Origin of the sequence: Variovorax saccharolyticus (genome assembly GCF_030316765.1) — a bacterium.
Classification (GTDB): Bacteria; Pseudomonadota; Gammaproteobacteria; order Burkholderiales; family Burkholderiaceae_C; genus Variovorax; species Variovorax saccharolyticus.
This window is the reverse complement of the sequence record NZ_JASZYT010000012.1, coordinates 1-56871: the sequence shown is the minus strand read 5'-3', so window position 1 is coordinate 56871 and position 56871 is coordinate 1. Positions and strand designations below refer to the sequence as shown.

Sequence of the window (56871 nt, the reverse complement as noted above, 5' to 3'; positions counted from 1 at the left end):
TTCGTAGCCGTGCAGCTCGATGCTGCGGTGGTGAAGGGGCCGCCGGGGTTCAGGAGGTGGCAAAGGCATCTTGGCTTCGCTGAGATGAGGGTCGAGTCAGCTTGTGAACTGCTGGATGGGGCCGATGGCGCCAGCTGCTTCGAACGAGGTCAGCTCGTCTTCCGAGTGTCCGAGCCAGAGGCCGAACACTGCGCGATTGCTGGCGCCCAGTGGCAGGCTCGGTTCGATCGGTCGACGTTCGGTGCCTTCGAAAACGAGCGGCGAGTGCGGCAGCACAACATCCCCCAGTTCTGGATGGTCGATCCACTGCAGGCTTCCACGTGCATGCATGTTCTCATCGTGCATCACCTCGGTCAGATCGCGCACCGGCGCGCACGGAACCTTCGCGGCCAGCATGCGCTTTGCCACGTCATTGCGGGTAAGCGTGCGTGTCCATCCCTCGATCAGCGCGTCGACATCCGCGAAGTTCTCGACCCGTGCCGAGCGCGTCGCGAAGCGGGCATTGTCCTGAAGGTCGGAGCGACCCATGACGCCAAGGATCGCCCGGAAGTGGTGATCGCCAGGGGCGTTGAGCACCACGAAGCCGTCGGTTGTCTCGTAGACGTTGTAGGGCGAGATGCCGAGCCCCCCGTGGCGATTGCCCGTGCGCGCCGGGGCGTCCGCACCGCGGGCGTGCAGCATTCCGAGGTTGGAAGCGAGCGACGCGTAGGTGGCGTCTTGCATCGACACCTCGACCACGCGGCCGCGGCCCGTGCGCTCGCGTTCGTAGAGTGCGGTCATGATTGCGGCGTACAGATGGATTCCGGCCATGAAGTCGCAGATGGCCGCCCCGGACTTGACTGGCGGTTGATCCGGGAATCCGGTCGAATCTATGACGCCGCACATGGCCTGCATGACAAGGTCCATGGCTGGATAGTCGCGGTATGGTCCCGACTTGCCATAGCCCGAACTCGACCCGTATACCAGCCGCGGATTGACCTCGTGCAGCGCGGCCGAACCCACGCCCAGTCGCTCCATCACGCCTGGCGCGAAGTTCTCCACCAGAATATCGGCCCGCGCAACCATCTCGCGCAACAGTTCACGGCCCTGTTCCGTCTTCAGATTCAGGGTGACGGGCTGCTTGTTCGAGTTGAGCATCGCGAAGGGTAGAGCCGCGCCGCCCATGTCGCCGCGACTGCGCAGGTGTTCGCCCTGAAAGGGTTCGACCTTGATCACGTTGGCGCCTGCCATGGCCATGAGAAAGGTCGCGTAGGGCCCGTTGTAGACATGCGAGAGGTCGATGACGGTGATGCCCGCGAGCGGGTAGTTGCGATGTGAATCGTTGACGGGGTGTTCGGTTGATGGCATGGAGGCTCCGCAGTTCGTCGAATTTGGCAATGAAGGAGGTCGGCGAGGTCAGGTCTGTACCAGCGCCGCACGTGCCAGCAGGCGTTGCGCCGAGCGATAGTGCGGGCGATCGAGCATTCGCCCCTCGATCGCGATGGCACCGGCGGCGGGTTGGGAATCGAAGGCCGCGACGACGTGCCGTGCCCAGGCCACGTCGGCGGGTGAGGGCGTGAAGGCATCGTTGATCGGCCCGATCTGGTCCGGGTGGATCGCCACTTTCGCGCAGAAGCCATCGCGCACCGCTTCGGCAGCTTCGGCTTTCAATCCGGCGTGATCCCGGAAATCGGTGAAGACGGCATCGATGGCCGGAACCTGCGCTGCAGTGGCGCCGAGCAGTGTCAGCGCACGCGCCAGTTGGTAGGGCGCGGTGTAGCGACCCTCCGGATCGCGGTTCTTCGACGCTCCGATGTCGCTCGCGAGATCCTCACCGCCCCAGAACATCCCGCACAACCTGGGTCCGGCCAAGTGCCGGTAGCTATCCATGCCGAAAAGGCTCGCGGCGCTCTCCGTCACGATTGGCAGAATGCGCAGGGAGCCCGGCGCCACGTCGTGATTTGCCTCGAACTCGCCCACATAGGCGTCGAGCACCGCGACGTCGTGACCGCTTGCGCACTTGGGCAGCATGACCCCGTAGGGCCGGGCGTGCACCACCGCTCGCAGGTCATCCACTGTGAAGCCGGTGCTCAACGCGTTGACACGGACGAACAAGGGCATGCGCTCGCGGTTCGCGCCGATGAATTCCGCGCACACTTCGCGTGCCCGCGCCTTCTCCGAGTCGGGGACCGAGTCCTCCAGGTCGATGATCAGCGCATCCGCCCCGCAAGCCAAGCCTTTGGCGAGCTTGCGCGCATCGTGGCCGGGGACGAAGAGCAGCGAGCGCATGATCAGAATGTCCCCGTCGAGAGAAAGCCGTCCACCGGATCGAAGTCGCTGACCAGTTTCTTGCCGACCAGGTCCTTGAGCGCTTCGGTGGCGCCGCCTCCCAGGGTGCCATATCGCACGCCGCGGTAGATGCGCGAAATCGGGTAGTCGTCGCAGAAGCCGTATCCGCCGTGCACCTGCAGCGCTTCGCTGGAGACACGGATCGCCATCTCGTTGACGAACATCTTGGCGATCGCGGCGTCGTGCGGATCCGGGAACGGGTCGGCCGTGAGGCAGGCGCGGTACAGGAGGCTGCGGCCGGCTTCGATGTCTCGGTACATCTCGGCGAGCTTCCACTGGATGCCCTGGAAGTTGGCGACAGGGTTGCCGCGGATCGACCTTTCGCGTACGTAGTTGATCGCCTCCTCGAAGGCTGCCTCGGCCATGCCCAGCGATACGCTGGGGTTCAGACAGCGTTGCGTGTTGAACGCCGACAGCAGCTTCTTGAAGCCGCCTTCGCGAAGCACCACGTTCTCCACCGGGACTTCGCAGTTGTTGAACTGGATCTCGGCCAGGTACTCGCCGCCCATCGTGTGGTAGCGCGCCGTCACCTCGAAACCAGGGGTCTGCCGGTTCACGAGCACGCAGCCGATGCCCTCGCGGCCGGGTGTGCCGTTGATCCGCGTGAACACCACGAACCATTCCGCCTCGTTGGCGCGACTGATCAGTGTCTTCACGCCGTTGACCACGGCGCGGTCGCCCTTGATGACGGTGTTGGTCTTGTAGTTCGGCACGTCGGTGCCCGCGTGAGGCTCGGTCATGCAGACTGCCAGGTGCGCTTCGCCCGAGCAGACCTTGGGCAGAATGTCGCGCTTCATGCTCTCCGGCGCGTACGTGCTGATGACGCGCACCTGCACGCCCACCATGCCCATCAGGCCCATTGCCGTGTTGTAGCAGTGCTTGGCGACCTCTTCCATGACGAGAGCGGTGTCGAACACCGGGAGGTTGGAGCCTCCGTATTCCTCGGGGATCGACATGCCCAGCACGCCGATCTTCGCCAGCGCGTTCAGGTTGTCCCACGGATAGGTGCCATCGAGGTACTTGATCGAGTTGCCGCGGAAGTCCTTGTCCTTGGCGAGCGTGCGCACGGCGCCGACCAGTGCTCGCTGGTCGTCGGTGAGGAGAAGTCTCTGGGTAGTCATGCTGGGTTCCTTGTGAGGGTGGGTTGGTTGAAGCGGGGCGGGCGGCGTTCGGCGAAGGCAGCGAGGCCTTCGGCGTAGTCGGCCGACCCGAGGATTTCCGGCAACGCCGCGCGTTCGAGCCGAAGCCCGTCTGCGAGCGGCTTTTCGATGCCCTGGTAGACCAAGCGTTTGATGGCCGTGAGCGCGGCGGCGGAGCGGCCGGCCAGCGAACGGGCGAAGCCGATTGCGCGTTCATCGAGCGATTCCGGCGCCACGAGTTCGTTGACGAGGCCGATGCCGAGCGCGTACTCGGAAGTCACGGGCTCCCCGCTCAGCATCATGTGCAGTGCCCGGCTGGCACCGACCACGCGCGGCAGCCGTTGTGTACCGCCGGCGCCGGGAAAGGCGCCGACGCGGCTCTCGGTCAGGCCGAGGCTGATCCCTGCGGCGGCGATGCGAAGGTCGCAGGCCAAGGCCAGCTCGAGTCCGCCGCCGAGCGCGAGGCCGTTGAGCACAGAGATGGTCACGCAGCGAGATGCCGCGACCGCGTTGACGGCCGCGTTGATCCCGGCGTTGTGCGCCATGCGCGCCGCGAGGTCCATACCCTTGCGTTCCTTGAGATCGGCGCCGGCGCAGAAGGCTCGCCCGCTGCCGCGGATCAGCAGCACCCGCGCCTCTGCGGCGGCGGCATCGGCCACCGCCTGTTCGAGTGCCGATACCGTGGCGACGCCGAGCGCGTTCATGCGCTCGGGCCGCTCCAGGCGAATCTGGAAGACGCCATCGCCCAGGTCATCGAGGAAGAGGTCTTTGTTCATGCGTGATCCTTCTTGTTCAGCCCGCGCAGCAGCGCGTCCCTGTGGTCTGGGTGCGCAATGGCCGCGAGGCGGCGCGCACGTTCGTTCAGCGGGCAGCCGCGAAGATGCGCCGTGCCATATTCGGTCACGATGACATCCACATCGCTGCGGGCGGTGGTCACGGGCCGCCCCTCGAGCGAGGCGACGATCCGGGAGTGCTTGCCGTCGGGGGTGGTCGACGGGAAGGCGATGATCGATCGCCCGCCGGGCGAGGCCACCCCCCCGCGCACGAAGTCGACCTGGCCGCCGACCGCACCCAAGTAGCGTCCACCGGCGATCTCGGCGTTGGCCTGCCCGCTCAGGTCGATCTCGATCGCCGAGTTGATTGTGTGGAACTGGGACAGCGACGACGTGACCCCGATGTGATGCGTGTACTCGGCACTGCGCAGTTCGATCGCGCCGGTGCGTTCGGCGAAATCGCGCAGTCGCCGGGTTCCGAACAGGCCGCCGGTGACGGTGCGACCGGCATCGCGCCCCTTGTGAGCATTCGTGACCACGCCCTGCTCCACTAGGTCGACCAGGACATCCGAGACCACGCCGCTGTGCACGCCGAGCTCCCGATGGCCGGCCAGCGCGCGGGCGACGGCCGCCGGCAGTGTGCCCACGCCGAGCTGGATCGTCGCCCTATCGGGAACCAGCGCTGCCACCTGCTGCGCCACCAGTGTCTCGACGGCCGAAGGCTCGGGGTCCGGCATGTCGATGATGCGCGTGTCGCTCTCGACCAGCACGTCGATGTCGGCCCCGGCCACCGCTGCGTCACCCGCCAGTAAAGGCAGCGCGGGATTGAGAAGAGCGATCACCAGTCGGGCCTGTTGGATCAGCGCCTGCGTGAAGTCCGAGATGATCCCGAGCGTGAAGCCGCCGCCGGGCAAGGGCCTGACCTGGACCAACACCACGTCCACATGCAGCGTTCCGTTGCGAAGCAGCGAAGGAATCGTGCTGACGTGGCAGGGGTAGATCTCCGCCATCGCGGTGACGCGCCGGCTGCCGCCCGCGCCGTTGAGTGCGCGGAAGGAGAAGCGGTCCGCGATCTCTGGCCGCAAGGTGTCCGAGGCGGACAAGCCGAAGAACAGCTCCGGTGCCTGGAGGTTCGCGCGCTGGGCCACGAGGGCCTCCGTGAGCGCGAGCGGCTCGCCGGGTCCTTGCGGCCAGCCGATCACGTCGTTCGGCTTCAGATGATCGGCAATGCGAAGTTGGTCGATGGCGATGATGTCGGGCATGGTTGTGATTACTCCGCCTGGATGTGCGCGTCTTTGATCAGTCGATTCCAACGTGTGAAGTCGTCGCGGATCAGCTGTCCGAACTGCCCGGGTGTTCCGGGCTTCGGCGTCGCCGCTTCGCGCGCCAGCAACTCGCTCACGTCGGGCAGCGCGAGGACGGCATTCAGTTCCTCGTTCAGCCTCTTCACGACCGGCGCGGGCAACCTGGCCGGGCCTGCCAGGCCCCACCACACCTCCAGCTGGAAACCGGGCAGGCCGGCCTCCGATGCTGTGGGCAGTTCTGGCGCGAGCGGCGAGCGTGCCAGGCTCGTCACAGCCAGGCCGCGCATCTTCCCGGCGTGGATGTAGGGCGCGGCCGATGCCAGGCTAGGCAGCAGCACCTGCAGCGTGCCGGACATCAGGTCGGTGAAAGCCAGCGAGATTCCCTTGTAAGGAACATGAACGAGCTGGACCTTGGCAGCCGACGCCAGCAGTTCGGTCCCCAGATGGTTCATGCCGCCGATGCCCGCGGAGCCATAGCTGAGGCTCTTCGGCCTTGCCCGGGCCAACGCGATCAGTTCCGGCAGCGTGGTCGCCTTGACGTCGTTCGCCACCACCACCACGAAGGGACCGGCGCCGATCTCGCCGATCGGTGCGAGGTCCTTCAGCGGGTCGTAGCTGAGCTTCTTTCCGATCGCCGCGTTGGTCGTGATCGAGCTTGATGCGAACAGCAGCGTGTAGCCGTCAGCTTGTGACTTGACGACGTAGTCCGTGCCGATGGTGCCGCCCGCGCCACCCTTGTTGTCCACGATGATGGGCTGGCCGAGGCGGGTGCCCAGCCTGGCCGCGACCACGCGGGCGATGTTGTCGTTGCTGCCGCCCGGGGCGAACGGAACGATGAGCTTGATGGGCCGATCCGGCCAGGCCGCCTGCGCCGGCAGGCAGACAGCAGACAGGACGGCCGCGCAGGCTGCGAGTACCAGCCGACGGTTCGATCGGTTCATGAACTGCATGGACCTGTCTCCTTCGTTCATGCCGTGGGTTCCAGGATGCCGGCCAGCACGCTCACGTCATCGCAGCGCTCCAGGCCGTCGACGCATTGGCGCAGGCGTGCGGCGCCATCGGTGCGCAGCGGACGGGCCGCCGCGCGAAAGCAGTCGGCGGCCTTGGCCTCCATGGCGGCGCTCGTCATCGGGCGCTCGGGATGACCCAGGGGCTGGTCGATGCGCAGGCGGTGCGTCGAGCCGTCGTTGAGTTCGATGTGGAGCAGGGCGGGCGTGACGTTGCGGCCCCACTCGCGTTCGATGTCCTCGTCGATGTACGGGTCTACCCGCTGCGCCAGCGCCAGGATGTCCTCGCGACCGAGCGAGCCCTGTTCGAAATGACCCAGGCGGACAGCGCCGTCCACGAGGGCGGCCGCTACCGTGTATGGCAAGCTGAATTGGGCATGGACGATGCTGCGCGGCGTCTTGCGCACGTCGATCGGTGTGCAGACGGCTTCATGCGCCTGCCGGTTGATCCCGACGCGGATGCGCTTCACCTGATCGGGGCGGATGCCGTGCCCGGCACGGAGCGCGAGGGCAGCGTCGATTGCGCTGTGATTGAGGCGGCAGCAGGGATAGGGCTTGTAGCTCAGCTGAGTGAATTCGAATCGCTCGCCGAGCCCATCGCGCAGCGCCTCTCGGTCGCAGCGGTCGCGCAGGTAGACGCGAAGAAATCCGTCGTCGCCTTCGAAGGTGGCCTGGACCCCGCGCACGTTGCGCAGCGCGAGTTGGACCGACACCAGGGCGGACTGGGCCGCGAAGCCCGGCTGCATGCGCTTTGTGAGGGCGCCGTCGCGCGTTACCTGGTGATTGCCAGCGACTTGCGAATAGGCGATGCCCAGGGCATTCACCATCTGGGTCGGGTCCAGTCCGAGCACACGGCCAGCGGCAACTGTCGCTGCGAAGTGCCCGAACAAAGAGGTGTACATGTAACCACTCTCGACGATGCCGATGCGGGTGGCGACGCCGAGGCGGCAGATGGTTTCCAGACCGGCGGCGATCGCGGCGATGAAGTCGGCCCCGCTTGTCGCGCCGCGCAGCTGCGCCGCGGCGAGTGCGGCCGGCACCACGGACACGCCCGCATGAAGTACGGCGGCGTCGTGCGTGTCGTCGTAGTCGCGCGCATGCGCCATCGTGCCGTTGACCCAGGCCGCATGATGTGCCGGCACCTTGTCGCCAAAAACCAGGACCGAGGCCTGCGCCGCGCCGGCCCATTCGGTGGCCAGGCTGCGCGCCTCAGCCACACCCGGAGCGCCTGAGCCGGCCGCTGCGCAGGCCAGCGTATCCAGCAAGTTCATTTTTGCGGCGGCGAGTACGGGTGGGGCAAGGCGGTCCAGGGTGAGCCCGCAGCCGAAACGAGCGAGGACGGCGGCGAAGTCCTCCGCAGGACCCTGTGCGCCGGTGAGGGCAGGGTGCCTGGGATGATCGGTCAGGTCCATCGGTCGGTTGAATGCTGCCACTGTGTTGTCTCCGGATTTCGCCTCGAGGCGCTTCGCACCCGTGTCTCTTCTTTCGTGTGAGAGGCAGTTTAGGAACGAGGACCCCACCGGGTCCATGGCTTTTTTCGGGACTCCGCGTGCTTGATTCGCGAACAATCCGTGGCCGAGAGGTAGCATTGGCGGTTGGAGACAAAAACAGGTTCAACAGGAAGCAATATGCTGATCGATCTCGTCCAGCTGCGGACCTTCGTTGCCGTCGCCGAGGAACAGCACCTCACGCGCGCGGCGGAGCGGCTGCATGTCAGCCAGTCGGCCGCCAGCGCCCATGTGCGCGCGGTCGAAGAGAGCTTGGGCACGCAGCTCTTCATCCGCACCAATCGGAGCCTCGAACTGACCCGCGCCGGGCAGCTCTTGTTGGGCAAGGCGAAGGCGCTGTTGAACGAAGCGACGCTGTTCACCTCGTTCGCGCGCGAGATCCACGGCAAGATCGAAGGGCACTTGGTGCTCGGCTCGACCAGCGACCCGGCGTCGAGCCGGATTGGCGAGGTCATCGCAGCTCTGCGCGCCGCCCACCCGCTCATCACCGTCGATCTGCGCGCACGACCTTCCTTCGGCGCGCAGGAGGGACTGAAGACCGGTGAACTCGACGTGGGCCTGCTGCTGGGCAGACCCACCAACGCGGCCTTCAGGTACTACCAGCTCACCACGATCCCATTCCGGGTGGCGGGCCCTGCCGCCTGGAAGCAGAAGATCGAGAGTGCGAGTTGGGCGGAATTAGCGGCGCTTCCTTGGATCTGCCCCACGGACAGCAGCCTGGCCTATTCGACCATTCTGCGACAACTCTTCGACGAGCGTGGCCTGGAACTCAACGCCGTGGCCCGCTTCGACAACGCGACGCTCGGTCGTGCGATGCTGGAAGCTGGCGTGGGTCTGATGCTGATGCGCGAAGAGCATGTCAGGCAGGGACTGGAGCAGGGCGTCCTCGTCACATCGCCGATCGCCCACGCTGAATTTCCTCTCCTCATGGCCCATGTGACCAGCCGCCTCAACGACCCCCTGGTCTGCGCCTTCCTCGCCGCAGCGAGACAAGTGTGGCCCGACATGGCGGTCACACCCTCGCACGGCACGTCCCAGGGCTGAGGGCTCTCCGCGACAGGTCTCCGCACCTGACGGCGGGGGTGCGCGCCGCTGCATTCGCGAAACCTGAACACCGCCTCCTGAAAAAAGCCATGGACGCTGCATCCGGCTGATTCCTACACTGCTTCACAACGACAACACCCACGGCCTCGTCGCGCAGCAGCCGCGCAAGGCCGAGCCAACGAGACAATCCATGAACATCTCTCCGACCGGCCAAACCGCCGCCAGCACCGAACCCACACCGATCCGCATGCAGATCGGCGGCCAATGGCGGGACGCGCAGGAGCACCAGGAGGTGCGGGATCCCTACCGGGGGGGCGTCGTGGCTCAAGCGCCCATCTCGAGCCGGCGCGATTGCGATGACGCCCTCGACGCCGCCCAGAAGGCAAGGAAAGCCATGGCCGACATGCCCGGCCACGAGCGCGCCGCGATGCTGCGACGCGCAGCGGACGCCGTGGGCGCCCGCGCTGAAGAGATCGCGCATGCGATGACTCTCGAGACTGGCAAGGCGCTACGCGATGCACGCGTCGAGGCGCAGCGCTCGAGCGATCTGTTGCGCCTGTGCGCCGAAGAGGCCGTGCGGATCCAGGGTGAGCACGTCCCGATGGATGCGAGCGCGGTCGGTGCCGGCAAGATCGCGATGTTGATGCGCTTTCCGGTTGGGGTGGTCGCGGCCATCACGCCGTTCAACGGGCCTGTGAACTTGGCGATCCACAAGCTGGGACCGGCGCTTGCGGCGGGCAACAGCGTTGTGCTCAAGCCTTCGCCGAAGGCTCCGCTGTGCGTTCACATGCTGATCGAAGCGATCATGGAGGCCGGCTTGCCCCCAGGTGCCGTCAACACGATCTACGGGGACGCCGTGGCGCCACTGCTGGTCAGCGACGCCCGTGTCGACTTCGTCAGCTTCACCGGTTCGATTCCGATCGGCAAGAAGATCCGGGACACGATCGGAATGAAGCGTGTGGCGCTCGAGCTTGGCGGCGTCGGACCGACCTTTGTCCACCGAGATGCCGACCTCGAGGCCGCCGCAAAGGCCTGCGCACGCAATGCGGTGGCACTGGCCGGACAAAGTTGCGTTTCGGTACAGAACGTTTTCGTCCACAAGGCGATCCACGAGCGCTTCGTCGAATCGGTGTGCCGCGAGATGGACACGATCCGCTTCGGCGACCCGCTGGATCCCGCGACCGAGGTGGGCACCCTCATCGACGAGCAGGCGGCCATGCGGGTGGAGGCGATGATCGGGCGCGCGGTCGACGCCGGCGCGCAGGCGCTTCGCGGCGGCAAGCGCAGTGGTGCCCAGCTTCCGGGCACGATTCTCACCAACGTCAAGCCCGACATGGACGTGGTCAGCAGCGAGATCTTTGGCCCGGCGATGACGATCCAGGCCTACGACGAGATCGCGCCATTGTTCGCGGCGATCAGCGACAGCCCTTACGGCCTGCAGTGCGGCATCTACACCAACTCGCTCGATCTCGCGCTGTCGGCGATCAAGACGATCCGCACGGGCGGCGTGATTGTCAACGGCACCTCGCGCTGGCGCTCCGACCAGATGCCGTACGGCGGCGTCAAGGACAGCGGCATGGGCCGAGAAGGACCGAAGTTCTCGATCCGGGACATGACCGAGGAACGGCTCTTTGTTCTGAACTGAGTCACTCTTCACCTTCCACTGGAGGCCGCCATGGGCCGAATCGACACAAGACGAAGGATCGATGCCGCCAAGGCGTTGCTCGTCGGCGCGGCCCTGCTCGCGGCAACGCTGTGCGGGGCCGAAGCGAAATGGCCGATGGAGAAGCCCATGACGCTCATAGTGCCATGGCCCGCGGGCTCCAGCTTCGATGTGGTGGCGAGGGTGATCGCCGACGGCATCCACCGAAAGTACGGCAACGTCGTCGTAGTCGACAACCGCACCGGGGCCTCCGGCAATATCGGGCAGGCGGCAGCCGCGCGAGCGAAGCCGGATGGCTACACTTTCATCGTGACCACGCCCGGTCCGGCAGCCAATAACGCATTGACTTTCAAGTCACTGCCCTACGATCCGCTCACGGATTTCAGTTTCATTGGCGTCACAAACAGGGACCCCTCGGTGCTGGTGGTCCGCAGCAGTCTGAAGATCGGCAGCTTCAAAGAGTTCATCGCCTATGCGAAGGCCAATCCCGGCGCGGTCAGGATGGGCAGTCCCGGCAACGGAACTTACTCGCACATGACCCAGCTCGCGCTGCAGGACCTCGCGGGCGTCGAGTTCAACATCGTCCCCTATCGCGGTCCGCCGCAGGTGCTACAGGACCTGCTGGGTGGCCATCTTGACGCAGGCATGGGGCTCGTTGGCAACTACATGCCGCAAGTGCAATCGGGCCAGATCAAGGTGCTGGCGGTCTTCGGCGACCGGCGCGACGCGTCACTGCCTAACGTGCCGACGCTGCTGGAAGAGGGCTACAAATTTTCGTCTCAACCGTGGACGGGGTTGCAAGGCCCGAAGGGCGTTCCCCGCGAGATCGTCGTCGCTATGAATCAGACCGTCAACGAGATCCTGAAGGACAGAGCCAACGTGGAGAAGCTCGCCTCGCTCGGAATGACGGCCGCGCCCTCCACACCGGAGGAGTTCGAAAAACTGGTCAGATCGGAGGTCGACAAATGGCGGCCGATCGTCATCAAATACAAGGTTTCCGGAGAATGACAAAGCCTCACAGCCCGCTGCGGACCCAGGGCCGCGCAATGCGCAGAAAGCTCGTGGGCGACGCCTATGCGGACAAGCTCGACCAGGATCTGTACATCGATCCGATCATGGAGAAGTTCGGCGAACTGACCCAGGAGTTGGTGTTCGGCAGCCTGTGGACCCGCTCCGGCATCGACCTCAAGACCAGAGCACTCGTCACGCTTGTCTCCGACGCTGCCACCGGCCGCACCACAGAGTTGAAGGTCCATCTTCGCTTCGCGCGCAATCAGGGTTGGACCGAGGACGAGCTGGTGGAATGCTTGTTGCACCTCGTCGGCTATGTCGGCGTTCCGTTGGTCCGAGAAGCGGTGATTGCCGCCAAGGAGGCCTTCGCCGAAATGAATGCTGAAGCGCGCTGAATCCTCGGCAGGCGTCAAACATCTTTCAATCAGTAGATAGAGGATTTGTCATGGACAACAAGGAAACGGGCCGCCAGATCATGCGAGAACTCATGGGGCCGCAGTATCTCGAGACCAAGGACAAGAAGGCCAACAGCTTCAACATTGTCCTCAACGAGTTCTCGGAGGAGGTCTGCTTCGGGCGGGTATGGTCACGCACCGGCATCGACCGGAAGCTGCGCAGCATCCTGAACATCGCCATGCTGACGGCCCTCAACCGGCCGACGCAGTTGCGGGTTCATGTCGAGGGAGCGCTCAACAATGGTTGCACCGTCGACGAACTGCAGGAGATCCTCCTGCAGTCGGCTGTCTATTGCGGCTTGCCGGCGGCGGGGGAAGCTTTCCGGGTGGCGGAGGAGGTGTTGAAGGAGCGCAAGCTCCTGGCCTGATCGCGATGGCCACCTCATCGACCTTTCCCGGGAAGGAGATCAGCGGGAACGACGTCTATCAGGTCTTCTCGCTTTGCTATGCCAGGCTGGCGCGCAACGCGCGTCAGAACTTCACGGATGGTGACGTGCACGACGGGCCGATGCCGCTGGACTACAACCTCTGGATCTTGCGAAACGCCCATCGCACAGTGCTGGTCGACACCGGATTTGGAGCGCGTGCTGCCGTCGAGCGAGGACGGCAGCTCGCCATCGATCCTGTCGAAGCCATCGCACGCCTGGGCATCGACCCGAGCGCAATCGAAGACATCATCATCACGCACCTGCACTATGACCATGCGGGCAATATGGACCGTTTCACCAAGGCCCGCTTTCACATTCAAGAGGCTGAAGCCGGCTTCGCCACCGGACGCTGCATGTGCGACCGGGGAGCGCGCGCGCCGTTCGATGTCGAGGACGTGGTGACGCTGGTGCGCAACACGTACGCGGACCGAGTGAAGTTTCATGACGGTGACGCGACACCGCTGCCCGGAATCGGCCTGCATGCGATGTCAGGTCATACGCCCGGGATGCAGGCCGTGAGCGTCATGACGCCGCGCGGACGGATCGTACTGGCGTCGGACGTCAGTCACTTCTATGCGAACTTCCTGCGCAAGCAGCATTTCGTTGGGATGGTCGACGTGCTCGCTGCGCTGAATTCCTATGACCGCTTGGTCGCCATTGCCGGCGCGGTCGATCGAATCATTCCTGGCCACGACCCCAAGGTTCGCCGGCTCTACCCGCGTCGCATTTTCGAGGGCGTCGAACTGACCGCCTTGCACGAAACACCGACCGCCCACGACCTGGGGCAGCTCATGCGGCTCGACGACTTCGAGCCGGTGCACTGTCCCTGACGTGCGTCAAGACGCGGCCGCCTTGATCAGACGGTTGCAGCGATGGCGTCCACTGCCGCCGCACCCGTCGTCGTCGTGCCCCCACCGAGATAGGCGTTCTGGACCTCGTTGCTCGCGAGCAGATCGGCACTGCTGCCCTGCAGGGTGACGGAGCCTGTTTCGAGGACGAAGGCGTGGTCGGAAATCTTCAGCGCCAGCTTCGCGTTCTGTTCCACGATCACGACCGTCACCCCCTCGCGGTTGATGGTCTGGACCAGGCGGGCGACCTCGATGATCAACTTGGGTGCCAGGCCCAGCGTCGGCTCGTCCAGCATCAGGATGCGGGGTTGGCTGATCAGCGCCCGCGCGATCGCCACCATTTGCTGTTCGCCGCCCGACAGGCTCGACGCGACCTGCTTGCTTCGCTCCGCGACGCGCGGGAAGCTGTCATGAAGAAGCTCGAGCCGCTGGCGGAACTGCGCCTTGTTTGTCATCCGGTAGGCGCCCATCCGGATGTTCTCGTACACCGTGAGATCCGGGAACAGCCGGCGGCCTTCCGGGCAGAGCACGATCCCGCGGTCCAGGCGTTCGTGCGTCCTGAGCTTCGAGATTTCCTGCCCTTCCAGCATGATCGATCCCTCGCTTTGGCGAACCAGGCCGGCGATCGTCTTGAGCAGTGTCGATTTGCCCGCGCCGTTCGCGCCAATCACGGCGACGACGCGCTTTTCCGGAATGGCGATGGAGACGTCACGCAGCGCATGGACACCTCCGTAGTCCACGCAGATTCCCCGAGTTTCAAGCAAATTCATAGTCTTCTCCAAGATAGGCCTCGATGACTGCAGAGTCGGCCTTCACGCTGTCAGGCGTGCCAAGCGCGATCGGCTTGCCTTGATTGATCACCAGGATGCGATCACACACGCCCATCACCAGGGGCATGTCGTGCTCGACGAGAAGCACGGTGATGCCGCGTTCGTCGCGCAGTCGCCGGATGAGAGCTCCGGCTTCGAGCTTTTCGGATGGATTCAGGCCGGCGGCAGGTTCGTCCATCAGCAGAAGCTTGGGTGCGGCCATCAATGCCATGCCGTAGCCGAGGATCTTCTGCAGTCCGTAGGAAAGGCTTCCTGCCGGCGCATCAAGAAGCTTGTCGAGCCCAATGAAGCGGGCTACGTCCTGCAGGTCTGCTGCGACGCTCGCGCTGCGATGCGTGAAGTAGTGCAGCGGGTTGTGGCGCCTGGCAATGACCTCCGCCCGGCGCAGGTTCTCCGCGGTCGACTGTTGCTGGAAAGCGTGGACCGCCTGAAAGGTCCTCGCGATCCCGCGTCGTCCGATCTCGTCGCTGGAATGGCCTGAAATGTCCTCGCCTTCGAAATGGACGCTGCCTGCACTGGGTGGAAAGTGCCCGGCGATCACGTTGAACAGCGTGGTCTTGCCCGCGCCGTTGGGTCCGATGATCCCGAAGATCTCGGCCTTGCGGACATCGAAGGAGACCTCCGAAACCGCGGTCAGACCGCCGAAACGCCGGATGAGACCCTTGACCTCGAGGAGATTGGTCATGCTGTTTTCCTTCGCGGGCGATCGATGACGGACACGATGCCCTGCTTGATGAAGATGAGAAACACGATCAGGCACAGGCCATAGATGAGCAGTTGGTATTGACGGGCATCGCGCAGCAGTTCAGGCAGCGGTACCACGACGATCGCTCCCAACAGTGGTCCGAGCACCGAGTTCACACCGCCAATGGCGTTGATGACGATCAGGTCGACCGATGCGCGGAAGCCGAATGGGTCGGGTGACAGGAAGCCGATGTAGAACGCGTAGATGCCGCCGCTGACACCTGCAAGGAAGGCGCTGAACGTGAACGCAGCAATGCGCCACGACAAGGCGTTGGAGCCCAGTGATCGGCTCAGCATCTCGTCCTCGTTGAGTGACTGGAAAATGGCCCCGATGTCTGACCGCTCGATTGCGCGCATCGCGGCAAAGGAGGCGGCGGCGAAGATCAGGCCGAGCACGTAGTACTGGCCGACGCCCGTGAGTCGCATGCCGAAGATTGAGAACTTCGGGATTCCGTAGAGGCCGCTGTTGCCGCCGAAGAGCGATGTCCATTCCTGGAAGACCAGGTTGATGATCATGCCGAACGCATAGGTCAACAACACGAAATAGACCCCTTTGGTGCGCAGGAAGATACGACCTGACAGGGTCGCCAGTGCGGCCGCCAGCACGGCGCTCGTGAGCAGTGCCAGGATTGGCGGGAATCCGAGCTTCATCGTCAGCAGCGCGCTCCCGTACGCGCCCAGCCCCATGAAGGCGGGCTGAGCGAGGGAAAGCTGGCCGATCCGCATCATCAGGTTCAGGCCCAGCGCCATCGGGATCATGATCACGATCATGGTCGCGATGTGGAAGACATAGCGGCTGTCGACGACCCACGGAACGAGCGCAAGCAACGCGATTCCCGCAAGAATGAGACCGCGCTTCATCGCACGCTCCTTCCCATCAGCCCGCTAGGCCGCGCCACGACCACCATCAGCACGATGACGAAGGACGCGATCAGCGCGGCGGTGGAATCCAGCAGAGTCGCGAGGACGGATTCGCTCAGCCCCATCAGCAAGCCGCCGAGCATGGCGCCTGGAAGGCTTCCCAGGCCACCGAGAATAACGACGACGAAAGCCTTGAGCATCGGCAGTTCACCCATGTATGGTCCGATCGTGTAGACGGGTGCCATCAGTCCGCCCGCGAGGCCAGCCAACAGACACGCGATGCCGAATGCCGAGGCATAGATCGCACCGGACTCAACGCCCATGAGGCTCGACGTCTCCGGATCCTGGGCGACAGCCTGCATGGCCAGACCGAGGCGGGAGTATTTGAGGAACACGTAGAACAATGCCAGGATGACCAGGGCGGAGATGGCGACGATCGTCCGGTCCCACGGCACCGCTGCGCCCGCGAGGGCCCAGGTTCCCGAGAAGGGTCGCGGCATGGTCTGCTCGGCGGGTCCATAGACCAGAAGCGCGATGGACTGCAAGATGATGCCGACCGCGAGCGACATGATCATGCCGGGAAGCTCTTCGCCGACCAGCGGCCGGAACAGTGTCCGCTCGACCACCACACCCAGCACCGCGCTGACCACGCCGCCTCCGATAACCGCGAGGAAGAAGGGCCACCCCATTGCGCCGAACAGGAACAGCACGACTATTGCGCCCAGCATGTAGAACTCGCCGTGAGCGAAGTTGACGATGCGCATGATCCCGAAGATCAACGTGAAGCCCAATGCCATGATCACGTAAATCAGGCCCGCCAGCAGGCCATTGACGACTATTTGTTCGATCATATCGATCCCGCTTTGGTTGCGAGCGCCCGCCCACGCGCCGGCGTGCTGCAGGAGCCGCGAGGGTTGTGGTTACTTGAGCTTGCCGACGACGACGGGCTGGCCGTTCTTGATCTCGCCGACGTAGGTCACGGACATCACCTGCTGATCGGCGCCGATGGTCGACTTGCCGCCGAGCGTGAGCATGTCGCCCTGGATCGATTTCATCGGGAGTGCTTTTGAGAACGCAGCCGCGACCTTGGCCGTGTCGCCGACGTCACCGGCCTTCTGGATCGCCTGGAGCAGCACGGCGACGCCGTCGTAGAGCGGCCCGAGCATCTCGTTGGGTTCCTGACCAACGGACTTCTTGTAATCAGCGGCGATCCGGCGATAGCCCTCGTTGGTCGGATCGATGTAGAGACTGCTCAGCATGCCTTCGGATGCGGCCGCGCCGGCGCCAGCGACGATCTCCTTGGGTCCGGCGCCGCCGGTCTTGATGAACAGCCCCTTGAAGCCAAGTTCGCGTGCCTGACGGATCATCAGACCCGCCGTCGCAGGGGGGGTGCTGCCGAGGTCGATCACATCGGGATTCTTTCCGATGATTTTGGTGAAGAGTGGTTGGAAGTCCTTCTGCGCGCGTTCATAGAGGTCGTTGCCGAGGACTTCGAACCCCGTCTTCTTGTAGACCTTCTCGCTGAGCTGCGCTTGGTCCCAGCCGGTCTCGTCGTTCGGGTTGAGCAGCGCGATGCGCGAACCCTTGTAGTGGTCCTTGATCCATGGGATCAGCGATTCCACATAGTCGGACGGGGCGCTCACGATGCGAAACATGTACTTCGTTTTCGCGTCGAAGGCCTTGGGTGTCGCGGCCGCGGTCAGCGCGATGACCTTGTCATCCTCGACGTTCTGCTTCAGTGCCATCGCGGCGGGCGACGTGTGAACGATCATGTATTTGACGCCGTCCTGGTTGACCAGCCGGTTGTAAGCCGCAACCGAGTCGGCTGCCTTGTACTGGTCGTCATAAGCGATGACCTCGACGCGGTATTTCTTTCCTCCGACGTCCAGTCCACCTTTGGCATTGATCTCGGCCGCAAGAATCTTGGGTGCTTCTGCTGCGGCCATGCCCCAGGGCGCGCCGCCGCCGGTGAGGGGCGCTATCACCCCGATCTTCAGGGTCTGGGCATGGACTGCGGAAAGCAGGCTGGCCGAAGCGAGAAGCAAGCTGGCAAATGCCTTTGCGGGAATTCGAATGGTCATGGTTGTCTCCTGAATGATTTGATGACTTGGTTACGCAACTTCAGCTTCGAGTTGCCATAGGCTGCAACTGGATTCGTTCGCGCTACTCGTTTGTCATTGATAGTTGTCGAGCCGCGTGAGCTCCTCGATGTCGTGAGGAAGCGGCTGTTCATGCAGTGCGGTCAACTCGACACCGGCGAAGGTGTGATTCGGATAGAGCCGCTGCACCTTCGGGTCGTGGCCGGGGATGACGCGTTCGATACCGCCTGCAATCTCCATCAACCGGTCGTAGGACTGCAGCGTCCGCTTGGCATCGAGCGTCCATGCGAACGGTGCTCGGCGAAGAAGATTGGCGTAGTAGTGGCTTACGTCGGACGCGAGGACGATGGGCCCGCGTTGCGTCATGACCTCGACCGCCTGCATTCCGGCCGTATGGCCGGGCAAGGCGTGCAGCTTGATGCCTGGAAGAGGTTCGGCGTCACCGTCGTAGAGTCGAGCTCGATCCGCATACGTGTGGCGGACGAGGGAGACCACGTCTTCCACGTTGAACCCGGCACGCACGGGCGCATCGCACATGCAACGCCCGGTCGCGAAAGTGAGTTCTGCCTCTTGCAGATGAAATCGTGCCTTGGCGAACCGATCCAGATTGCCTGAATGGTCGTAGTGAAGATGCGTGAGGATGATGTCCTCGATCGAATCGGGATCGATACCGAGGCGAATCAGGGTGTCGACGGGGTGCCTGTCGAGCGGCTTCGCGCGTTCGGCCGCAACCCTGTCGCCGAATCCCGTGTCCACCAGCACGGTCCGGGTTGCATCGCGCAGGATCCACAGGTTGTAGTTGAGCGGCATCGGTCCGTCGGCGATGTCCCGGTTCATGAAGTTCTCATGAGTTCGTCGAGAACGACCAATGGCGAAGCAAAGCGAGAACACTTGATAGACGCCACGCTGCGTGGAATCCACGGCGGGCATCGGCAGTTCGGTGGACATGATTGCTGCGTCCCGTCTACCTGACTTTGCCGACGGCGACTGGCTCACCATTCTTGATGACGCCGATGTAGTCGACCGTCATGATCTGATGGTCCACGCCCGAGTGAGCCTTTCCGCCCAGCGTCAGGGTGTCGCCCTGCACCGACTTCATGGGGAGAGCCTGCGAGAACGAAGCCGCCACCTTGGTCGTATCGCTCACGCTGCCTGACTTCTGGATCGCTCGCAGGAGGACGTTCGTGGCGTCGTAGAAGGGCACAATGATCTCGTTCGGATCCTGTCCGACCGCCCTCTTGTATTCGGTGGCGATGCTCTTGTAGCCCGGGTTGGCAGGATCCACATAGAGCAGGTTGACCATCCCTTCGGAGGCTTCCTTGCCGGCGGCCGCAACCACTTCTCTCGGACTCGGCCCCGAGCTTTTCACGAAGAGGCCCTTGTAGCCCAGTTCGCGTGTCTGACGCACGAGGATGCCAGCTGTGGCCGGCGCTGTGCTTGCAAGATCGATCACATCCGGCTTCATGCCGACGATCTTGGTGAGCAGCGGTTGAAAGTCTTTCTGGCCGCGTTCGAACAACTCTTTGCCCAGCACATTGAAGCCGGCCTTCTTGTAGAGACCTTCGCAGAGTTGATTCTGGTCCAGGCCCGCCTCGTCGTTTGGGTTGAGGATCACCACCCTGCGTTGGGGGACGTTGTCCTTCAGCCAGGCGACGAACGACGGCACGTAGTCGACCGGGTTGCTGAACAGTCTGAACATGTACTTGCTCTTGGCATCGACTGCGAAGGGCGTGATGCCGGAGGTGAGGGCAACGATCTTGTCATCCTCGATGCTTTGCTTGAGTGCCATCGTCGAGGGCGAGCTCATGAGGATCAGGAACTTGACGTCATCCTGCTTCACGAGTCGCTGGTACGCTGCGACGGCGTCGGTCGCCTTGTACTGGTCGTCGTAGGCGACGACTTCGACCTTGTACGTCTTGCCGCTGACCTCAAGGCCGCCTTTGGCGTTGACGTCCGCCGCCAGGATCCTGGCGCCGTGCTGCGCGGCGAGGCCCCAGGGCGCGCCGGGGCCCGTGAGAGCACCGATGACACCGATCTTCAGCGTTTGCGCACTCGCAGCCGAGAGCATGCATATCGTCAGGCCGAATCCCACCAGGGCCGTCCCGGCTAGCTTGCGAAAGGTTCTCGCTTTCGGATCTTCTTGAATGAGAGGATTGATGTCCATTGCTGTCTCCGGATAGTGTTTCTTGTGGGCGGACGAAGCCATTCCGCTGTTGCGTTCAAGGTGCCGAGAGCGGCGGTGTGCGCGACCTTCTAAGTTTTGGGTGCAGTGGCATCGAACCCTTCCCGTGGCACCAGGCTCGAGAGCATTCTCTGGAAGCCACCGTCAACGACGAGTTCCTCACCGTTGATGTAGGAGGCTCGATCGCTGGCGAGGAACAGCACAGCCTGGGCGATGTCGTCGGCGCGACCAATCCGCCGCGAGGGGATGAGGGCGCTTCGGCGCGCCTCGAGGCCCGGCTTGTCGTAGAAGGCCTCCGTCATCTCGGTTCTGATCAGCCCGGGCTTCACCGCGTTGCTGCGAATGCCGTCCTCTGCCCACTCGAGCGCGAGCAGTCTGGACAGCATGGCGACGCCGGCCTTGGTGATGCTGTAGCACCCCGACCATGGCACCGGGTGATCCACGACGACAGAGGACATGTGCACCATCGCACCTCGCCGCCGTGCCCGCATCTGCGCGCCGAACGCCTGAGCGCACAGCAGCGCACCGGTCAGGTTGATCGAGAGGACCCGATTCCAGTCAGCAATCGAGATGGAAGCGAGCGCACCTTGCGATATGATCCCTGCGTTGTTGACCAGAACATCGCACGGACCGAATCGTGCTTCGCTGGCCTTGGCGGCATCCGCAACGCTGCCAGCGTCCGCCACATCGCAGGTGAGCGCCGTCGCCTCGGCGCCCGATTCACGAGCCAATGCGGCAGATCTCTCGGCACCCACGGCGTCCCGATCGAGCACCACCACGCGGCTGCCCGCCTGGGCGAAGGCCAGTACCACGGCGCGGCCGATGCCGCTGCCACCGCCCGTGACGACCACCACTTGGCCAGCGAGCATGAACGGATCGCTAGCGTCTTGCACGGGCTGCTGCTGGGCTGGCTTCGGGGTCGAACCCGTCAATGTGTGGTCCATCTTTGTCTCGGGTAGACGACCGGAAGCGGGATTGCTCGTCTGCGGTCGAAAGTTCTTGTTGCGACGCAGTTTAGGAATCGGCTGAGCAACGCGTCCATGGCTTTTTTCGGGAGTCCGTGTGCTTATTTTCAGAACGCCGCGGGAGCTTGCGGATCGTTCGTGAAACATGAATGTGGAGTCCCGAAAAAGGCCATGGACCCCGCGCATTGCGGCTTACTAAACTGCATTCCGGATCAACGCGCCAGAACTCCGGTCGCAGCATGGTTGGCAACGACGGAGGGCCGCCCGCCGGGTGGGCGCGTCGCTCGGTTCGCATTCCTAGTTTGGAGACAATGAGATGAACATCGGCTACGTCGGCCTTGGCAACATGGGCGGCGCCCTGGCCCGGCGCCTTCAACTTACGCATGCCCTGCATGTGTACGATCAGAACGCGGAAGCAGTGCAGCGTCTCGTGGACAAGGGCGCCACCGCATCTGCCAGCCTGGCCGTGCTGGCTTCAGGTTGCGACTTGATCTTCCTATGCCTGCCGACTTCCGCGCACGTGCGCAGCGTGATATTCGGCGCCGATGGCTTGGCTTCGTCGGCCCGGCGAGGAACGGTTTTCGTGGATCAGACGACGGGGGATCCCACCGTCACCCGTGCACTCGCCGAGGAGCTCGCCGCGATCGGCATGGGTATCATTGATGCACCGGTCAGCGGCGGCCCCTTCGGGGCGGACGCAGGCACCATCGCCATCATGGTGGGCGCCACGCCTGAACAATTCGAGCTCGTCGAACCTGTGCTGAAGGCCATCAGCCCGAACTATTTCCTGGCTGGCGGCACCGGCACCGGCCACGTCGCGAAGATCGTGAACAACCTGCTGGCTGGCAGTCAGCGGCTTTTCAGCCTCGAAGCCGTTGCACTCGCCGTAAAAAACGGCATCGCGCCGCAGAAGGCGGTCGAGATCATCATGGCCGGCTCGGGCCGAAACTTCTTCGTCGAGAAGTTCATGGCCTCGCACATTCTGACCGGAAAGCTCGGGTCCGGGTTCACGGTCGGCCTGCTGCACAAGGACATTCGACTGGCCTGCCAACTCGGCGCGGACTCGGGTGTCACACTGTACTTCGCCAATCTGGTGAAGGAGTTCTACCAGATGACCGTCAACGAGATGGGCGCCGATGCGCAGGTCAACGAAGTTGCGTTGCTCATCGATCGGCTGTCTGGGACGCAGGTCGTGCCAGCCGAGCGCAGCGCGGCCTGATTGGCCGGATCCAACGCTGGTAGCGTTGGCGCAAGAGCATGCGCCCTTGGCGCATTCATGCATTCTCAGGAGATTCGAATGATACGTATGACCGCAGCAGTCATGTACGAGCAGGGCTTGCCAGCACCCTATGAGGAGAGCCGGCCGTTCAGGATCGAGGAGGTCGAACTGGATGGGCCAGGCGATGGCGAGGTGCTTGTGGAAGTTCGAGGTGCCGGCATCTGCCATTCCGATCTCTCGGTGGTCGAGGGGATGCGAAAGCGGCCATTGCCGATCGTCGGCGGGCACGAAGGGGCGGGCATCGTGCGCGAAGTGGGTCGTGGCGTGAAGGGATTCGCGCCGGGCGATCACGTCGCGATGGCTGCAGTGGCCGGATGCGGCCAGTGCCGCACCTGTCTTTCCGGCCGTCCCGGGCTCTGCCAGGCCGTGAGCGGTGCAAGAGCCGACGGTGTCCTTGCGAACGGTGCCCGACGTCTTCGTTTCCTGGATGGTGGACGTCTCAATCACTACAGCGGCATTTCGGTCTATGCGCAGTACTCGGTGAATGTGCCGCAATCGCTCATCAAGATCGATCCAGAGGTTCCGCTAGATGTCGCATCGCTGTTTGGTTGTGCGGTCGTCACCGGGGCTGGCGCCGTATTCAACAGTGCCAAGGTCAGGGCCGGCGAGACCGTGGCCATCATTGGCCTCGGTGGTGTCGGGCTAACCGCTGTCATGGCGGCGCGCGAGGCCGGCGCATCTCAGATTATTGGCATCGACGTGCTGCCATCGAAATTCGCGCTCGCTTCGGCGGTTGGCGCGACGACCTGCGTCAACGCGCTAGATGCCCATGCGGTGCAACTCATTCTCGACCTGACGCGTGGGGGTGTTGATCACGCCTTCGAGATATCAGGGAATTCGGCCGCCCTCGACATGGCGCAGGCGATCACGGCGCGCGGTGGAGAGGTCGTGGGCGTGGGCCTCGGAAAGAGCTCGGCCGCGTTTACCGTTCCACAGAATGCCTGGGTCGGTGAAGAACGTGTGTTCCGGGGCTCTTTCCTGGGCGGCGGCATTCCGCAGGAAGACATTCCGAAATACGTCGACATGTACCTACGTGGCCGGCTTCCCGTCGACAAGTTGCGCAGCGAGCACATCAGTTTCGAGCAACTCAACAAGGGCTTTGATCTGTTGCACGGCGGAGGCGTAGTCCGGCAGATTCTGCTGCCGCACGGCGCGAGCTGAAATGCATAGTCCTCTTGCGGTGTTCCGTGGCAATCGGCCTCGCACCGTTGAAGAGCTTGCGCGGTGGTTGGCCACGTCCGCTCCTGAGGTTGCGATCGAGCCGGACCTCCCCATCGTCGATGCCCATCATCACCTGTATGGCATCGTCAGCGAGTCGCAGCACTATCGACTCGATGATTTCGTCGACGACCTCGCAGGTGGTCATCGGGTGCTTGGAAGTGTTTACGTCGAGGCCTTCGAGTCCGGCTGGAGATCCGACGGTCCAGCCGGCTTCCGATCGGTCGGGGAGGTCGAGCAGGTCAGCGCCGCCTGTGATGCGCCGCGCCAGGCAGGCGCCAACCTGTGCCACGTGGCCGCGGGCATCGTGTCGAACGTGGACCTCACCCTGGGCGACGGCGTGCGGGCTGTACTCGAGGCCCACGTGGCAGCAGGACAAGGGCGGCTGCGCGGCGTTCGCCATCATGCGACGCGCGACGCTGGAGTCGTCGGCCGTTTCACTCACAGCGCCCCCGCCCATCTGCTGGCCGACAAGCAGTTCCGCGAGGGCTTTGCGTGGCTCGGACGATTCGGACTCAGCTTTGATGCCCTGGTGTTCCACACGCAACTCGGTGAAGTCGCCGACCTGGCGGATGCGTTTCCCGAAACGACCTTCGTCCTGAACCACATGGGCATACTGATCGGCGTTGGACAATATCGGGACGACATGCCGACGCAGATGGCCCGATGGGAGAAGGATCTGCGGGCGCTCGCCCTTCGGCCCAATGTCAACGTCAAGATTGGTGGCCTGGGTATGCCCTTGTCCGGGTTCGGATTCGAGCATGGCTTGCGACCAGCGACGTCGAAGGAACTGGCGATTGCATGGCAGCCCCGCATCGACATCTGCGTCGATGCGTTCGGCGCAAGCCGGTGCATGTTCGAAAGCAACTTTCCGATCGACAAGCAGTCGTGCTGCTACGTCGAACTCTGGAATGCATTCAAGCGATGCACACAGGGATGGTCTGTGGACGAGCGGAGTGAGCTGTTTCACAAAACCGTCTGCAGGACGTATCGCCTTCCGCACCTGCATTCTTGAAGCAAGCCAAGTTCTTCGCCAACACTTCCTTGGCCAAGCTGATGGCCGTCAGTCGACGGACTTGGACCCGGATGCTGCGTTGAGGGCCAGTTCGGCCAATAGCGACTCGATGCCGAACTGCAATCCCGCCACAACGTCTCTCGTCCAAATGAGTTCATGTCGCTCCAATCTGCTCGCATACCGGCGCGGAGGTGGCCGCCATAGAATCTCGTTGTCTCCCAGGAACGCAACCTGCCGAGGCTCTAGGGTTCCGATTCGCGCTGGATCTGAGGCCACGTCGACCTCGCAAGCAACAACGGCCCCATCGAAGTTGTAGGGGCCTCCGAAATAGATTGGCTCGCGGGCCTTGCCGCTCAAGAGTGCGACAAGCATCCGTCCACCCTGAAAGTTGATGCCTCCAACCAGGTGGGCTCCATAAGGCGCGGTAAGGCGACCGGTCGCTTCGTCCAGTGCCCGGCAATCCTGCAACCGCCAGAAGCCTTCCAAAATGACCATCTTTTTCGCCCTTTCCGCGTTGATGAACCATTGAATCTCGGGCTCTGAGACGAAGGCCCGACGATCAGCCGCTTACGGTTGCCTGGAACCTGTCTGGCAGGTGCGAGGCGACACATGCTTGAGAGATTCCCTCTGCGTTACGTCGCTCCGCGGTGCTCGTACAGACATTGGCCTTCGATGAGATTGACTGCGTGTGGAGGTGAGGTGTCGATCACTCGACTTTGATGTTCGCGGCGACGATCAGCTTGCTCCACCGCGCCACCTCCTGGGTGTTGGCCTGCCCGTACTCGGCGGGCGTTCCGAACGTCGGGACTGCGGCGAAGCGGGCCAGCAGTTCACGCGTTTCGACGCTGGCCGCAATGGCGTTCAGCTCGGTGTTGAGCCGTCTTACAACGCTGGCTGGCGTGCCCCTCGGGCACAGCAGACCGAATGTGAACTCGATCACGTATCCAGGGTATCCAGCTTCAGCGGTGGTTGGCACGTTGGGGAGGTAGGGCGAGCGCCGGGTGCTGGTCACCGCCAAGGCCCGCAGTTTTCCGGTTTCGAGCAGGGCGAGGTAAGTGGCGACGGTGCCCAGTGCCACCTGAACTTGCCCGCTCAGAAGATCTGGGATGGCCAGCGAGACACTCCGATACGGTACGTGCCTGAGGCTGGTTTTTGTCTCGGAGCCAAGCAGTTCCATCCCAATGTGGCTCATGCTTCCGATGCCGCTGGAGCTGTAGTGAATAGTGTCTGCCTTTGCCCGTGCCTGATCGACGAGGTCACGCAGCGATCTGATCGGAGACTCGCTCGGCACGACGATGATCAGAGGCGTCGACGCAAACTGTCCGATGGGCGCGAGGTCCCTCAGTAGGTCGAAGGGCAGCTTCTTGCCGGAGGCCGCATTGACGCAGACTCCGGTTGAGCTTAGAAGCAACGTGTGCCCATCGGGGGTGGCTTTGGCGACTGCATCGGTGCCGAGACTGAGGCCTGCACCCGGCTTGTTTTCGACGATGAAGGGCTGTCCGATGCGCTCGCTGAGCTTGCCGGCGAGCATTCGCGCCATGAGGTCGGTGCTGGTTCCAGGCGACGTTGGCTCGATGATCTTGATCGTTCTGTTCGGCCAGGCAGGCTGCGAGGCGGCCGACATTGGCCACAGGATCGAAGACCCGGCGGCGGCGACAGCAGCGGCCAGGGCTATACGGCGATTGGGCTGGTGCGATGCCGGCATTTGTATGTCTCCGAGTCCTTGTGCGGGCATTTTCTGCGCGCGCGCAGCGAGCGGCCATCGCGTTTTTCGGCATGCGGCGTCCCGAAATCCGACATGGACTTCGATTTGGAGCTACTCCTAGACTCCTTCGTCTGTTGCAAGCTGACCAACTCGGCTGCCATCGTCAGGAGTCAATCGTGGAAAAGTCCGACCTGTGGAAAAAGGGTGATGCTGTGCGCGCCGAGATGCTGGGCGCCGCGGCGGTCGAACGGTTGGAGGACAGCGGCATCTACGAGGATGCAGGCATGCAGAAGATCTCGGACTATGTGCGCGAGGCGGTATTCGGGATGCTCTGGACTCGGCCGGGTATCGAGAACAAGCTGCGGGCGCTTGTATGCGTCGTCATCGATGCGACTGCGAAGTCTCCAGTGGAACTCGCGCTACACCTGCGCATGGCTCGCCGCCTCGGGTGGTCCGAAGACGAGCTTACGGAAATCCTGTTGTTCATGGCTGGGTACGTCGGCATTCCAGCCTCGCGGGAGGCTCTGGTCGTAGCAAAGAGAGTCTTCGACGAGATCCGGGCAGAGGCAACCCCGCCTCCTGCTTGAGTGAGCAGGCTGCCGTTCTTGGGGGCCGACGGTCTGCTTGAAGGCTGGACCGACGTGTCGTCGTGGAGGGCCATGGGCTCGGCAAGCGCGCCACTCGGTGCGTAGGGAAGCCAAGTCGAGCTCCCCATTGAGGCAGGATGAGCATGTGCCGTAGGAATGATTCATTGCGGTGACCGGCTGCCGGTGGACCGAAGGTGATTAGCAAGCCCCGCTTGTTTCTCATTCAAGGGATCGGGCGATAGTTCCGAGGCGATGGAGCCCCTAGAGTACGTCTGTCGAACCATCGCCAATCGCCAATCGCCAATCGCCAATCGCTAGGTCGGCGTTCGGCACGACGGCAATTCCACCCGAAAGAGAAATCCACGATGAAGCCTTCTGCCAGGCTGGCCCTCTCCATTGCGCTGGCGATCTCGCCCGCAATCACTTTCGCAAGCCAGGGGCTTGCGCAGCAGAAAAACTGCATGGCTTGCCACGCGGCTGCGACCCGGGTGGTCGGCCCTTCGTTCAAGGAGATCGCCGCGAAGTACGCGACCTCGGACGACGCGGCCGCGGGACTCTCCGAGCGGATCATCAAGGGCAGCACCGGACGGTGGGGCGTGATGCCGATGCCAGCGAACCCCCAGGTCACGCCGGACGAGGCCAAGGCACTCGCGGCGTGGATCCTCCAGCAGAAATGAACCGGCAGCACTTCGAGGGCATGCGATGACGGAACTGAACATCAATGGCAAGGTGGCCCGCGCGGAGGTCGAGGGCGACACCCCGCTGCTGTGGGTCATCCGCGATCATCTGGGGCTGACCGGGACCAAGTACGGCTGCGGTGTCGTCCAGTGCGGCGCATGCACTGTGCATGTCGATGGCGCCGCGATCCGCAGCTGTTCGGTCCCTGTGAGCGCGATCCCGCCGACGGCAAGGATCGTGACGATCGAAGGGCTCGGAGCCACGAGGCTCAAGGTCGTCCAGCAGGCCTGGGCCGAACTCGACGTGGCCCAGTGCGGCTATTGCCAGCCCGGAATGATGATGGCCGCGTCGGCCTTGCTGGCGCAGAACGCATCGCCCAGCGAGTCGGACATCCGAGACGGCATCAGCAACATCTGCCGCTGCGGCACCTACCCCCGCGTGCTGGCTGCCGTGCAGCTGGCGGCCACGCGACTCGCGGCGAACGCTGCATGAAGGCAACCACGATGAACAAGCCGACCGACATCGACGTCGCGCAAGCCACTCTCTCGCGGCGCGGCTTCCTGAAAGGCAGCGGCGCGGCGGCGGGAGCCTTCACGCTGGCATTTTCCTTCCCGCTCACGACTGCCGCCGCGGTCGGACAGGTGCCGACCGAGGTCAACGCATGGGTCGTGGTGCAGCCCGACGAGCGAGTGATCATCCGCATCGCCCGCGCCGAGATGGGGCAGGGGACCCTGACCGGGCTGGCCCAACTGTTTGCCGAGGAGCTGGAGTGCGACTGGGAACGCGTGAGCTTCGAACTCGTGAAGCCGGGCATGAACAGGAGCCGGAACCGGGTGTGGCGCGACATGGGGACCGGCGGCTCGCGCGGCATCCGGGGTTCGCAGGACTATGTGCGCATGGGCGGTGCGGCGGCGCGCGGCATGCTGGTCCAGGCGGCCGCCCGCGGCTGGGGCGCCGACGTTGCCGATTGCCGCGTGGACAAGGGCACGATCACCCACCTGCCCACCGGACGCACGACGACCTACGGCGCAGTGGCCGCTGCGGCGAGCAGGCTGGAGCTTCCGGCCGACGTCGTCCTCAAGGACCCGAAGGACTGGAAGATCGCCGGCAGGCCGCTGAAGCGAATCGACACGCTCGACAAGCTAGATGGCTCGCTCGTCTACGGCATGGATTTCAAGCTGCCGGGCATGCTGGTGGCATTGCCGCGCGCGTGCCCGGTCCATGGCGGCAAGCTCGTGAGCTTCGAAGCGAAGGCCGTGTCCGGCATGCCTGGCGTGCGTCATGTGTTGCGCGTGGACGATGAAACCGTGGCGGTGGTCGCCGACACCTTCTGGCGGGCGAAGAAGGCTCTCGACGTACTGCCGATCGTCTGGGACGAGGGCGCGAACGCCAAGGTCTCGAGCGAGAGCATCGCCGCCGTCTTGCGCGGAGGACTCTCCGGTGACACGCCCTACGTCGGCAATCAGGCTGGCGATGCGCGCGGCGCCTTGTCGAAGGCCAGCCGCGTCGTCGAGGCCGACTACAGCACGCCGTATCAGAATCATGCGCCGATGGAGACGCTGTCGGCCACCGTGCGCTGGACGCGCGAGCGCTGCGATGCGTGGGCGCCGACCCAGGTGGCCGAGCTGGCCCTCCAGGCCGTGGCCGGCGCGGCCGGATTGCCGCCGGAAGCCTGTGAGGTGCACCCCATGCGCATTGGCGGCAGCTTCGGGCGCCGCCTGGCGACCGACTACCTGACGATGGCCGTGCGAATCGCGCGACAGGTTCCGGGCACTCCCGTGAAAATGATGTGGACCCGCGAGGAAGACATGGCGCAGGGCCGCTTCCATCCGGTCACCCAGTGCCGACTGCGTGCCTCACTAGACCGCGACGGGAAGCTCGAGGCCTTGCACATGCGGATCTCCGGGCAGTCCATCACTGCCTTTGTGAACCCTTCGGCGATGACGGCGAATGGCGACCCCTTTATCTTCCAGGGGCTCATACCGAAGGCGCCCGAGGGCAACTTCGCCTACGGCGTGCCCAACCTGCTGATCGACTATGCGATGCACAACCCGCATATCCGCCCCGGCTACTGGCGCGGCGTGAACACCAACCAGAACGCCATCTACAGCGAGTGCTTCATCGACGAGGTGGCGCACGCCGCAGGAAAGGATCCCTACGAGTTCCGCCGCAGCCACATGGGCGCGAGCCCGAAGCACCTCGCGGTGCTTGACGCCGTGGCTGAGCGCGCGGGCTGGCACAAGCCGCCGCCCAAGGGCGTCTTCCGCGGCATCGCGCAATATATGGGCTTCGGCAGCTATACCGCAGCGGTTGCGGAGGTCTCGGTCAGCGAAGGGCAGCTTCGGGTCCTGCGCCTCGTCGCGGCGACCGATCCGGGGCACGTCGTCAATCCGCAGCAGGTCGAGGCCCAGGTGGCCGGCTCGTTCGCCTACGGACTCTCGGCAGCGTTGTTTGGCGAATGCACTGTCAAGGATGGCCGCATCGAGCAGCGCAACTTCGACAGCTACAACGTCCTTCGGCTGAATGGCATGCCGGCTGTCGAGGTCATTGTCATGCCCTCGGGCGGATTCTGGGGCGGTGTGGGTGAGCCGACGATCGCGGTTGCAGCGCCCGCGGTGCTGAACGCCGTCTTCGCGGCGACCGGTAAGAGGGTGCGCAACCTCCCGCTGAAGAACACCGACCTGGCGAAAGCATGATCCAGTCCGGGCAGACCGGACGAATGGGCATCACGTCGATGCCCATCGACCTGCGGGCTCCCGGAACTAGATCGAATAGCCTTCGCGCGTGATCGGAAGGGTGCGAATGCGCTGGCCGGTGAGCGTGAAGACCGCGTTGCAGATGGCCGGTGCCACCGGCGGGAAGGCGGGTTCGCCCACGCCTGTCGGCGGGTAGTCGGTATCGAGGAAGTGAACGTCGACCACCGGCGTGATCGGCATGCGGCCCAAAGGATACTGGTCGAAGTTCTTCTGCTCGATCCGGCCGTTCTCCATCGTGATCTCGAGCGACATGGTGCTGATGGCGTCGATGACGCAGCCTTGGCACTGGTTCTCGGCGGATGACAGGTCGACGATCGGCCCGATGTCGCCCACCACCCAGACCTTGTGGACGGTGATCTTTTTCTTCGCGTCCACGCTGACCTCGGCAACTTCGGCAAAGTGGCCTTGGTGGCTGAAGTGAAAGGCAATGCCGAGCGCACGCCCTTGTGGCAGGCTATTTTTCCCCCAGCCAGACCTTTCTGCAGCGGCGCGAATCACGGCGGTCGCACGTTCCGGCACGTGTACGGGCCGGCCGGGTGGCGTGCCCGTGTTGCCCGCATGCCGTGCGCCGGTGACTTCGAGAAGGAACTCCACATGGTCGCGTTTCGCGGCCGTCGACAGTTCGTGCATGAAAGACTGCACCACCCAACCCGCCGTATTGGCGCCAGGTGCGCGCCAGGACCCCGTGGGCACGCGCAGGGGCATCAGCGTCTGAGAGGCGCGATAACGCGGCACGTTCAGGGCCGGAAATTCGTTGGCCTGCCAATTGGCCGCCGTGACTGCCGCGCCGCCCTCGCTCTTGAAGTGGACCAAGTGCGAGTTCCAGGCCGCGATGCGGCCGCGGTCGTTGAGCGATCCCTTGAACGCCATGAAGCCGGCGGGACGGAAGAAGTCATGCGCCATGTCGTCCTCGCGCAGGCTCACCAGCTTGACGGGCAGGCCACCCGCTTGCTTGGAGATCTGCGCGGCCTCGATCACGTTGTCGTTGACCAGCCGGCGGCCGAATCCGCCGCCCAGCCGCTGCTGGTGAATAGTCACCCTGCCGGCCGGGATACCGAATACTGTTGCCAGCAGGTTGCGGGCGTTGGTGGGGGTTTGCGAGGCCGCCCAGATTTCGATGCTGTCGCCGGAACTCTCCTTCTTGTACCAGGCCGTTGACGTCTGGGGCTCGAGTTGCGCGTGGCCGACGAAGCCGTAGGTGTAGAAGCTCTCCACCTGCCGCCCTGTCGCGAGGGCTTCGTCGACGTTGCCGATCGCCTGCACGATCTGCGCACCCTCGAGCTTCTTACCGAGCTCGCGCGCCTGTGTACTGAAGCCCTTCCAACTGTCCCTGGAGGCACCGCTCTCGTCCCATATGACTTCGAGCTTACGCCGGGCCGAGATGGCAGACCAAGTGTTCTTCGCAACGATGGCGACGCCGTTTGACACCTCGGTCGGCTTGCCGGTGCCTTCGACGATAAAGGCGTCCTTGACGCCGGGCAGTCGCCTGACCGCATCGAGGTTCGCGCTGCCCACCTTGCCATAGATGGCCGGGCACTTCTGAAACACCGCCACCAGCATCTCCGGCAATTGCACGTCGATGCCGAACAGCGGCTGGCCGGTGACAATCTTCAGGCCGTCCACGCCCTTGTGGCGTTTGCCCAGGAGCTTGAAGGCCTTGCGTTCTTTCAGCTTCAGGGTTTGCAGGTCGGGCACGGGCAGAGCGGCCGCTTCCGAGGCGAGCGCGCCATAGCCGGCGCGGCGATTACTAGCGGAATGCAGCAACATGCTCTCGTTGGTCGTGATCTCCGAAGGCGGAACGCCCCATCGCGTCGCGGCCGCAGCCACGAGCATGGCGCGCGCGCCCGCACCGGCCTGTCGCAGCACCATCCAGTTGGTAGGAATGGAGAGGGACCCCCCGGCCATCTGCACACCATACACGGACGCATCGATGGGCGATTGCTCGATGTTTACGTCCGACCAGTTGGCATCCAGCTCCTCGGCCAGGATCAAGCCAAATGCGGTCTTGACACCTTGGCCGATCTCGGGGTTCTTGGCGTACAGCGTGATCTTGCCGTCCGGGGCGATGCGAACGTAGGCGCCTGGCACGAATGCTGGTGCGGCTGTCGTGGCTGGCTGGGCCTGCGTGACAGTCGGGCTGCCAATGCCGAAGAACAGTCCACCGCCGGCACCGGCTGCAAACTTGATGAAGCAGCGGCGCGACAGCTGGCCTGCAGCTTCTGACGGATCGGGCCCCGAGAGGGATCGCGTGAAGCCGTCGATCAGGTCGCGTACTTCGGCTTCGCTATGGACAGCGTCCTTCATTGGTTGACCCCCCGTGTGGCGATGGCGGTTCCAGCGGCCGACTTGATCGCCGCCCGGATGCGCGTATAGGTGCCGCAGCGACACAGGTTTCGCGACATGAACTCATCGATCTGCGCGTCGGTGGGTTGGGGGAACTGTTGCAGCAGCGCGGTCGCGCTCATGATCTGTCCGGCCTGGCAGTAGCCGCACTGGGCGACGTCATGGTCGATCCATGCTCGTTGCACGGCGGTCAGCACATTGCCGGCAGCGAGCCCCTCGATGGTCGTGATCTTCTGGCCCTGCGTCGCTGCCACTGGCAACTGGCAGGAGGGCACCGGCACACCGTTGAGATGCACCGTGCATGCGCTGCATTGACCGACGCCGCAGCCGAACTTGGTGCCGACAAGCTTCAGTTCGTCCCGAAGCACCCACAGCAGGGGACTCTCCAGATCAACATCGGCCTTGTAGACCTTGCCATTGACATCCAAATCTATCGCCATGCCACAGCTCCTGTCTGGTGTTCGTCGCGGCCTCTGGACAGGGCGCGCGCGGGACTGTCGACTTTAGGAAGTCTTTGGCAACCGCGATAGTAGGTGTTCGCTGGATAGACCTGCAAGGAGCGCTTGCCAATAGTTCAATTCCGCCTGCTCGACATCGACAGCGACCTGCGTGCCTACCCGGCCAGCAAGTGAAGCTTGCCAAAGGTCCTCCTGGGGGGGCTATTGAGGGGCAGCCAGCCTACCATTTTGGGGTGCCTTCAGACTCATTCAGTGTCAGGCGCTTGCAGCACGTCAGTGCGGGGCGCTGTAGCCCACCTTCGGCGATCGATGCGAATACAGGGTTGCACGCGTCGGGGACACGCTGCCCTGCAATTCCCTATTCACATCCTGAATAGGCTTGCCCCTCACAATCGATTGGACGACGCATGCAGGTGCCACGAAGATCCATGCATCATCAACGCGTCTGCATAGCACCATGCCCTCGATTGCACCTCCTGCCGACAACGCGCCGGCTCCACTTCGCACTTCCGTTCTCGTTGTCGGGGGCGGTCCTGTCGGCCTTGGTATGGCGATCGAGTTGTCATGGAGAGGAATTGATTCGATCTTGATCGAGCAAGGTGATGGCACGATTGAGCACCCGCGCACCGGGCTGATGGCGGTACGCACGATGGAACTGCTTCGCCGCTGGGGGCTGGCGCAGCGCATTCGCGAAAGCGGCTTCCCGGACGACTACGAACTGTCGATGGTGTTCTGCACGTCGTTGAACGGGCTGCTGCTGGCCAAGGAGCCCTATCCCAGCATGCGCGACACGCCGACGCCTGCAGAAACGCCGGAGAAAAAGCAGCGCTGCCCACAGTTGTGGATGCAACCTATCCTCGCGGACGCGGTGAGGCAGCAACAGCGCATCGGGCTGCGCCACCTGCATCGGCTGGAAGGGTTCACGCAGGATGAAGAGGGTGTCACGAGCCGCGTGGTCGACCTGCGCAGCGGAGAGCCGCTGCAGATCCGCTCGGATTACCTGCTCGCTTGCGATGGTGCAACCAGCGCTGTGCGCGGCGAACTCGGCATCCCCATGAATGGACGCCTGCTGAGCTACTCGATCAACATCCTCATTCGTGCGCCCGGCCTGGTGAGCCGACATCGCATGGGCCCGGCCGAGCGCTACCTGTTCGTGGGTCCGGAGGGCACCTGGGGCAACCTCACCGTCGTCGACGGCCAGGCCATCTGGCGGCTGACCGTCCTCGGCTCGGGCCAGAAAATGGACCTCGAGAACTTCGATGCGAGCCATTGGGTCCGGCGCGCGCTCGGCGCCGATGACATCCCGTTCGAGGTGTTGTCGGTGGACCCGTGGCGTCGCAGCGAAATGCTGGCCGATTCGTATGCCCGGGGCCGCGTGCTGCTGGTGGGCGATTCCGGCCACACGATGTCGCCCACCGGCGGCATGGGGATGAACACCGGCATGCAGGAGGTGCTGGATCTGGGCTGGAAGCTCGAAGGTGCCTTGCACGGCTGGGCCGGCCCCGGTCTGCTGGCCAGCTACGAGATTGAGCGCAAGCCCATCGCCGCACGCAACATTGGCTTTTCGACCCAGAACTACAACGCCTGGCGCGACGTGCCTGACACCCGCCAGGTTTGTGACGAGACTCCCGAAGGCGTCCGGATTCGCGCCGAGGTGGGCAAACGGCTGGCCGACTCAACCCGCGTGGAGTGGGAGTCCCTGGGCCTGCAGATCGGCCACCGCTATGAGGGCTCACCAATCTGCGTGCCTGACGGCACGCCGCCCACCGCCGACGACTATTCGATCTATGTGCCGACGTCGAGGCCCGGCTCGCGCGCGCCGCATGCGTGGCTGGCGGACGGGCGCTCCACGCTCGATCTGTTCGGCCGCGGCTTTGTGCTGCTTGCGTTCGGTGCGGGCGCGAACACGCAGCAACTGGAGCAGGCGTTCGCCCACCGCAAGGTACCGCTGGTGGTTGAACGCGTCGACGACCCGCGCGTGGCCGCCTTGTACGAACGTGCGCTGGTGCTGGTCCGCCCGGACGGGCATGTCGCCTGGCGTGGCGAGACGGCGGCGGACGCCGAACGCATCGTCGACACCGTGCGAGGCGCAGCGCCTGGCGTCTCATGGACGCCAACCCCAGTGCATTCGGAAGAAGTGGAGGCGTGATGGCCACAATCGAAGAGCGCCTGTGTGCACTCGAAGACCGCTTCGCGATCAGCGAATTGCGTTCCAGGTACTGCTGGTACACGGTGCGGGCGCTGCGCCACGAGGTGGTGGAACTGTTCACCGAGGACGGCGTGTTCGAAAACGCCAGGAGCAGCGAGGACACGCCGGCCATCGTCACGGGCAGGGCGGCGCTGCAGGACTACTTCTCGCGCATGCGACCGGCGCGTCGCATACCGCTGGTGACCAACGAGGTGACGCACATCCACGGTGACCAGGTCGAGGGCACCTGCGCGATGACCTCGATCGGCGAAGACCCGTTCTGCGGCCATTACATCGATTCGTTCCGGAAAGTGGAGGGGCGCTGGCTGTTCAGCGCTCGGCGCTTCTTTCCCTACTGGCCTGTCTTCAAGCCGGACAAGGATCGCCAGCATCCCTGAGCTTCATAACAATTTGACGGAGACATCGGTCCATGCAACGACGTTCAACCTTGCAGTTTCTGGCGCTTGGCCTCGTGGGCAGCGCACTCAACCCCATCGCCCGAGCCGCGCCCGGCCGCACCGTTCGCCTGGTCGTCCCGAATCCGGCAGGTTCATCCACCGATCAGGTGGCGCGGCTATTCGCGCAGCCGCTGGGCGTCGCGCTCAACCAGGTGATCGTGGTGGACAACAAGCCCGGCGCCAACGGCATCATCGCGATGCAAGACTTGGTGCGATCGCCGCCGGACGGCAGCACGCTGATGTTCAGCTCGCTGTCTCCGCTCGCGATCAATGTGGCGTTGCTAAAGAATCTGCCGTACGACCCGCGCAAGGATGTCACGCCGATCTCGGGCGGCTATTTGTCCAACCAGGTGCTGATGGTGGGCGCCGCCCACCCGGCGCGCACTTTCTCGGATTTCATCGCCTATGCGAAGCGCAACCCGGGCAAGGTGAGCATCGGGCACGCCAGCACGCTCTCGCACGCGGAAATCGCCGCCATGGCCAAGCAGGCCGGCATCGACGTGCTGCAGGTGCCCTACAGGGGCATTCCTCCGGCCATCACCGACGTGATCGGCGGCACTCTGGATGCAACCTTCGTCGACATGGTGAACGCCCTCGGCCAGGGCAAGGCCGGGCAGATGCGCGCCCTGGCCGTCACATCGGCCAAACGCAATCCGGCCGCGCCGCAATGGCCGTCCATCGCGGAGGCCTTGTCCGGCTATGACTTCTCCGCCTGGACTGCCTTCGTCGGGCCGGCCGGCATGGCGCCCGAGACGGTCAGCCGGGTCCATGCAGCGGTGAGCGCAATCCTCAAGCAGCAGGAGTTCGTCGACAAACTTGAGGGCATCGGCATGGTTGCGCAACGGGCCACGCCTGGCGAACTCAAGTCGCTGATCGATTCGGACATCGCCAGGTGGACGCGGCTCGTGGCGGAATACAAGATCCAGGCGGAGTAGCGTGGCCAGCATGGCGTCGAATGAATCATCCAAGCCTGTTGTGGGCTTCATTGGCCTTGGGGCCATGGGCGCGCCGATGGCGGCCAGGCTGCAGGCGGCGGGGTATCCGCTGGTCGTGCACGACCGGCGCGAAGAGGCAATCGCACCGCTGGTGCAGGCCGGGGCGATGCGCGCCGACACGCCGCGCGGCGTCGCGCAGCAATGCGCCGTGATCTTCTCGTGCCTGCCGGATCTCGCGCAGATTGAGGCGGTCGCCCTCGGGCAGGATGGCATCCTGTCTGGGGCTCATCGCGGCCAATCCTACTTCGAGATGTCGACGAGTTCCCCCGCGCTGGTTCGGCAACTGCATTCGGTTTTTGCGCAACAAGGCGTCGATCTGCTGGACGCGCCCGTCAGCGGCGGCCCTCGCGGCGCCCGGCGCGGCCGCCTGGCGATATGGGTCGGCGGCGACAAGCGCGCGTATGAGCGGCATGAGCCGGTGTTGCAGGCGATGGCCGACCACCCGAGCCATCTCGGCCCTTGCGGTGCCGGCTTGGTCGCCAAGCTGGTCCACAACTGCACCAGCCAAGCGACGCAGGCTGCCATTGCGGAGATCTTTAGCCTGGGCGTCAAGGCCGGAGCCGACCCGCTCGCGTTGTGGCGGGCCGTGCGGCAAGGCGCGATCGGGCGCCGACGCACCTTCGATGGCCTGATCGATCAATTCCTGCCCGCGGAGTACGACACGCCCCAGGCTGTCCTGGACATCATGCACAAGGACACCCTCGCGGCCACGGAGTTGGGACGTGAACTGGGGGTCCCCCTGCGGATTGCCAACCTGGCCTTGGCCGACATCCAGGAGGCCATGAACCGGGGCTGGGCCCAGCGTGATGGCCGCTGCGTGATGCTGCTCCCACAGGAGCGCGCCGGCGTCTCGATCCGCGTCGATCCACGCGGGATTCGTGAGGCGCTGCACGATGACCCACCCGCGCCAACCGATACCCGGCATGGCGCTGAACCCACCCTTGGAGAGCGACTGTGACAGTTTCAACCACCGCCTGGGACCACGAGACCGACGTGCTGATCTTTGGCAGCGGTGTGGCCGGCTTTTCCGCGGGCGTGTTTGCCCGCAAGCGCAACCTCGACGTGCTCATTTGCGAGAAGATGCCCGTGGTCGGGGGCACGACCGCGACGTCGGGTGGGTTCGCGTGGGTGCCCAACACCGCGCAGTCAAAGGCCGCGGGCGCCCAGGACTCCATTGACAACGCTCGGACCTATCTGCAGCACGAGCTCGGCAACTTCTACCGCGCCGATCTGGTTGAATCTTTCCTGGAAGCTGGCCCCGAGGCCATGGCCACGTTGCAGGACGGTACCGACGTCGTGTTCGACTACGTGCCTTGGCCCGACTACCACGCGGACCAGGTGGGTGGCGTCAGTGCCGGACGCACGCACGAGCCGCGCCGCTTTGACGGTCGCGCCTTGGGCCAAGACTTCGAGTTGATCCGCCCGCCTATTCGCCGGCTCATGCTTCTGGGCGGCATGTCCATCGACAAACGCAAGGTCGACGACTTTCTCAACCCGTTCAAGTCCCTGCGCGGCTTCGTGCGTGTCGTCAGCACCCTCGCGCGTTTCGCAGCCGATCGCACGCGCTATTCGCGCGGCACCGATATCGGCGCGGGCAACGCCTTGATCGCCCGCTTGCTGCTGACGCTGCGCAAGGCGAAGGCCGATCTGTGGGTCGGCGCGCCGCTCGTCGAGCTGATCTCGGAGAGCGGAAGAGCGGTCGGTGCGGTCGTCCGGCACGAGGGGCGAACCAAGCGGGTTCGCGCCCGGCACGGCGTGATCCTGGCCACCGGGGGCTTTCCCCACAACGCGAAGATGCGCCAGGAGCTCGGGCCGAACCACCCACACGATCGCTCGGTCGGCTGGGAAGCCAACGTGGGCGAAGGCATCAACGCCGCCAGGCAGATCGGCGCGGTCATCGACTACAAGGTGGTCGGACCGGGGCTGTGGCAACCCTCGTCGCTCCTGCGTCGCCCGGATGGCACAGAGGAAACCATCCTGTATGGCTACCTCGACAGGGGCAAGCCCGGCATCATCGCGGTCGACGCGAGTGGACGTCGCTTCGTGAACGAATCGAATTCGTACCACGACATTGGAGAAGCGATGTTCCGCCATGGCGTGGGGCAGGGCAACCGGTTCTATTTCATCTGCGATCGCAAGTTCGTCTGGAAGCGAGGGTTGGGCTTGATCCGACCCTTCCGGCCCAGCTTGGCGCCCTACGCGAAGTCGGGGTACGTCGCCGTCGATGACACCCTGGAAGGACTGGCGGCAAAGATCGGCATCGATCCTCAAGGCTTGGTCGACACGGTGAGCAAGCACAACGAGTACGCGCGGACTGGCGTCGACCCCGAGTTCAGGCGTGGGACCAATCCATTCAACAGCAAGCTGCTGGGGGATCCTGCGTTCAAGCCCAATCCCAACCTCGGACCCATCGTCCAGGCACCCTTCGTCGCTCTGCAGATGGTTCCTTCGACGCTGGGGACCAGCATCGGCCTGGCCGTCAACGCTCACTCGCAGGTGCTCGATGCCTCGGAGCGCCCGATTCCTGGCCTCTACGCCTGTGGCCAGGACATGTCCCATGTCATGCGTGGCTTCTATCCCGGTGGCGGTATCAACATCGGCCCGGCCATCGTGTTCGCCTACGTGGCTGTACATCACATCGTTGCGACCCAAGGTCGCGTCACCCGCGGCGCCAGCGACCGCGAAGTCGCATTTACAACGGAGAACTGAGATGGTGGTTTTTGTGATTGGCGGCGCCGGCTTCATCGGCCGGCGCGTCGTGCGCCTTCTGGCGGCCCAGGGGCACGAAGTGGTGAGTCTGGATGTGGCCTCGGCGGACTTCAGCGACCTGGGCAAGCAGGTTCGCTCGCAGTGGATGGATCTGACCCGGTTCGAGGACGTCATCGCGGCCATGGCCACCCACAAGCCGCAGGTGGTCATCAATCTGAGCTACATGCGGGAGAACCTGCCGCGCCCGGCCATGAAGGTCAATGTGCTGGGCATGGACAACTGCTTCGAGGCCGCGCGGCTGAGCGACGTGGCGCACGTCGTGTATTCGAGCTCCATCGCCGTCAACGGAAGCCAGGCACCCTACGGGCACCGCAAGATCCTGGAAACCGATCCACCCTGTCCTGCCAAGCAGTACTCGGTGCATAAGGTCTTCAACGAGTGGCAGGCCAAGGAGTACCGCGAGAAGCACGGCATGTGCATCACGGGACTGCGCGCGGCCCACATCTCGGGCGGCGACAAGCTGATTGGCTCTGTCGACCACGTGCAGTGCATCGTCAATCCGGCGCTGGGTAAGAGGGCCGTCTTCGACTATCGCGACCGCATGCGCTGCATTGTCTATGCCGATGACATTGCGGAGGTGTTCGTCCGGTTGGCCCTAAAGGCGCAACCCGAGCACCCTTTGTACAACTCGGGCGGCGAGACCCTCAGCCTCGGGAAGCTCGCCGACATCGTCAGGAAGTTCCTGCCCGAAGCCGACATCTCATTCGAAAAGGAAAGCGGCGGGGAGGCCCTCTCTGGAGGCTACCTGTTTGACAACGAGCGCCTGGTACGCGAGTTCGGTATCCAGTACCCGCCCTACGAGCAGCGTGTCGGTCGGATGATCGAAAGCGTGCGGCGGGGGCAAGGCGCCAGCTGAGCGCCGGGCGTTGCACAACAAAACCAAGGAGACATGCCTCGTGACCCAGAACCCAACTCCCTCACACGCAGGCCCGTCGCGGCGCTCGTTCATCACCGCCGGGGTGGCCGGGCTCGCTGCGCTGGGCCTCAACCGGTCCGCCTTCGGCGCTGGCCGGATCCGGACCATCGCCGCGGGCGCCAACGACCCCACGATCATCTTCGTGCACGGTTTCGCTTGTGCCGCGGACGACTATCAGGCGCAGATCGACGCACTCTCGTCTTCCTACAGATGTATCGCCTTGGACTTGCCGGGCCATGGCGCCTCCGCCATGCCCGCCCAGCCCACGATGGCCGCGCTGGCGCAAGCTGTGAACGACGTGAAGGAGCGGAGCGGTGCGCGCAAAGTCATTCTCGCGGGTCATAGCATGGGATCCAAGGTCGTGCGCGAGGCCTACCGCCAGTCCACGGAGGGTGTCGTCGGATTGGTCTTTATCGACGGCAGCGTCTACTCCGGAAACCCGGACACCATCAACGCGAATCTGCGCGCCCAGTTGGCGCGCGAGGGTTACAAGGAGTGGGCCAAGCGCCAGTTCGATTCCATGGTGATGGACAACGGCGACCCGAAACTCAGGCAGCGCTTGGCCGCTCGCGCTCAAGCCCTGGATCCCGACTTCGCCGAAGCCTTGCTGGTCGATGCCGTGCGCTGGGAGCTGCCATCCGGGCTCGAGTCGATGAAACATATTGCCGTGCCCACGCTTCTGCTGCAATCGACGTACTTCACCTCCGACTACAAGCGCGTGCCTCTCAAGGATGGAATCAAGACGCCGTTCATGGAGCTTGCCCCCAAGGTGATCGCTCAGTGCGAGGTGCGAACCATCTCGGGCGTCGGGCACTTTCCGATGATCGAGGCGGCGCCAGTGGTCAACCAGCACTTTCGAGAGTTCGCCGCTCGCGTGGCCTGACTTCAAACGAGGAGACATACATGGCGACTTCACTGATCGTGAACGGAAAAAAGCTGACTGTCGATGCAGATCCGGCAACCCCGCTGCTGTGGGCGCTGCGCGACCACCTGGGCATGACGGGAACCAAATTTGGCTGTGGCATGGCGCAGTGTGGCGCTTGCACGGTCCACCTGGAGAGTGCGGCCGTGCGCTCTTGCGTCATCCCGCTGGAAGCCGTGGCGAACCAACGCGTCACCACCATCGAAGGCCTTTCCAAGGACAGCTCGCATCCGCTACAGAAGGTATGGATCTCGGACAACGTGGCCCAGTGCGGATACTGCCAATCCGGCATGCTGATGGCGGCGGCCGCGCTGCTAAAGAGCAACCCTCGTCCGAGCGACGAGGACATCGACGCGCAGGTCAGCAACATCTGCCGTTGCGGCACGTACCCGCGCGTGCGTGCGGCCATTCACAAGGCCGCCTCCATGGCCAGGAAGGCGTGAGGAGGCTGCGATGCACCAGAGTCGAAGAGACTTCCTGATTCGTTCGGCCGTCGTCGGCGGCGGACTGGCCGTGGGCATCACGTGGATGGATGCCGCGGGCGCCGACGAAGCGGTGGCCGCAGCGCCGTGGGACCAGCCCTTGCCGGCCGGCGCGACCGAGTACTCGCCATGGTTGTCCGTCGGCCGCAACGGCATCGTGACCGTGCGGGTGGGGACGCCGGACCTCGGCAATGGGGTGGTGACGCAGAACCTTATGACCGTCACGGAGGAGCTCTACTGCGATTGGGGCAAGATCCGCGCCGAGTACGCGTCGGTGAATCGGAACTATGTGCAGGGGCAGATCTATTCAAAGCAGATCGGCCCGCGCACTTTCTTCGGCCGCTCCACCGGCCCGCAGTTGATGGCGATCCTGCTGCAAGTGGGGGCCAGCGCACGGGAGCGTCTGAAGGAGGCCGCTGCGCAGGCCTGGAAGGTGCCGCGATCCGAGATCGTGGTCAAGGACAGCGTGCTGATCCATGCCAAGTCAGGGCGCAAACTCGGCTTCGGAGACGTGGCGCAGCAGGCTGCGGCGATCAAGCTCGACGCCGAGCCCACACCCAAGCCGCCCGAAGAATGGTGGTTCGTGGGCAAGGCCAGTCCGCCGCGGGTGCAGCAGCCGCTTCTCGTCAACGGCAGCGCGCAGTTCGGCCTGGACGTTCATCCGCCCGGCATGGTGTACGCGGCGTTGATGCAGGCGCCGGTGCAAGGCGGTAGGCTCAAGAGCTACGACTTCGAGAAGATCCGCCGCATGCCGGGCGTGATTGGCGTGGCCGTCGTGGATCCAAACGAGCCGCGACCACGGATGGATCCCAAGACGCTGCCGTACGGGCCGCCCGAAATGACGGCGCCGCAAAGCGCGGTGGCGGTGGTGCCGCTCACTACTGGCAAGCGCGCAAGGCGCTGGAGGCGATGCCGATCGAGTGGGACGATGGAGCGGGCGCGCAGTGGAAGTCGAACGACCAGGTGGTCAAGGCGGTTCGCGATGCCATCGATCAACCTGGCGAGAAAGTGGAAGTGAAAGTCGGCAATGCCTTGCAGGTGCTGGACAAACATTCCCGGGTGGTCGAGGCCGTGTATCACGCGCCTTTCGCGGAGCATGCGACCATGGAGCCGCTAAACGGCACCGCGCTGGTCACCGCCGATCGTGTGGAGGTCTGGCAGCCGTCGCAGCAAGCGGCGCAGGTCCACCTAGTGGCGGCGAACGAAACCGGCGTTCCACCGGAACGAGTGTTTGTGCACCAGACATTTGTTGGTGGAGGATTCGGCAGGCGCATCTTTGGTGATGACGCGCGCATGGTGGTGGCCGTCGCAAAGAAGTTTCCGGGTCGGCCGGTCAAGGTCATCTGGACGCGTGAGGAAACCATGCGCCAGGGCCGGTATCGGCATCTCACGACCGTTCGGCTGCGCGCCGGGCTGGACCCCCAAGGCATGCCCGAGGCATTTCACGTCCGAGCCGCCGGCACGCCGGCGTTCCGGGTGCGCTATTTGACGGACTGCCCACTGAGCGCGGGCCTTGCGCCGCATGTGCACGTCGAATCGCGCGCGGTGCCGTTCCATGTCATGGGCAGCGACTACCGCGGCCCGGGGACCAACGTCAATTCGTTCTTCACGGAAGTCTTTGTCGACGAATGCGCAGCGGCGGCCGGCATCGATCCCCTCGAGTATCGGCTCAGGCTGTTCGCCAAGTGGCCGGACGCCGCCTGGGTTCAATGCTTGAAGGAAGTGGCGGGCAAGGCGGGTTGGGGGCGAAAGCTTGCTCGTGGCTGGGGCCAGGGCATTGCAATCGCCAACTGGGGCGGCGCGGGGAAGCCAGAGGGCGGGGCCACGGTTGCGGCGATCGTGACCGTGGAAGTGAGCCGCAAGGGCGAGGTGCGCGTCGATTCGGTCGACATGGCGATCGATCCGGGACGCGTGGGCTACCCGGATGGCCTGCGCTCGCAACTCGAAGGGGGGGCGATCTTCGCCTTGAATTCGGCGCTCAACGAGCAGGTGACGGTCCAGGACGGTCGCATCGTCGAGGGCAACTACCACCAGTATCCGATGCTTCGAATCGGTGATACGCCGAAACGCATCAACGTGCACTTTGGCGCCGTCTCGGGACATCCCCGCATGGCGTTCGTCGGCGAAGCTGCCATGGGTCCGGTCCCCCCGGCCCTGGGCAACGCGATCTTCGCGGCCACCGGCAAGCGCATCCGCTCTTTGCCGTTTCGGGTGCACGACCTGAGCTGGACCTGATTCAAGACAGTACGAAAGCCTGCCGGGCCCGAGGAGCAATCTCGAGCCTGGCTATTTGTTTTTCGTTCGAGACAGCCGCAGGACCCCCGCGGGTCGTGTGGTCCCGGGTCCTGGGTCAGAAGGAATGTTTGATGCCGAAGTCGTAGCCTGTTGAGGAACGAGGTGCATACCCTTGCACTCCGGCGCCGGTCGACAGATACGTCAGCCCACCACCCGTCGTGGCGCCCAAGACGTTCGGGTTGTTCTGGCCGTTCTTGATCAACACCTTGCCGACCGTGGCATACAGCGCCGTGCGCTTGGACAAGTTGTAGACATAGCCGAGTGCCAATTTTTGCGCAGAAGCGTCGGTGTTGACTGAGCCTCGGTCGCCATCCACGTAGAAGTTGAGCTCGGCGTATGTTGCACGGATCACGCCTGCGCCGATCGGTAGGATTACCCCGATCTGGCCGCCGTTGTAAGTGTCGTGGCTCCAGGTGCTGGCCGCGGCAGCTGGCAGGCTGTCGACCTCGCGCCTAGCTTGCATCTGCACGAGTTCACCGAGCAGCTGCAAGGGCCCGAAGTCGTAGGTGGTGACCAGGCTGGTCTCGACAATCCTGTCCCTGACCCAGGCGTTGCCGTCGGCGCCATCAGCCGCTTGGCTGGATCCGTACGCCAGCACCACGTTCCACGGGCCACTGGCGTATCCGAAGCGGCCGCCGTAGTAGCGTCCTTTCGACGACGGCGATGAAGCGGTGCCGCTAACCTTCGTTGTTTCCGGCAGTGCATACATCAACTGCCCGTAAAAGCCGCCCAGGTTCGAGGGAAGGAAATAGCCAACGCTGTTGCTGGTGCGTGCGTAGTTGTCGGAACTGCTGATGGGCGATCCTGGGCCTCGTGCAACCGCCAGGTTGGCGCCGACAGTTCCGAAGAGCGTCCCTCCCACGCCGCCGTTTCCGAAAGGATCGGCGACGAGCGTGCTCTGGTAGGTCGGCACATAGTCGCGGCCAAGGCGGATCTCTCCCCAAGCACTCGCAAGGCTGACGGTAGAGCGGCGATTGAAGGTCAGGCCGCCGCCGGGTGCCGTCCCCTGGCCGGTATCGTTGGTCAGCCCAGCTTCCAGCCAGAAGCTCGCGGATTGCCCGCCACCCAGATCCTCGATGCCGCGAAAGCCCAGACGGCTGCCAACCATGTTGCCGGTCGACATGGCCCACTTGCTTTTCGTGACGTCGGCCGGCGCGGCAGCCGGGGGCCGCGCGAGGGAATCGTTGCTGTAGAAGACGCTTCTCGCATCGTAGTGGCTCACGGCCGCATCGAGCACGCCGAACACCGTGATGTTGGATTGGGCTGAAGCAACACCACTGAAGGCCAGCGCGGCGAGTGCGAAGCAAGTTTTGTTGAATTTCCGTGTCTCGTGTTTGGAGCCGATTTTGTGTGTAGTTGTCATGTTTGAACCTGAAGCGACGGGACGATTTTTTTGCCCGAGACGCCTCTAGGTCCAATCGAAACTGAGCGGAATTCCTATTCACAATGTCAATATCATGGGTTACTCTTATTTCCATTCCCCTGGTTTTGGAGTCTCGTTCGGCCAATGGCTGTGTCAGGCAATCACGAATGAATCTCAGAACACTGGACCTCAACCTGCTGCGTGCCTTCGCCTCGATCTATGTGGAACGCAATGTGTCCGCGGCAGCGCGGCGCGAGGCGCTGTCGCAACCCGCCATGAGCAACGCGCTGAACCGGTTGCGGCGTAGCTTCGACGACGAGCTCTTCGTCAAGACACCGCGTGGCATGGAGCCCACCGTGCTTGCGAATCAGTTGATCAAGCCTGTCAATGAGGCACTGACAATTCTGAAGAATGGCTTGGACCAGCAGCAGAAGTTCAATCCTATGACCGCCGTAAGGTGCTTCAGGATGCTGATGTCGGATGCCGGAGAGTCGGCCATGCTTCCGAGCCTGATGCGAGGGGCCAGCGAGTTGTCAGGACAACTGACTTTCGAGGCGGTGAAGATGGCGCATGACAAGTACGCTGAAGCTCTTCAATCGGGCGCCGTTGACCTGGCCATCGGAAACCTGCCGTTTCTCAACGCGGGGTTCGAGCGCAGCCATCTCTTTGATGATCCGTACTGCATCGTTGCAAGAGAAGATAATCCACTGCTCGAGGACAGCTTGACGTTGAAGTCGTTCTTGAGCGCCTCGCATATTGCGGTGACTACCGGCAAGGCGGACGCTCTGGTCGATCAGCATCTTTCAAGGAAGCGGCTGAAGCGAAACATCAGGCTGGTCGTTTCGAACTATCATGTGGCGGTGGACGTCGTAGCCGGTTCGGACCTGCTGGCGACGGTACCGCAGATGATTGCGCGTTCGGCCAAGGGCGTGAGCATGAAGGCCCTACCAATGAAGATCCCTCGTGCGGCGGTTCTCATGGTGTGGCACTCGGTCGTTCACCGTGATCCGGCAAGCCTGTGGTTGCGCCAGACTCTGTTGCAGCAGTTTGGCGATCGGCCAGCGAAAGGCTGACTCCAGAGCGGGCTAGTGCACTCGTGGCGCAGCAGATCCCGTCAATCCTCGCTGTTGAGGTTCAACGTCTCCGGTTGTGCCCCCACACTTCGCCAGTAAGGCCGGCTGAGAATGGCTGTTGAAAACGGGGGTGGGGCCATTGCCAAGCGCCTTCAGGCCGTCCAGTATCTAGCGCCGCATGAACCCATCCGAAAGGCTCAATCGTTGAAAGCTACGTGTCCTTCAGACTGCGCATTCAACCGGTCGATGCAACACAAACGATGGCGGCTGTATCCAAGCCCTGACGATCTCCACGGAATCTCCTGTCTTCAGCAGGGCAACGGCAACGATCGCCAAGGCGTCACCTGATAGTTGCCCGGCTCGAAGGCGAGCTCGCTCTTTTCGTAGGCGCCGTGCCCAAGCCCAGGAGAGCATGCGCAAGATCGAGGACGCGCGGGTCAAGAGGTCGTGAGTTTTCGTCGTTCCGATCATCCGCACGTCGGCGCGCAGACGAGACTCTACGAGAGATTCCCATCCACCTCTTCGGCGAAGACGCTGCCACCATGGTCTTGCCTCAGGCCAAGTACGAGTTTCCATATCTTGGTCGCCTTGACGGAGCGCCCGAAGGCGTTCGGTCCAGAGGTGCGGCGGTTACTGAACCCGACGATGGGGCTCGGGCACGATGGCAGCCTTACAGCGAGTCCACTCCGCGAGATTCATGCCCCATCCTTGCTGTTGCGATCGATGCCTTCTGCACTGCGCCCTCCGGGCGCTGCGGCGTCCCCCAGAGATTCGGTCCACGAGGAGGGCGAACCGGCAGGCAGTGCTTGCCTGATGTAGTCGAAGCTTTGCAGTGTGCCGATGGGCTGCCCATCGATCGTCCGCGGAGGCGTCGTCAATGGCAGTGAGCGGCGCGTTTGCGTCCGCTTCTCGAAAAACACGACCTTCTCTTCGTCGACGGCATCAACCCGGTACTCCTCGTCCACGTCTGCACGCCCTGAGACGACGAGCGTTCGGCCCGCCTTCATCAGCACGACGTACAGCGTGCCCTTCTCGCTCCAGGATCCCGCGTAGGTGAAGGGCAGCGGTGGCGGTGGATCCGCCCGCGTTGGCATTTCATCTATGACAGTGGCATGGGGTACCGATGGCCAATTGCGTACGCCGAACGGATCCGCGGCAATGTCGGGCGGCAGTGAGGGGCCCCCGGGCGGGCTGGCTTGTGCTGGAGTGGATGCCCGTTCCACTCGCGCTTCTTCGTCTGGACTCCAGAAGAAGAAGGCGAGCAGGGCTGAGGCAACGCAAACGGTCAGCAAGGTCAAACGACGAGGTTTCCTCGCGGCATACCTCACTTCGTAGATCGTGCCCCGCATCCCGTCTACTAAGCCGGCGCGTTACCGCTTTCCAGGCCAGGCGTCTCTGTCCCGGTCATGGTCAAGTCGGTCGTCCAGCGCGGTGTTGACCGCAGCCGATGCGCCCAGCTTGACAAGCTCCGCGATCAGGACATCTGCGTACTCGGTCAGCAATGCCGCTTGCTGTGTCGTCGCGCGCCCCTTGGCCAGCTGACCAGCGATCTGCGTCTTGTACTTCTGCAGCCAGCCCACCGCCTGGGTGAACCAGGCGGTCTTGACGGAGGTCAGCGATGTCGTGTATCCGCGTGCCACGGCATGCGTGGCCGCATCCAGCGAAAGCAGGATGGGGTCGTCGCCGCTCATGTAGAGAAACTGGGTGTGATCGCGCAGCAACTGGGTGGAGGGCTGGATCGGGAATTGGGCGAAGTTGGCGCAGAGCGGGCCGCATTCGAGCTTGCGTCCGTACAGCGACACGGCGGCCTGCCCCAGCATCTCCTTCGCATCTTCCTCGAGAACGAAGCCGTCGCGCCAGTTGTCGAAGACCGCCTTCGTGAACGGCTCGAGGTAGGCGCGTCGCGTCGGATAGAGCTGATTGAGCGTTGCCGTGTCGAAGGGAATATGCGTCCCGTTCAGGAAGCACAGACCGCCGGCACCCGGTGGCAGGTCGTTGAAACCCGAGTCGAGTGCGACCGGCACGGCGAAGGGCGCAAGGCGGATTCCTCCGAGCGAATTGCCGTAGGCGTCGCGCACGACCGTGACGCCGTCGCCGGCGAGCTGGATCGTCGGCGAAGCGGGCGGCGAGACGACCTTGCCGGAGTGGCCCTTCTTGTCGCCCCAGCGCGAGAGCCAGTCGATCGCCGCAGAAATGACGTAGCGGTCCGGGACGCGACTGCGGCTGGGATTCAGGCAGTTGTCACGCAGCGCTGCGGTCGGTTGGTCGCGGCGCAGCAACGAGTAGCGCACCGCGAACGAAGCCCAGTCCGAGTGCGAGGCTCCAGCCAAGGACCAGGTCCGCAGCAGTTCGCTGTCGGGTTGAAGCACGGCAATCTCGTTGGCCGAGGCCGGCGCCGTGTACTCGGTCTCCGAGAGTAGCTTGATGATCGGATAGTTCAGGTCTGTGCGCAGGCGCTCACCGCCGATGTACAGAAGCACCGCATCCATCACAGGCTCGTCACGGGTCTGAATGGCGTTCATCAGCACCGAAAGGCGACCTGCGGACTGAGAGACCCCGGCACCGACGACCTTCTTGACATGCTTGCTCAAGGGGCCGAGCACGCCGGCGTGCCGAACCGCCTGGACGCCCTGGGTGAAGACGTCGTAGCCCAGCGGGTCGCCGCTGGGAAACTTCCCGCCCGCGGTCAGATCCAGCGACGCATAGCGTGCAGGGCTGAATTGCTTGAGCCCCAAGGTCGGGTTCGTAATCGGGCCACTCTGAGCCGAGATGCCAACCCACGTATAGCCATCGCGCAGGAAGAACTCGTGCGCCCGGAACCACAGGGCCTCGACGTCGTAGTTGCTGGTGGCATTGATCCATTCGACGACCACGACCCCGTTGAACTTGCCTGGGTGGGCGGGGCGCCGCACGACCATTCGCGTGGTGTAGGGGTTGCCGGCCGTCACGATGTTTGCGGTCGGCGACGCCGTCGGCCGGGCGCCGATGCCGCCGGAGAATGTGGCGTCATAGGTGTTCGCCGTCCCGGAGAAGAAGAATTCCTCTTCGACATAACCCCGCGCCTTGAGATCCAGGTCGGTCGCGAAGAAAGTGTAGTTGCGAGACGGGCTGGAGGGGTCCGAGGGGATTGGACCATTGACCACAGGGGTGGGCACCACAGCGAACGCTGCCGATGCAACGATCGACATGGCCGTGGCGACGCAGGCGCGTCGCAAGCCGCTGGCTGTCCAACGAGATTTCGATTTGACGCCGGAGAGGAATGACATGGATGAACCTCGCTTCAAGGTGATGGCTTCGGAGGAGTGGCTTGCTGGGTCTTCACGACAAATGCTTGAAGTCCGGCCCCGCGAGCGCCTACGGCTTTCAAGGAAGCGGGAGATTAACAATGTTGTTAATGACGTGGCTTGGTGATTACCCGGGCCTGCAGGCAAGGAGGGGCGGTCGACCTTGCCGTATTCTTCGCAGATGCAAACCAAAGTTGCTACCAAGAAGCTGCCGGTCGAACCGAGGGTCAAGGATCCGGAACTCGTACGTGCCAGTCTGCTGACCGTCGCAGCAGAGGAATTTGCGCTTCGAGGCTTTGAAGGCGCACGCCTTGAAGTGATCGCTCAGAAGGTGGGCATCACGCGCGCAATGATCTACTACTACTTCGGTGGTCGCGAGGGGCTGTATGTCGCTGTCCTGGAAGATGCCTACGGTGCCATCTGGCGGGCCGAGCACGAGATCGCATGGGAAGGGCTCGATCCTGAAGCTGCGTTGCGCGCCTTGGTTTCGTTCCGGGTGGGGTACTACATCGCGCACCCGACCTTCGTCGCCCTGGTATCCATCGAGAATCAGCACAAGGCGCAACACCTCAAGCGCGCAAAGTCGGTGATGAGCAGCGCTTCGCTGTCGCTCGAACGCACCGCCGCGGCGCTGGCCAAGGGCCAGGCAGACGGGGTCTTTCGAAAGGACATCGACGTCGTTGACCTCTATCAGATCATCGTGTCGCTGGCCTTCTTCAACGTCGCCAACCAACACACGTTCGGAGCGATCTTCGGCCGGGATGCGAGCGACGCCGGTCGTGTGCGCCGCTTCGTGGCCGACGCGGTGCTGCGCTATGTCGCGGCCGATCAGTCTTGACCGTCTGCTGACATACGCACTTGGCTTAGCCGCGCTGTTGCATCCTTGACTGGGCGAGCGGTAGGGCGACCTGAACGCCGGCGATCGTCGTCGTCATACGCGGGCCACGAGCCCGACCTCCAGAGGTTGTTGACAGCTCGCGACGTGGTGGTCCGACCGAAGCCTAAGATTCGCGACATACTAGCTAGGTCGATGCATGGCACTTGTTGAACCAACGTGAGGGCGCTGAAACGCGGAGGGGTCAATGTCTTCCCATCGACGCGACAAGGAATGCTACACGGTTGCTGACGGCAAGTCCGTGCGCGTCGAGCAAGAGCAGCCGGCTTCGCGAATTTCGCGGGGTTGTCCTTTCGTAGCGCAGCCGACGACGTGGGGGCGGCGCGCACGGCGCCTCACGCGGATGCTCGCGCCCCTCGGCCGGCGGGTACCGGCGATGGTCGACTATGACAATCTCTGGCTATCGCCGAACGTCATTGATCTGTACTCCGACATGGGGCTGGAAGTTCATCGAAGTTCCATTCACGCGTCACCCGATACACCACCAGTGCATTCGTGCGAGCGAAACTGGGAGCAGCGCTATCGCGACGGGGCGTCGCGCCTAACCGTCTTCAAAATGCGCACGAAGCGCGTCTCCGGTTGCACGAAAATCCTGTGTGATCTGTAGGGCTCCGCGCTGTGCGAGTTTCATAAAAGCAACTCCCCGCCCACAAGTGGGTCCATTTGGGGCCGTTCAGTGGTTCATCGGTGGCGACTTAAACGCCGGAAGCGCGATTCTCTCGCTTCTCCCGCGTAGCTAGCGCATTTTGAGGTGCATTTTCTGGCGAGAGGAAAAGGCGATTCCTACTGTGGTATCGGGGCACTGATGGACGCAGTATGATCACGGAACGACACAGTCGATCCGAAAGTCATTTTTTCGAGCAATTTGGTGAACCAACGGCAAAAAGACGCGATTGGCGCGCCGCAGGAGATCCCTGCGGCGGACTCTCAGGGCTTGGGCGAGAACGTTCGGGAGCAGGACCGCAAGCGGCGAGTCACTGTCAACCGGATTTCGGTGCCAAAGCCGCAGGATGTATTGGCCGAGCACCTGCGCGAGAGCATTCTTCGAGGAGAGATTCCAGAAGGGGAGGGTTTGCCTTCGGAAAGAGAGCTTGTAGACCAGACGGGCCTGAGCCGCGGAGCCGTTCGACAAGCTTTGCGCAAGCTGTCGGATGAGGGTCTGGTTCAGACACGGCATGGCCGTTTCGGCGGAAGCATGGTGACCCTTCCTGGGCAGGACTCGATCTCCACAGCCATCAACCGCTTCGTTCGCGGACAAAAGGTATCCTTGCGCATTATTCAGGAGACGCGCGAACTGCTCGAGCCATATCTTGCCCGGCAGGCGGCTGAACGCCGCACCGAGGAGCATCTTCGTGCGTTGAAGTCACTGCATGAGGCGCTGATCGCCTCTGGCGAAAACTTCAGGGAGTTCGCCAATATCAATGTGAAGTGGCACAACGCTGTGGCTGCCGCCAGCGGCAATGAGCTTCTTGCGACAGTTCTGTACTCAATCTCCCAGGGGGTACACGCAGCCACGATGGTTGAAGAGTACGACACGCCCGATACGCACAACCAAGTCATTCGCATCCATGCGCGGGTTAACGCAGCGATTGAAGCGCGCGACGGCGACTTGGCTGAAAGCAGCATGCGAAAGCACATCCATGCGGCGAACGCGCTGCCTCTTCGTTCGAGCGGGATGGAAATATCTCTCGCCGGCGATCGCCCAGCACGCGCGCGCGCGCCCGCATCGGTGCCGGTGCCGGTGCGGCGCGGCAAGAAGTAGTCCGCGGAGCGCCTCGAAGCGAACCACGCCATCGGCAGTCGCGCCCTCCGCGATTGGAAGCACACAAAGGAGGCCCGTTGCCTGGCGGTCCACGCCTCAAGGGCTGCAGCCGATGCGGCCTTGACTTCCGGCCGGAGCTGGCTGTCGTCGTTCAGTTCGACCTACAAAGCTGGCAGCCCCCCTGCGTTAGCGCGCACATTGGCGTGACCGTCAGGTTCGAATGTGCTTCCCCGGCGCCGCGCTTTTTGCGTAACCATTGGTTTGATCTTCCGCGCGACCCTTCGCGGCCGCCCAATGGCTGGGGGTTAGTGTCCGAAGGCGTCTTGCTCTTCACTAGAAAAGCCCGCAGGGTGCGTGGTCGCGTGGTCGCGTGGTCGCGTGGTCTGGGCGGTGTGACGCCGCATCCGAATCCCAAGCAAGTTTGGCCCTGGTTGACCAGCAGACCGCAAGGACAGACCTGCGCTATGGGCACCTTCTTGGCACCTCGATGGGCGTCCAACAGCTTGCCGCCCGTCCCGGGGCGCCGGGCGATCGGAAGCCCTCTCTAGGCCGTAAGCACCCAATTGACACCTCTACGGTTTATGGTTAACCTATATCGTACGGGGCAACGAGTAGGTGCATGCCGCAGGTAGGCAGCGCTTACAGGCCGGATTTCCAGGCGCTTAGATCGTGGATAGCGACAAATGGAGCTGATGGTGCGAAGCGAATGTGCTGACAAGGTTAATGCAATGGAGACGGCATGTCGGGGGGATCTGGCCGACGCGCTCGAAGCTGAGCCTGTCAGCATTAACCTTGCGCGGGTTGACCTCGTGTCCATTCGACTGGCGGTGCTGTGCGCCGAACTCGGCTCCTTGTCTGCGGCCGCAAGGCGCGCGCACTGTTCCTTGTCCACAAGCAGCTATCGGCTAACTGCCCTCGAGGCCTCATTGGGAAGCCCGTTGTTCACTCGCGACCATCGCGGATTGCGCACCAACAATGCCGGACAACTGTTCGTTGAACACGCGAAGGCCATCCTCGAACACATAGATCTGATGAGCTCAAAGATTCGCTCGCTCGGGTGACTTGCTTATCGACTCTGGATGAACAGGAGCAGACGTGGAGGCACTTGACGGAATCTGGCGGCTTGTTGACAGCCGAGCATGGAACGGCATCACTGAGCGATTGAGCATGCCGTACGGATCGCATCCTGTTGGCCAGATTGCATTCTCTAGAGGACGCATGTTGGTTGCCTTGTGTAACGGCGACAACGATCTGGGGCCAGACGCACGCTCCTTCAATTCCTATGGCGGACCATACACCTTCGACGGCGAAACCCTCGACTGTGCTGTGGACGTTGCCTCCGATCCTCAGCGTGTCGGCAGTCGTCAAGTTCGCGGCGTCGTTATGCTCAGTGAAGACAAACTGCTGCTGAGGCCACCGGCCGGGCTGTACGGGAGAAAGCTAGAGCGACGCGAACTCATCTGGGAGCGAGTATGGCGCCCAGAAGCTAAGGTATCGGTCCTGACTTCTAAAACGAGGTTGACGGCGGATGGTTGAAGGCTGCAACGAGCCCGAAACCGACACTATGCCGCAATGACCTTTCGCGACCGTCAACGTCAATACCAACGAAGTCTCTTCCGGAGCGGCCCAACACCTTGCCTAGTTTGGCAACACGCAACCCACCTCATCACAACGAACGCGCATCATGAAAAATTCCGCTCTACCGACGGTCGGCTTCATTGGCCTAGGCATCATGGGAGCCGCCATGGCTTCCAATCTGCAGAGGGCAGGTTACCCGGTCGTCGTCAACGACGTGCGACGGGAGGCCGCCGCGCGACATACCGAGGCAGGCGCGGCCTGGGCCGATACGCCGCGCGCCGTGGCCGAACAATGCGAAGTTATCTTCTCGTGCCTTCCCAACCTAGCGGCAATCGAGGCGGTCGCGCTCGGTACTGATGGCATTCTGACGGGCGTGCGCCGCGGCCAAGCTTTGTTCGAGATGTCGACCAGTTCGCCGGAACTCGTCGCACGGCTGCACGCTGCATTCGCAGAGCGCGACGCCTTCATGCTCGATGCGCCGATCAGTGGGGGCGCGCGCGGCGCGGAGCGGGGACGGTTGGGCATATTTGTCGGCGGCGATAGAACGGTCTTCGAACGCTACGAGCCTGTCCTGAAGACGATGGGCGATCAACCGGTTCATGTCGGCGCTGTCGGTGCAGGGCTGGTCACCAAGCTTGTTGGCAATTGCATGAGTCAAGCGACCCAGGCTGCGATCGCGGAGATATTCGTGTTGGGCGTGAAGGCCGGTGCGGAGCCGCTTGCCTTGTGGCAGGCCATCCGGCAGGGCTCGCTCGGCCGAAGACGCACCTTCGACGGACTCATCGACGAGTTCCTGCCGGCAAGCTTCGACCCACCTCACGCGGCACTGCGGATCATCCACAAGGACATGATGATTGCCACGGACTTGGGCCGCGAGCTCGGTGTTCCCATGCGCTTTTCCAACCTTGCTCTTGCCGACATCCAGGAGGCAATGAATCGCGGCTGGTCAGAGCGTGACTGTAGGGCTGTCATGCTCCTGCCGCAGGAGCGGGTCGGTGTCCAGATCAAGGTAGACCCCGCTGCCATACAGGAAGTCCTCCAGCGCGACCCGCCTGCTCCTTCCGATACGAAGTACGGAACTTCGGATTAGCCAACGCTTCGGCGGCCCCGTCGCATCTCGCCCAGCCTGCCAGGCAGCTTGCCGCGGTAAGGAGTTCGGCGCCTGACGCCGATGGTGGGCTGCGCAGCGCCGTTCCCCCCGCAGGGTCCACGGCCGGACAACAGTGCCGCGATCCAGGCGTGCTGCCGCGCTATGAGAGGCCCACGCCACAGCGGAGCGCGCCCATCGCACAGCCGCTGTGTTCCTCGCCTGCAGGGTGCGTTGTGATGCGTCAGTCTTTGGAACAGTCAGATTCGTTCCGAAGTCAATGGATAACCATAAATATAAGTTGAGTGTAAGTAAGCCCGGATTAACATGATGTATCACTTGAGGAATCCGGGTTTCGTGACACCAGAGTTGAATGGTTGACATATGCATCAACGGATGTACAGTGCTTGCATGAAGTCAAAAGGAGCCCCTGTGACTGCCGCCCATCCCACTACGGATGAGAGCTTCCAGATTCGCTTTCGCTGGCAGTCAAACGAGCACATCTATTCGTTTCCCTGCGACGAACGGGGGAACGTCAACTTGGACCGTATCACCGATGCGGAACGTCGAAATTACCTGTTCGCCAGGATCGCGAGCCGCCACCAACGCGCGCATGTCGAAGTCATAGCGGCCACGCGGGGCAAATCAGGGAGTTCGCCTCGTGAATAGTTCATCTGCCGCCGTTTCCCCGGCTCATTCAGAAGTAGGCCGCGCGGAGATCCACCTTAGGCGAATCGAGATGCGTGGCTTTAGCCGAAGCGACGGCCTATATGAGATCGAAGGTCGCCTCAGCGACCGCAAGACGCACGCGTTCGTCCGGCCTGGCGATGGCCACACGGTGCCCGCCAACGTACCGATCCACGACATGGGCGTGCGTCTCGTTTTCGACGGGGACATGGTTGTTCGCTCAGTAGAGACATTCACGTTGAGCGCTCCGTACGCAGCTTGCCCAGAAGGTGGGCACGCTTTGAAAAGCCTGACTGGGCTGCGCATCGGTCGCGGTTGGAGTCAGGAAGTGCGCAGCCGCCTTGGCGGCGCGAGCAGTTGCACCCACCTGAGGGAACTCCTTCCTCCGATGGCCAGCGCAGCTCTGCAAGCCGTAGGTGGGCTCCTCCCAGGGAAGCCGCTTGAAGAGGTCGACGGCTCAGGCCGGCCGATCAAGATCGATAGCTGCTACGCCTATGCTGCCTCCGGCGAGGTAGTTCTTCACCGCTGGCCACAGTACCACCGGACCCCCACGAGCAATGAATAGGTAACGGCGCAAAGGGTGCCTTGCTAGCGCCGAGCCGGCAGCGTAGGTCCTGGCTGAAGCTTTGGCGCAGCAATTCGACAGACTCTTACTTGCGTGACGGCGCTCCGGCGGGGTGGGGCGGTTTGCCCCGCTCCTGGCAGCTTGGACGACGCGACGAGCGGCGTCGGCCGCGACGACTGCGCGCAATCCGGAGGGCACCGCTTCAGTGTCTAGGTGCCTTGGGGGGGGGGGGGGGGGGGGGGGGGCCCCGACTCCCCCGCAGAACACACTCCCACAAGGCCGAAGCGAACATAATCCTCTACTTGATTCAAAACTGGGTGACTT

The 56871-nt window shown here is 63.6% G+C and carries 53 protein-coding genes (1 of these 53 only partly in view); 31 read left to right on the top strand and 22 right to left on the bottom strand.

What is annotated here, in order from left to right:
• The 8 genes in view from QTI45_RS29800 to QTI45_RS29765 are tightly spaced (at most 48 nt apart) and all read right to left on the bottom strand, a layout consistent with a single transcriptional unit that may run on beyond the window.
• Positions 1-69, bottom strand: partial view of a DUF2889 domain-containing protein gene (locus tag QTI45_RS29800; protein WP_286656876.1) — the start only. 513 nt of this gene lie to the left of the window's left edge; only the first 69 of its 582 coding nucleotides appear in the window; the start codon lies at positions 67-69; its stop codon lies beyond the left edge, outside the window.
• Positions 70-96: 27 nt separating this feature from the next.
• Entirely contained in the window at positions 97-1347 is a 1251-nt protein-coding gene (locus QTI45_RS29795; protein ID WP_286656875.1) for a CaiB/BaiF CoA transferase family protein, read from the bottom strand.
• A gap of 48 nt (positions 1348-1395) precedes the next feature.
• A complete protein-coding gene (locus QTI45_RS29790; RefSeq protein WP_286656874.1) occupies positions 1396-2268 on the bottom strand; it encodes an HpcH/HpaI aldolase/citrate lyase family protein in 873 nt (290 codons plus the stop codon).
• Between the two features lie 2 nt (positions 2269-2270).
• Positions 2271-3449, bottom strand: a complete 1179-nt coding sequence (locus QTI45_RS29785; protein WP_286656873.1) for an acyl-CoA dehydrogenase family protein — start codon at positions 3447-3449, stop codon at positions 2271-2273.
• Entirely contained in the window at positions 3446-4243 is a 798-nt protein-coding gene (locus QTI45_RS29780) for an enoyl-CoA hydratase/isomerase family protein (protein ID WP_286656872.1), read from the bottom strand. Before QTI45_RS29780 ends, QTI45_RS29785 begins: the two co-directional genes overlap by 4 nt.
• Positions 4240-5502: an acetyl-CoA hydrolase/transferase family protein gene (locus QTI45_RS29775; RefSeq protein WP_286656871.1), complete on the bottom strand. Its 1263-nt coding sequence runs from the start codon at positions 5500-5502 to the stop codon at positions 4240-4242. Before QTI45_RS29775 ends, QTI45_RS29780 begins: the two co-directional genes overlap by 4 nt.
• Positions 5503-5510: 8 nt before the next feature.
• Complete coding sequence (locus tag QTI45_RS29770) at positions 5511-6494, bottom strand: tripartite tricarboxylate transporter substrate binding protein (protein WP_286656870.1); 984 nt, start codon at positions 6492-6494, stop codon at positions 5511-5513.
• Between the two features lie 17 nt (positions 6495-6511).
• Complete coding sequence (locus QTI45_RS29765) at positions 6512-7963, bottom strand: MmgE/PrpD family protein (protein ID WP_286656869.1); 1452 nt, start codon at positions 7961-7963, stop codon at positions 6512-6514.
• A 216-nt stretch (positions 7964-8179) separates the two neighbouring features.
• On the opposite strand from QTI45_RS29765, the gene QTI45_RS29760 reads away from it, so the two are divergent.
• From QTI45_RS29760 to QTI45_RS29735, 6 genes are all read left to right on the top strand, one after another.
• Positions 8180-9103 (top strand): LysR family transcriptional regulator, encoded by a 924-nt coding sequence (locus QTI45_RS29760; protein WP_286656868.1) that lies wholly within the window; start codon positions 8180-8182, stop codon positions 9101-9103.
• Between the two features lie 190 nt (positions 9104-9293).
• Positions 9294-10748 carry an aldehyde dehydrogenase family protein gene (locus QTI45_RS29755; protein ID WP_286656867.1) on the top strand — a complete coding sequence of 485 codons (1455 nt, stop codon included), beginning with the start codon at positions 9294-9296 and terminating at the stop codon, positions 10746-10748.
• A gap of 30 nt (positions 10749-10778) precedes the next feature.
• Positions 10779-11774 carry a Bug family tripartite tricarboxylate transporter substrate binding protein gene (locus tag QTI45_RS29750; RefSeq protein WP_286656866.1) on the top strand — a complete coding sequence of 332 codons (996 nt, stop codon included), beginning with the start codon at positions 10779-10781 and terminating at the stop codon, positions 11772-11774.
• Positions 11771-12172: a carboxymuconolactone decarboxylase family protein gene (locus tag QTI45_RS29745; RefSeq protein WP_286656865.1), complete on the top strand. Its 402-nt coding sequence runs from the start codon at positions 11771-11773 to the stop codon at positions 12170-12172. Before QTI45_RS29750 ends, QTI45_RS29745 begins: the two co-directional genes overlap by 4 nt.
• A gap of 50 nt (positions 12173-12222) precedes the next feature.
• The gene (locus QTI45_RS29740) at positions 12223-12600 is read left to right on the top strand and encodes a carboxymuconolactone decarboxylase family protein (RefSeq protein WP_286656864.1); all 378 of its coding nucleotides are present in this window, start codon (positions 12223-12225) and stop codon (positions 12598-12600) included.
• Positions 12601-12605: 5 nt separating this feature from the next.
• Positions 12606-13490 (top strand): N-acyl homoserine lactonase family protein, encoded by an 885-nt coding sequence (locus tag QTI45_RS29735; RefSeq protein ID WP_286656863.1) that lies wholly within the window; start codon positions 12606-12608, stop codon positions 13488-13490.
• Positions 13491-13516: 26 nt separating this feature from the next.
• Here the strand turns inward: QTI45_RS29735 and QTI45_RS29730 are convergent, their stop codons facing one another.
• From QTI45_RS29730 to QTI45_RS29695, 8 genes are all read right to left on the bottom strand, one after another.
• On the bottom strand, positions 13517-14278 hold the full coding sequence (locus QTI45_RS29730) for an ABC transporter ATP-binding protein (protein ID WP_286656862.1): 762 nt from the start codon (positions 14276-14278) through the stop codon (positions 13517-13519).
• Complete coding sequence (locus QTI45_RS29725) at positions 14265-15023, bottom strand: ABC transporter ATP-binding protein (RefSeq protein ID WP_286656861.1); 759 nt, start codon at positions 15021-15023, stop codon at positions 14265-14267. The genes QTI45_RS29730 and QTI45_RS29725 overlap by 14 nt, the downstream gene beginning before the upstream one ends.
• Entirely contained in the window at positions 15020-15943 is a 924-nt protein-coding gene (locus tag QTI45_RS29720) for a branched-chain amino acid ABC transporter permease (RefSeq protein ID WP_286656860.1), read from the bottom strand. The genes QTI45_RS29725 and QTI45_RS29720 overlap by 4 nt, the downstream gene beginning before the upstream one ends.
• Positions 15940-16794 (bottom strand): branched-chain amino acid ABC transporter permease, encoded by an 855-nt coding sequence (locus tag QTI45_RS29715; RefSeq protein ID WP_286656859.1) that lies wholly within the window; start codon positions 16792-16794, stop codon positions 15940-15942. The genes QTI45_RS29720 and QTI45_RS29715 overlap by 4 nt, the downstream gene beginning before the upstream one ends.
• Positions 16795-16863: 69 nt before the next feature.
• Complete coding sequence (locus QTI45_RS29710; protein ID WP_286656858.1) at positions 16864-18024, bottom strand: ABC transporter substrate-binding protein; 1161 nt, start codon at positions 18022-18024, stop codon at positions 16864-16866.
• A gap of 93 nt (positions 18025-18117) precedes the next feature.
• A complete protein-coding gene (locus tag QTI45_RS29705) occupies positions 18118-18990 on the bottom strand; it encodes an N-acyl homoserine lactonase family protein (protein ID WP_286656857.1) in 873 nt (290 codons plus the stop codon).
• 16 nt (positions 18991-19006) lie between these two features.
• On the bottom strand, positions 19007-20206 hold the full coding sequence (locus QTI45_RS29700; RefSeq protein ID WP_286656856.1) for an ABC transporter substrate-binding protein: 1200 nt from the start codon (positions 20204-20206) through the stop codon (positions 19007-19009).
• A gap of 89 nt (positions 20207-20295) precedes the next feature.
• Positions 20296-21168, bottom strand: coding sequence for an SDR family NAD(P)-dependent oxidoreductase (locus QTI45_RS29695; protein WP_286656855.1), 873 nt, complete (start codon positions 21166-21168; stop codon positions 20296-20298).
• Between the two features lie 337 nt (positions 21169-21505).
• On the opposite strand from QTI45_RS29695, the gene QTI45_RS29690 reads away from it, so the two are divergent.
• The 3 genes from QTI45_RS29690 (at position 21506) to QTI45_RS29680 (ending at position 24701) form a co-directional block, all read left to right on the top strand.
• Positions 21506-22408 (top strand): NAD(P)-dependent oxidoreductase, encoded by a 903-nt coding sequence (locus tag QTI45_RS29690; RefSeq protein ID WP_286656854.1) that lies wholly within the window; start codon positions 21506-21508, stop codon positions 22406-22408.
• Between the two features lie 87 nt (positions 22409-22495).
• A complete protein-coding gene (locus QTI45_RS29685) occupies positions 22496-23629 on the top strand; it encodes an alcohol dehydrogenase catalytic domain-containing protein (RefSeq protein WP_286656853.1) in 1134 nt (377 codons plus the stop codon).
• Positions 23630-23696: 67 nt separating this feature from the next.
• A complete protein-coding gene (locus QTI45_RS29680; protein WP_286656852.1) occupies positions 23697-24701 on the top strand; it encodes an amidohydrolase family protein in 1005 nt (334 codons plus the stop codon).
• 706 nt (positions 24702-25407) lie between these two features.
• Here the strand turns inward: QTI45_RS29680 and QTI45_RS29675 are convergent.
• A complete protein-coding gene (locus QTI45_RS29675; protein WP_286656851.1) occupies positions 25408-26406 on the bottom strand; it encodes a Bug family tripartite tricarboxylate transporter substrate binding protein in 999 nt (332 codons plus the stop codon).
• Between the two features lie 176 nt (positions 26407-26582).
• Here QTI45_RS29675 and QTI45_RS29670 point away from each other — a divergent pair, with 176 nt between their 5' ends.
• The 4 genes from QTI45_RS29670 to QTI45_RS29655 all read left to right on the top strand — a co-directional run bounded on the left by QTI45_RS29670 (position 26583) and on the right by QTI45_RS29655 (position 30367).
• Positions 26583-26993, top strand: coding sequence for a carboxymuconolactone decarboxylase family protein (locus QTI45_RS29670; RefSeq protein WP_286656850.1), 411 nt, complete (start codon positions 26583-26585; stop codon positions 26991-26993).
• 365 nt (positions 26994-27358) lie between these two features.
• The gene (locus QTI45_RS29665; protein WP_286656849.1) at positions 27359-27670 is read left to right on the top strand and encodes a c-type cytochrome; all 312 of its coding nucleotides are present in this window, start codon (positions 27359-27361) and stop codon (positions 27668-27670) included.
• Between the two features lie 25 nt (positions 27671-27695).
• A complete protein-coding gene (locus QTI45_RS29660; RefSeq protein ID WP_286656848.1) occupies positions 27696-28163 on the top strand; it encodes a (2Fe-2S)-binding protein in 468 nt (155 codons plus the stop codon).
• Between the two features lie 11 nt (positions 28164-28174).
• Positions 28175-30367 (top strand): xanthine dehydrogenase family protein molybdopterin-binding subunit, encoded by a 2193-nt coding sequence (locus QTI45_RS29655; RefSeq protein ID WP_286656847.1) that lies wholly within the window; start codon positions 28175-28177, stop codon positions 30365-30367.
• 66 nt (positions 30368-30433) lie between these two features.
• Here the strand turns inward: QTI45_RS29655 and QTI45_RS29650 are convergent, their stop codons facing one another.
• Positions 30434-32731, bottom strand: coding sequence for a xanthine dehydrogenase family protein molybdopterin-binding subunit (locus QTI45_RS29650; RefSeq protein ID WP_286656846.1), 2298 nt, complete (start codon positions 32729-32731; stop codon positions 30434-30436).
• Complete coding sequence (locus QTI45_RS29645; protein WP_286656845.1) at positions 32728-33210, bottom strand: (2Fe-2S)-binding protein; 483 nt, start codon at positions 33208-33210, stop codon at positions 32728-32730. The genes QTI45_RS29650 and QTI45_RS29645 overlap by 4 nt, the downstream gene beginning before the upstream one ends.
• Positions 33211-33685: 475 nt before the next feature.
• On the opposite strand from QTI45_RS29645, the gene QTI45_RS29640 reads away from it, so the two are divergent.
• The 10 genes from QTI45_RS29640 to QTI45_RS29595 are packed head-to-tail and all read left to right on the top strand — an operon-like array spanning position 33686 to position 44193.
• On the top strand, positions 33686-35377 hold the full coding sequence (locus QTI45_RS29640) for an FAD-dependent monooxygenase (protein ID WP_286656844.1): 1692 nt from the start codon (positions 33686-33688) through the stop codon (positions 35375-35377).
• Positions 35377-35814, top strand: a complete 438-nt coding sequence (locus tag QTI45_RS29635) for a nuclear transport factor 2 family protein (protein ID WP_286656843.1) — start codon at positions 35377-35379, stop codon at positions 35812-35814. The genes QTI45_RS29640 and QTI45_RS29635 overlap by 1 nt, the downstream gene beginning before the upstream one ends.
• Positions 35815-35864: 50 nt before the next feature.
• Positions 35865-36809 (top strand): Bug family tripartite tricarboxylate transporter substrate binding protein, encoded by a 945-nt coding sequence (locus QTI45_RS29630; protein WP_286656842.1) that lies wholly within the window; start codon positions 35865-35867, stop codon positions 36807-36809.
• 10 nt (positions 36810-36819) lie between these two features.
• Positions 36820-37827 (top strand): NAD(P)-dependent oxidoreductase, encoded by a 1008-nt coding sequence (locus QTI45_RS29625; protein WP_286656985.1) that lies wholly within the window; start codon positions 36820-36822, stop codon positions 37825-37827.
• Positions 37824-39578, top strand: a complete 1755-nt coding sequence (locus QTI45_RS29620; RefSeq protein ID WP_286656841.1) for an FAD-binding protein — start codon at positions 37824-37826, stop codon at positions 39576-39578. Before QTI45_RS29625 ends, QTI45_RS29620 begins: the two co-directional genes overlap by 4 nt.
• Position 39579: 1 nt before the next feature.
• A complete protein-coding gene (locus tag QTI45_RS29615; protein WP_286656840.1) occupies positions 39580-40494 on the top strand; it encodes an NAD-dependent epimerase/dehydratase family protein in 915 nt (304 codons plus the stop codon).
• A 40-nt stretch (positions 40495-40534) separates the two neighbouring features.
• Positions 40535-41437 carry an alpha/beta fold hydrolase gene (locus QTI45_RS29610; RefSeq protein WP_286656839.1) on the top strand — a complete coding sequence of 301 codons (903 nt, stop codon included), beginning with the start codon at positions 40535-40537 and terminating at the stop codon, positions 41435-41437.
• Positions 41438-41457: 20 nt separating this feature from the next.
• The gene (locus QTI45_RS29605; protein WP_286656838.1) at positions 41458-41919 is read left to right on the top strand and encodes a (2Fe-2S)-binding protein; all 462 of its coding nucleotides are present in this window, start codon (positions 41458-41460) and stop codon (positions 41917-41919) included.
• Between the two features lie 10 nt (positions 41920-41929).
• Positions 41930-42976 carry a molybdopterin cofactor-binding domain-containing protein gene (locus QTI45_RS29600; RefSeq protein WP_286656837.1) on the top strand — a complete coding sequence of 349 codons (1047 nt, stop codon included), beginning with the start codon at positions 41930-41932 and terminating at the stop codon, positions 42974-42976.
• Positions 42868-44193 (top strand): xanthine dehydrogenase family protein molybdopterin-binding subunit, encoded by a 1326-nt coding sequence (locus QTI45_RS29595; protein WP_286656836.1) that lies wholly within the window; start codon positions 42868-42870, stop codon positions 44191-44193. The genes QTI45_RS29600 and QTI45_RS29595 overlap by 109 nt, the downstream gene beginning before the upstream one ends.
• A 115-nt stretch (positions 44194-44308) precedes the next feature.
• Here QTI45_RS29595 and QTI45_RS29590 read toward each other — a convergent pair whose 3' ends face one another.
• Complete coding sequence (locus tag QTI45_RS29590; protein WP_286656835.1) at positions 44309-45616, bottom strand: porin; 1308 nt, start codon at positions 45614-45616, stop codon at positions 44309-44311.
• A 167-nt stretch (positions 45617-45783) separates the two neighbouring features.
• Between QTI45_RS29590 and QTI45_RS29585 the strand changes: the two genes are divergently transcribed.
• Entirely contained in the window at positions 45784-46689 is a 906-nt protein-coding gene (locus QTI45_RS29585) for a LysR family transcriptional regulator (RefSeq protein ID WP_286656834.1), read from the top strand.
• Between the two features lie 695 nt (positions 46690-47384).
• Here QTI45_RS29585 and QTI45_RS29580 read toward each other — a convergent pair.
• Both QTI45_RS29580 and QTI45_RS29575 read right to left on the bottom strand, forming a co-directional pair.
• The gene (locus tag QTI45_RS29580) at positions 47385-47987 is read right to left on the bottom strand and encodes a hypothetical protein (protein ID WP_286656833.1); all 603 of its coding nucleotides are present in this window, start codon (positions 47985-47987) and stop codon (positions 47385-47387) included.
• Positions 47988-48059: 72 nt separating this feature from the next.
• Complete coding sequence (locus QTI45_RS29575; RefSeq protein WP_286656832.1) at positions 48060-49955, bottom strand: alpha/beta hydrolase domain-containing protein; 1896 nt, start codon at positions 49953-49955, stop codon at positions 48060-48062.
• Positions 49956-50154: 199 nt separating this feature from the next.
• On the opposite strand from QTI45_RS29575, the gene QTI45_RS29570 reads away from it, so the two are divergent.
• The 7 genes from QTI45_RS29570 (at position 50155) to QTI45_RS29545 (ending at position 56547) form a co-directional block, all read left to right on the top strand.
• Entirely contained in the window at positions 50155-50811 is a 657-nt protein-coding gene (locus QTI45_RS29570; RefSeq protein ID WP_286656831.1) for a TetR/AcrR family transcriptional regulator, read from the top strand.
• A 244-nt stretch (positions 50812-51055) separates the two neighbouring features.
• Positions 51056-51475, top strand: a complete 420-nt coding sequence (locus QTI45_RS29565; RefSeq protein WP_286656830.1) for a hypothetical protein — start codon at positions 51056-51058, stop codon at positions 51473-51475.
• Positions 51476-51736: 261 nt separating this feature from the next.
• The gene (locus QTI45_RS29560) at positions 51737-52630 is read left to right on the top strand and encodes a FadR/GntR family transcriptional regulator (protein ID WP_286656829.1); all 894 of its coding nucleotides are present in this window, start codon (positions 51737-51739) and stop codon (positions 52628-52630) included.
• A 683-nt stretch (positions 52631-53313) separates the two neighbouring features.
• Positions 53314-53691: a LysR family transcriptional regulator gene (locus QTI45_RS29555; RefSeq protein ID WP_286656828.1), complete on the top strand. Its 378-nt coding sequence runs from the start codon at positions 53314-53316 to the stop codon at positions 53689-53691.
• A gap of 106 nt (positions 53692-53797) precedes the next feature.
• A complete protein-coding gene (locus tag QTI45_RS35375; protein WP_506555405.1) occupies positions 53798-54166 on the top strand; it encodes a lipocalin-like domain-containing protein in 369 nt (122 codons plus the stop codon).
• 148 nt (positions 54167-54314) lie between these two features.
• On the top strand, positions 54315-55298 hold the full coding sequence (locus QTI45_RS29550; protein WP_286656827.1) for an NAD(P)-dependent oxidoreductase: 984 nt from the start codon (positions 54315-54317) through the stop codon (positions 55296-55298).
• Positions 55299-55956: 658 nt separating this feature from the next.
• Positions 55957-56547 (top strand): DUF2889 domain-containing protein, encoded by a 591-nt coding sequence (locus QTI45_RS29545; protein WP_286656826.1) that lies wholly within the window; start codon positions 55957-55959, stop codon positions 56545-56547.
• Positions 56548-56871: the final 324 nt, after the last annotated feature.

Coding starts and splice junctions, on each gene's coding strand:
- QTI45_RS29795 (WP_286656875.1), bottom strand. CDS start 1,347: ATGCCATCAACCGAACACCCCGTCAACGATTCACATCGCAACTACCCG.
- QTI45_RS29790 (WP_286656874.1), bottom strand. CDS start 2,268: ATGCGCTCGCTGCTCTTCGTCCCCGGCCACGATGCGCGCAAGCTCGCC.
- QTI45_RS29785 (WP_286656873.1), bottom strand. CDS start 3,449: ATGACTACCCAGAGACTTCTCCTCACCGACGACCAGCGAGCACTGGTC.
- QTI45_RS29780 (WP_286656872.1), bottom strand. CDS start 4,243: ATGAACAAAGACCTCTTCCTCGATGACCTGGGCGATGGCGTCTTCCAG.
- QTI45_RS29775 (WP_286656871.1), bottom strand. CDS start 5,502: ATGCCCGACATCATCGCCATCGACCAACTTCGCATTGCCGATCATCTG.
- QTI45_RS29770 (WP_286656870.1), bottom strand. CDS start 6,494: ATGCAGTTCATGAACCGATCGAACCGTCGGCTGGTACTCGCAGCCTGC.
- QTI45_RS29765 (WP_286656869.1), bottom strand. CDS start 7,963: ATGGACCTGACCGATCATCCCAGGCACCCTGCCCTCACCGGCGCACAG.
- QTI45_RS29760 (WP_286656868.1), top strand. CDS start 8,180: ATGCTGATCGATCTCGTCCAGCTGCGGACCTTCGTTGCCGTCGCCGAG.
- QTI45_RS29755 (WP_286656867.1), top strand. CDS start 9,294: ATGAACATCTCTCCGACCGGCCAAACCGCCGCCAGCACCGAACCCACA.
- QTI45_RS29750 (WP_286656866.1), top strand. CDS start 10,779: ATGGGCCGAATCGACACAAGACGAAGGATCGATGCCGCCAAGGCGTTG.
- QTI45_RS29745 (WP_286656865.1), top strand. CDS start 11,771: ATGACAAAGCCTCACAGCCCGCTGCGGACCCAGGGCCGCGCAATGCGC.
- QTI45_RS29740 (WP_286656864.1), top strand. CDS start 12,223: ATGGACAACAAGGAAACGGGCCGCCAGATCATGCGAGAACTCATGGGG.
- QTI45_RS29735 (WP_286656863.1), top strand. CDS start 12,606: ATGGCCACCTCATCGACCTTTCCCGGGAAGGAGATCAGCGGGAACGAC.
- QTI45_RS29730 (WP_286656862.1), bottom strand. CDS start 14,278: ATGAATTTGCTTGAAACTCGGGGAATCTGCGTGGACTACGGAGGTGTC.
- QTI45_RS29725 (WP_286656861.1), bottom strand. CDS start 15,023: ATGACCAATCTCCTCGAGGTCAAGGGTCTCATCCGGCGTTTCGGCGGT.
- QTI45_RS29720 (WP_286656860.1), bottom strand. CDS start 15,943: ATGAAGCGCGGTCTCATTCTTGCGGGAATCGCGTTGCTTGCGCTCGTT.
- QTI45_RS29715 (WP_286656859.1), bottom strand. CDS start 16,794: ATGATCGAACAAATAGTCGTCAATGGCCTGCTGGCGGGCCTGATTTAC.
- QTI45_RS29710 (WP_286656858.1), bottom strand. CDS start 18,024: ATGACCATTCGAATTCCCGCAAAGGCATTTGCCAGCTTGCTTCTCGCT.
- QTI45_RS29705 (WP_286656857.1), bottom strand. CDS start 18,990: ATGTCCACCGAACTGCCGATGCCCGCCGTGGATTCCACGCAGCGTGGC.
- QTI45_RS29700 (WP_286656856.1), bottom strand. CDS start 20,206: ATGGACATCAATCCTCTCATTCAAGAAGATCCGAAAGCGAGAACCTTT.
- QTI45_RS29695 (WP_286656855.1), bottom strand. CDS start 21,168: ATGGACCACACATTGACGGGTTCGACCCCGAAGCCAGCCCAGCAGCAG.
- QTI45_RS29690 (WP_286656854.1), top strand. CDS start 21,506: ATGAACATCGGCTACGTCGGCCTTGGCAACATGGGCGGCGCCCTGGCC.
- QTI45_RS29685 (WP_286656853.1), top strand. CDS start 22,496: ATGACCGCAGCAGTCATGTACGAGCAGGGCTTGCCAGCACCCTATGAG.
- QTI45_RS29675 (WP_286656851.1), bottom strand. CDS start 26,406: ATGCCGGCATCGCACCAGCCCAATCGCCGTATAGCCCTGGCCGCTGCT.
- QTI45_RS29665 (WP_286656849.1), top strand. CDS start 27,359: ATGAAGCCTTCTGCCAGGCTGGCCCTCTCCATTGCGCTGGCGATCTCG.
- QTI45_RS29660 (WP_286656848.1), top strand. CDS start 27,696: ATGACGGAACTGAACATCAATGGCAAGGTGGCCCGCGCGGAGGTCGAG.
- QTI45_RS29655 (WP_286656847.1), top strand. CDS start 28,175: ATGAACAAGCCGACCGACATCGACGTCGCGCAAGCCACTCTCTCGCGG.
- QTI45_RS29650 (WP_286656846.1), bottom strand. CDS start 32,731: ATGAAGGACGCTGTCCATAGCGAAGCCGAAGTACGCGACCTGATCGAC.
- QTI45_RS29645 (WP_286656845.1), bottom strand. CDS start 33,210: ATGGCGATAGATTTGGATGTCAATGGCAAGGTCTACAAGGCCGATGTT.
- QTI45_RS29640 (WP_286656844.1), top strand. CDS start 33,686: ATGCCCTCGATTGCACCTCCTGCCGACAACGCGCCGGCTCCACTTCGC.
- QTI45_RS29635 (WP_286656843.1), top strand. CDS start 35,377: ATGGCCACAATCGAAGAGCGCCTGTGTGCACTCGAAGACCGCTTCGCG.
- QTI45_RS29625 (WP_286656985.1), top strand. CDS start 36,820: ATGGCGTCGAATGAATCATCCAAGCCTGTTGTGGGCTTCATTGGCCTT.
- QTI45_RS29615 (WP_286656840.1), top strand. CDS start 39,580: ATGGTGGTTTTTGTGATTGGCGGCGCCGGCTTCATCGGCCGGCGCGTC.
- QTI45_RS29605 (WP_286656838.1), top strand. CDS start 41,458: ATGGCGACTTCACTGATCGTGAACGGAAAAAAGCTGACTGTCGATGCA.
- QTI45_RS29600 (WP_286656837.1), top strand. CDS start 41,930: ATGCACCAGAGTCGAAGAGACTTCCTGATTCGTTCGGCCGTCGTCGGC.
- QTI45_RS29595 (WP_286656836.1), top strand. CDS start 42,868: ATGCCGATCGAGTGGGACGATGGAGCGGGCGCGCAGTGGAAGTCGAAC.
- QTI45_RS29590 (WP_286656835.1), bottom strand. CDS start 45,616: ATGACAACTACACACAAAATCGGCTCCAAACACGAGACACGGAAATTC.
- QTI45_RS29585 (WP_286656834.1), top strand. CDS start 45,784: ATGAATCTCAGAACACTGGACCTCAACCTGCTGCGTGCCTTCGCCTCG.
- QTI45_RS29575 (WP_286656832.1), bottom strand. CDS start 49,955: ATGTCATTCCTCTCCGGCGTCAAATCGAAATCTCGTTGGACAGCCAGC.
- QTI45_RS29570 (WP_286656831.1), top strand. CDS start 50,155: ATGCAAACCAAAGTTGCTACCAAGAAGCTGCCGGTCGAACCGAGGGTC.
- QTI45_RS29565 (WP_286656830.1), top strand. CDS start 51,056: ATGTCTTCCCATCGACGCGACAAGGAATGCTACACGGTTGCTGACGGC.
- QTI45_RS29555 (WP_286656828.1), top strand. CDS start 53,314: ATGGAGCTGATGGTGCGAAGCGAATGTGCTGACAAGGTTAATGCAATG.
- QTI45_RS35375 (WP_506555405.1), top strand. CDS start 53,798: ATGCCGTACGGATCGCATCCTGTTGGCCAGATTGCATTCTCTAGAGGA.
- QTI45_RS29550 (WP_286656827.1), top strand. CDS start 54,315: ATGAAAAATTCCGCTCTACCGACGGTCGGCTTCATTGGCCTAGGCATC.